Source organism: Vibrio sp. TH_r3, from assembly GCF_033101115.1.
Classification (GTDB): Bacteria; Pseudomonadota; Gammaproteobacteria; order Enterobacterales; family Vibrionaceae; genus Vibrio.
Genome location: NZ_JAWMPW010000013.1, coordinates 1 through 57671, shown reverse-complemented (window position 1 = coordinate 57671; position 57671 = coordinate 1). Strand labels below are relative to the sequence as shown.

The 57671-nt window shown below is 36.1% G+C and carries 45 protein-coding genes and 1 pseudogene (1 of these 46 running past the window's edge); 37 read left to right on the top strand and 9 right to left on the bottom strand.

What is annotated here, in order from left to right; genetic code table 11:
- Window positions 1-151: the start of a PTS transporter subunit EIIC gene (locus tag R3X26_RS12020; RefSeq protein ID WP_317717565.1), read on the bottom strand. The gene continues 1397 nt to the left of window position 1, outside the view; 151 of the gene's 1548 nt are visible here — the first part of the coding sequence; the start codon lies at window positions 149-151; its stop codon lies beyond the left edge, outside the window.
- Window positions 152-427: 276 nt separating this feature from the next.
- On the opposite strand from R3X26_RS12020, the gene R3X26_RS12015 reads away from it, so the two are divergent.
- On the top strand, window positions 428-1726 hold the full coding sequence (locus R3X26_RS12015) for an anaerobic sulfatase maturase (RefSeq protein WP_317717564.1): 1299 nt from the start codon (window positions 428-430) through the stop codon (window positions 1724-1726).
- 451 nt (window positions 1727-2177) lie between these two features.
- Here R3X26_RS12015 and R3X26_RS12010 read toward each other — a convergent pair whose 3' ends face one another.
- Window positions 2178-4040: a hypothetical protein gene (locus R3X26_RS12010; protein WP_317717563.1), complete on the bottom strand. Its 1863-nt coding sequence runs from the start codon at window positions 4038-4040 to the stop codon at window positions 2178-2180.
- 2165 nt (window positions 4041-6205) lie between these two features.
- Between R3X26_RS12010 and R3X26_RS12005 the strand changes: the two genes are divergently transcribed.
- Both R3X26_RS12005 and R3X26_RS12000 read left to right on the top strand, forming a co-directional pair.
- Window positions 6206-7444, top strand: coding sequence for a ParA family protein (locus tag R3X26_RS12005; RefSeq protein ID WP_317717562.1), 1239 nt, complete (start codon window positions 6206-6208; stop codon window positions 7442-7444).
- 10 nt (window positions 7445-7454) lie between these two features.
- Window positions 7455-8450: a ParB family protein gene (locus tag R3X26_RS12000; RefSeq protein WP_317717561.1), complete on the top strand. Its 996-nt coding sequence runs from the start codon at window positions 7455-7457 to the stop codon at window positions 8448-8450.
- Window positions 8451-9478: 1028 nt separating this feature from the next.
- On the opposite strand, the gene R3X26_RS11995 is transcribed toward R3X26_RS12000, so the two are convergent.
- Window positions 9479-10849, bottom strand: a complete 1371-nt coding sequence (locus R3X26_RS11995; protein ID WP_317717560.1) for an MATE family efflux transporter — start codon at window positions 10847-10849, stop codon at window positions 9479-9481.
- Between the two features lie 52 nt (window positions 10850-10901).
- On the opposite strand from R3X26_RS11995, the gene R3X26_RS11990 reads away from it, so the two are divergent.
- The 15 genes from R3X26_RS11990 to manA all read left to right on the top strand — a co-directional run bounded on the left by R3X26_RS11990 (window position 10902) and on the right by manA (window position 29058).
- Window positions 10902-11798, top strand: a complete 897-nt coding sequence (locus tag R3X26_RS11990) for an AraC family transcriptional regulator (RefSeq protein ID WP_317717559.1) — start codon at window positions 10902-10904, stop codon at window positions 11796-11798.
- A gap of 258 nt (window positions 11799-12056) precedes the next feature.
- Entirely contained in the window at window positions 12057-12569 is a 513-nt protein-coding gene (locus R3X26_RS11985; RefSeq protein ID WP_317717558.1) for a lactoylglutathione lyase family protein, read from the top strand.
- Window positions 12570-12705: 136 nt separating this feature from the next.
- Window positions 12706-13692 (top strand): zinc-binding dehydrogenase, encoded by a 987-nt coding sequence (locus R3X26_RS11980; protein ID WP_317717557.1) that lies wholly within the window; start codon window positions 12706-12708, stop codon window positions 13690-13692.
- Between the two features lie 552 nt (window positions 13693-14244).
- Window positions 14245-15117 carry a sugar ABC transporter permease gene (locus tag R3X26_RS11975; RefSeq protein WP_317717556.1) on the top strand — a complete coding sequence of 291 codons (873 nt, stop codon included), beginning with the start codon at window positions 14245-14247 and terminating at the stop codon, window positions 15115-15117.
- A 1-nt stretch (window position 15118) separates the two neighbouring features.
- Window positions 15119-16069: a carbohydrate ABC transporter permease gene (locus tag R3X26_RS11970; protein WP_317717555.1), complete on the top strand. Its 951-nt coding sequence runs from the start codon at window positions 15119-15121 to the stop codon at window positions 16067-16069.
- Window positions 16070-16071: 2 nt separating this feature from the next.
- On the top strand, window positions 16072-16671 hold the full coding sequence (locus tag R3X26_RS11965; protein ID WP_317717554.1) for a DUF624 domain-containing protein: 600 nt from the start codon (window positions 16072-16074) through the stop codon (window positions 16669-16671).
- Window positions 16672-16684: 13 nt separating this feature from the next.
- The gene (locus R3X26_RS11960) at window positions 16685-17896 is read left to right on the top strand and encodes an AGE family epimerase/isomerase (RefSeq protein WP_317717553.1); all 1212 of its coding nucleotides are present in this window, start codon (window positions 16685-16687) and stop codon (window positions 17894-17896) included.
- Window positions 17897-17909: 13 nt separating this feature from the next.
- On the top strand, window positions 17910-18992 hold the full coding sequence (locus R3X26_RS11955) for a sn-glycerol-3-phosphate ABC transporter ATP-binding protein UgpC (RefSeq protein WP_317717552.1): 1083 nt from the start codon (window positions 17910-17912) through the stop codon (window positions 18990-18992).
- 226 nt (window positions 18993-19218) lie between these two features.
- Window positions 19219-20223, top strand: a complete 1005-nt coding sequence (locus R3X26_RS11950) for a LacI family DNA-binding transcriptional regulator (protein WP_317717551.1) — start codon at window positions 19219-19221, stop codon at window positions 20221-20223.
- 245 nt (window positions 20224-20468) lie between these two features.
- Window positions 20469-21833 carry a phosphomannomutase gene (locus R3X26_RS11945; RefSeq protein WP_317717549.1) on the top strand — a complete coding sequence of 455 codons (1365 nt, stop codon included), beginning with the start codon at window positions 20469-20471 and terminating at the stop codon, window positions 21831-21833.
- Window positions 21834-21897: 64 nt separating this feature from the next.
- The gene (locus R3X26_RS11940) at window positions 21898-22890 is read left to right on the top strand and encodes a glycoside hydrolase family 130 protein (protein ID WP_317717548.1); all 993 of its coding nucleotides are present in this window, start codon (window positions 21898-21900) and stop codon (window positions 22888-22890) included.
- Window positions 22891-23009: 119 nt separating this feature from the next.
- A complete protein-coding gene (locus tag R3X26_RS11935) occupies window positions 23010-24155 on the top strand; it encodes a glycosidase (protein WP_317717547.1) in 1146 nt (381 codons plus the stop codon).
- A 304-nt stretch (window positions 24156-24459) separates the two neighbouring features.
- Window positions 24460-25758, top strand: a complete 1299-nt coding sequence (locus R3X26_RS11930; RefSeq protein WP_317717546.1) for a carbohydrate porin — start codon at window positions 24460-24462, stop codon at window positions 25756-25758.
- A 177-nt stretch (window positions 25759-25935) separates the two neighbouring features.
- Complete coding sequence (locus R3X26_RS11925) at window positions 25936-27861, top strand: methyl-accepting chemotaxis protein (protein WP_317717545.1); 1926 nt, start codon at window positions 25936-25938, stop codon at window positions 27859-27861.
- Between the two features lie 9 nt (window positions 27862-27870).
- A complete protein-coding gene (gene manA / locus R3X26_RS11920; protein ID WP_317717544.1) occupies window positions 27871-29058 on the top strand; it encodes a mannose-6-phosphate isomerase, class I in 1188 nt (395 codons plus the stop codon).
- 419 nt (window positions 29059-29477) lie between these two features.
- On the opposite strand, the gene R3X26_RS11915 is transcribed toward manA, so the two are convergent.
- Both R3X26_RS11915 and R3X26_RS11910 read right to left on the bottom strand, forming a co-directional pair.
- Entirely contained in the window at window positions 29478-30401 is a 924-nt protein-coding gene (locus R3X26_RS11915; protein WP_317717543.1) for a sugar phosphate isomerase/epimerase family protein, read from the bottom strand.
- A gap of 87 nt (window positions 30402-30488) precedes the next feature.
- The gene (locus R3X26_RS11910; protein WP_317717542.1) at window positions 30489-32504 is read right to left on the bottom strand and encodes a cellulase family glycosylhydrolase; all 2016 of its coding nucleotides are present in this window, start codon (window positions 32502-32504) and stop codon (window positions 30489-30491) included.
- A 367-nt stretch (window positions 32505-32871) separates the two neighbouring features.
- Between R3X26_RS11910 and R3X26_RS11905 the strand changes: the two genes are divergently transcribed.
- From R3X26_RS11905 to R3X26_RS11865, 9 genes are all read left to right on the top strand, one after another.
- Window positions 32872-34146, top strand: coding sequence for an ABC transporter substrate-binding protein (locus R3X26_RS11905; protein WP_317717541.1), 1275 nt, complete (start codon window positions 32872-32874; stop codon window positions 34144-34146).
- Between the two features lie 326 nt (window positions 34147-34472).
- Window positions 34473-35612 (top strand): EAL domain-containing protein, encoded by a 1140-nt coding sequence (locus R3X26_RS11900; protein ID WP_317717540.1) that lies wholly within the window; start codon window positions 34473-34475, stop codon window positions 35610-35612.
- A 198-nt stretch (window positions 35613-35810) separates the two neighbouring features.
- Window positions 35811-36767: a hypothetical protein gene (locus tag R3X26_RS11895; protein WP_317717539.1), complete on the top strand. Its 957-nt coding sequence runs from the start codon at window positions 35811-35813 to the stop codon at window positions 36765-36767.
- Between the two features lie 12 nt (window positions 36768-36779).
- Window positions 36780-38093: an FAD-dependent oxidoreductase gene (locus R3X26_RS11890; protein WP_317717538.1), complete on the top strand. Its 1314-nt coding sequence runs from the start codon at window positions 36780-36782 to the stop codon at window positions 38091-38093.
- Between the two features lie 58 nt (window positions 38094-38151).
- Window positions 38152-39120: a TRAP transporter substrate-binding protein gene (locus R3X26_RS11885; protein ID WP_317717537.1), complete on the top strand. Its 969-nt coding sequence runs from the start codon at window positions 38152-38154 to the stop codon at window positions 39118-39120.
- Between the two features lie 55 nt (window positions 39121-39175).
- A complete protein-coding gene (locus tag R3X26_RS11880) occupies window positions 39176-39703 on the top strand; it encodes a TRAP transporter small permease (protein ID WP_317717536.1) in 528 nt (175 codons plus the stop codon).
- Window positions 39694-40974, top strand: coding sequence for a TRAP transporter large permease (locus tag R3X26_RS11875; RefSeq protein ID WP_317717535.1), 1281 nt, complete (start codon window positions 39694-39696; stop codon window positions 40972-40974). The genes R3X26_RS11880 and R3X26_RS11875 overlap by 10 nt, the downstream gene beginning before the upstream one ends.
- Before the next feature lie 73 nt (window positions 40975-41047).
- Window positions 41048-41743, top strand: a complete 696-nt coding sequence (locus R3X26_RS11870; RefSeq protein ID WP_317717534.1) for a helix-turn-helix domain-containing protein — start codon at window positions 41048-41050, stop codon at window positions 41741-41743.
- A 201-nt stretch (window positions 41744-41944) separates the two neighbouring features.
- Window positions 41945-42283 carry a helix-turn-helix domain-containing protein gene (locus R3X26_RS11865; protein ID WP_317717533.1) on the top strand — a complete coding sequence of 113 codons (339 nt, stop codon included), beginning with the start codon at window positions 41945-41947 and terminating at the stop codon, window positions 42281-42283.
- A gap of 391 nt (window positions 42284-42674) precedes the next feature.
- On the opposite strand, the gene R3X26_RS11860 is transcribed toward R3X26_RS11865, so the two are convergent.
- From R3X26_RS11860 to R3X26_RS11850, 3 genes are all read right to left on the bottom strand, one after another.
- On the bottom strand, window positions 42675-44078 hold the full coding sequence (locus R3X26_RS11860; protein ID WP_317717532.1) for a sulfatase: 1404 nt from the start codon (window positions 44076-44078) through the stop codon (window positions 42675-42677).
- Window positions 44075-45430: a PTS sugar transporter subunit IIC gene (locus tag R3X26_RS11855; protein ID WP_317717531.1), complete on the bottom strand. Its 1356-nt coding sequence runs from the start codon at window positions 45428-45430 to the stop codon at window positions 44075-44077. Before R3X26_RS11855 ends, R3X26_RS11860 begins: the two co-directional genes overlap by 4 nt.
- 255 nt (window positions 45431-45685) lie before the next feature.
- A complete protein-coding gene (locus tag R3X26_RS11850) occupies window positions 45686-46741 on the bottom strand; it encodes a LacI family DNA-binding transcriptional regulator (RefSeq protein ID WP_317717530.1) in 1056 nt (351 codons plus the stop codon).
- 406 nt (window positions 46742-47147) lie between these two features.
- Here R3X26_RS11850 and R3X26_RS11845 point away from each other — a divergent pair, with 406 nt between their 5' ends.
- From R3X26_RS11845 to R3X26_RS11800, 10 genes and pseudogenes are all read left to right on the top strand, one after another.
- On the top strand, window positions 47148-48530 hold the full coding sequence (locus R3X26_RS11845) for a glycoside hydrolase family 1 protein (protein ID WP_317717529.1): 1383 nt from the start codon (window positions 47148-47150) through the stop codon (window positions 48528-48530).
- Between the two features lie 19 nt (window positions 48531-48549).
- On the top strand, window positions 48550-49527 hold the full coding sequence (locus tag R3X26_RS11840; RefSeq protein ID WP_317717528.1) for an aldo/keto reductase: 978 nt from the start codon (window positions 48550-48552) through the stop codon (window positions 49525-49527).
- Between the two features lie 97 nt (window positions 49528-49624).
- Window positions 49625-50308 carry an HAD-IA family hydrolase gene (locus R3X26_RS11835; protein ID WP_317717527.1) on the top strand — a complete coding sequence of 228 codons (684 nt, stop codon included), beginning with the start codon at window positions 49625-49627 and terminating at the stop codon, window positions 50306-50308.
- Between the two features lie 269 nt (window positions 50309-50577).
- Window positions 50578-50886, top strand: a complete 309-nt coding sequence (locus tag R3X26_RS11830) for a PTS sugar transporter subunit IIB (protein WP_317717526.1) — start codon at window positions 50578-50580, stop codon at window positions 50884-50886.
- 59 nt (window positions 50887-50945) lie between these two features.
- The gene (locus R3X26_RS11825) at window positions 50946-52238 is read left to right on the top strand and encodes a PTS sugar transporter subunit IIC (protein WP_317717525.1); all 1293 of its coding nucleotides are present in this window, start codon (window positions 50946-50948) and stop codon (window positions 52236-52238) included.
- A gap of 97 nt (window positions 52239-52335) precedes the next feature.
- On the top strand, window positions 52336-52701 hold the full coding sequence (locus R3X26_RS11820; RefSeq protein ID WP_317717524.1) for a PTS lactose/cellobiose transporter subunit IIA: 366 nt from the start codon (window positions 52336-52338) through the stop codon (window positions 52699-52701).
- Window positions 52702-52724: 23 nt separating this feature from the next.
- Window positions 52725-53621 carry an ROK family protein gene (locus R3X26_RS11815; protein ID WP_317717523.1) on the top strand — a complete coding sequence of 299 codons (897 nt, stop codon included), beginning with the start codon at window positions 52725-52727 and terminating at the stop codon, window positions 53619-53621.
- A gap of 11 nt (window positions 53622-53632) precedes the next feature.
- A complete protein-coding gene (locus R3X26_RS11810) occupies window positions 53633-54529 on the top strand; it encodes an ROK family protein (RefSeq protein WP_317717522.1) in 897 nt (298 codons plus the stop codon).
- Window position 54530: 1 nt separating this feature from the next.
- Complete coding sequence (locus tag R3X26_RS11805) at window positions 54531-55928, top strand: glycoside hydrolase family 1 protein (RefSeq protein WP_317717521.1); 1398 nt, start codon at window positions 54531-54533, stop codon at window positions 55926-55928.
- A 124-nt stretch (window positions 55929-56052) separates the two neighbouring features.
- A pseudogene (locus R3X26_RS11800) lies at window positions 56053-56470 on the top strand (transposase domain-containing protein); the annotation flags it as partial.
- Between the two features lie 316 nt (window positions 56471-56786).
- Here the strand turns inward: R3X26_RS11800 and R3X26_RS11795 are convergent.
- A complete protein-coding gene (locus R3X26_RS11795; protein ID WP_317717520.1) occupies window positions 56787-57491 on the bottom strand; it encodes a GntR family transcriptional regulator in 705 nt (234 codons plus the stop codon).
- Window positions 57492-57671 lie beyond the last annotated feature (180 nt).

Below are 57671 nucleotides of genomic sequence, written 5' to 3'. Positions count from 1 at the left end.
GAATATCAAGCACAGGATATGTTTGAATTGTCATAGGATTGGAAAACACACCTCCAATTCCCAATAGTAAGCCAGCGGCTGGCAAGACAGCAATAGGCAGCATAAATGCTTTGCCTAAATTTTGTGCCTTGGAGAAAAGCTCTTTTTTCATGATGTATCACCTTATATTGCTTATTAATAGAGTAATATAGTAATTATAAATGTAGCAATTGCTACATTTATAATTACTATATTTGACGTAGGTAGCAAAACTAGCCTTAAAAGAACAATTATAACATTAAGCAATAGCATGGATATAATAAAAATGTACTGTTATAATGAGTATAAATAAAAACCCTAAAAACCCTACTAAAGTAGCGCACGCTACTTTAGTAGGGTTCATTGAATTTATTACATAAATAATAAAAGTATTGTAGGAATGAACAACATGGATAAAATAACTGGATGCCACGTGATGGTAAAGCCAACGGGTTCGGTCTGCAATATTGATTGTTCCTATTGTTTTTACTTAGAAAAAGAAGCCCTTTACCCTGATAGAAATAATAATTGGAGAATGTCAGATGAAACCCTCGAGACATACATAATCCAGCATATTGCAGCACAATCAGGCGAGCATGTGGATTTTTCTTGGCAAGGAGGCGAACCAACATTAATGGGGATCTCTTTTTTCAAAAAAGCCGTAGCGCTTTGTAAACAGTACGCAAATGGAAAGATCATTCATCACAGCTTACAAACTAACGGCATACTTTTAAATGACGAATGGGGGGCATTTTTAGCTAAGCATAATTTTCTTATTGGTTTGTCAATAGATGGCCCACAACACTTACATGATAAGTATCGCAAAACTCGCTCTGGCAAAGGCACGTACTCACAAGTGATGGGTGCAATTAATATTCTAAAAAAATACAACATCGAATTTAATACTCTAACTGTTGTAGGACAACACAATGCACAATATGCCAAAGAGGTTTATCAGTTTTTGATATCCATTGGTTCAAGGCATATGCAATTTATTCCTTTAGTCGAACGTATATCTAACGCACCAGAACCTCCATCATTAAAGTTAGTAATGCCTGGTGAAAGCATGGCCACTTTAGCCCCATGGTCAGTACCATCTTGGCAGTTTGGAGAGTTTTTAAATCAAATATTCGATGTATGGGTTAGACGAGATATAGGCCAAATATCAGTTCAGATGTTTGATATCGCTCTCAATGTATGGTGTGGTCAACCTGCAGGCTTATGTGTTTTATCTCCCACTTGTGGGCATGCATTTGCACTAGAATCAAATGGAGATCTTTATAATTGCGATCACTTTGTTTACCCGGAACATAAACTGGGTAATATCCATATTAAGACGATTACTGAAATGAATAACAGCAACGCAGCCATTGCCTTCGGTCTAAGTAAAGCAGAATCATTGACAACAGATTGTCGTAATTGCGAATACCTAGCCGCCTGTTACGGAGGATGCCCAAAGCATCGGTTTGCTATCTCGCCTTCAGGAGAGATAGGACATAACTATTTGTGTAAGGGGTACAAACATTTTTTCAAACACGTTGATCCTTATTTGCAAAAAATGCAAAAATTACTCGTAGCTGGGTATCCTGCATCTACATTAATGCAGCATTTAATAATCGATACACCTTTGCAGACAGGAAAAAAAGGGCGAAATGAGCCTTGCCCATGTAATAGTGGGAAAAAATTTAAAAAATGTTGTGGTAAATAATATGTAAGCGCTCACCTGCCCCACCCGTTGTATCGGATATCAACGGAGCAAACGCGTTGATTGGGATCTAAATGCCGCTCTTAATATCCGTGCCAAAGGTATTCTGGAATTAAAAGCGGCTGGACAGTCGTTTCTGCTTATGGAAGCGGCGTAAGACTCGATACTATCGAGCATTGGCTAACGAAATAAGAAGCATCGCCTGATAAGGCGGTGAGAAGTCACTTCCCGTCAGGCTAGTCAAAGCCCTTCTTAACAGGAAATAAAAATGATAGAGCAACAAGACATTCAATCATTGCAAAGAATAATAGAATTTCTGGTGAAACAGCGGACAGCGGCGGTTTTTAGTTGAGTATGATGTCGTAACAGGAAAACGAAATTGTATAGCCAGGTAGTGATATGTCGGATCTTATGCCATGGAACGTGAAAATCAATGAGGCGGGCTAGAGCTTCACTACTTAACTAACCGCTTACCAACTGTCGACCAACCAGTATCTTTCATTTGTTTTATTGAACGTAGATTATTAGCTAACATATCTAATAAAGTGTGTTTTGGTAATCCTGTTACTTCTAAAGCTTCATTAAATTCATCGATTGTAAGGTGATTAAAAAATTTTAATTTAGACTTCTTAGAATCAAAAAATAAAGACACTGAATCTACATTTTTTCCAATAAGCTTCGCTATATTTTCATACATATTTTGCAATTCAAAAACACTGTGATATTGCGTAATCGTAAATTCTTGTCCGATACCATGAATATAAAATTTCAAGTAATAGCTACTTCTAGAGTTTTTAAATTGGATAGAGTTTTCAATTTCTTTAACATGATTCGGTAGGACTACTCTATGTTTAACTGGTTTATCATTAAATAACTCTGCAAGAGCATTTTTTTGAATTGGTTGGTTATTACTATTTGGATTAAACACTGCACCAGAGTCTTCTATGATATGTTTAGTATCACCTACGATATATACTTTAGAAAAAAAATTTCCTTTACTTCGAGTGTTGTTGTAATGAGGTATTTCAAACACAATCACAAAGCCTAATAAATCCAATCTAACTTGAATTGACCCATTATTTAAATTGAAGAAATTCAAATTTTGTTGATTATTTTTAAGTTTAAGTTCACCTATTAAGTCCTTAACTAAAACCTTAAATTCATTTTCGTCTGCATTACTCCAAACGTAGCGTACAAGCTCTATCAAAGTAAGTTCTGGATTTTTAAAAACAAGATTTTTAAACTTTTGATTAAAATCATTATTTTTAGAAAAATATAGCAATCTTAATTTTAGATATACTCTATTTAATAATGGGGATATAATGCTCGCTTTTTCACCGATAACAAAATGTTTTTTATATTTTGTCATATATGAAACAATTTCACTGTCCCATTTTACTGAAACCGCCATATATGGATGCTGACTTTCATCTATACTTCCTTGCTTTGCACTTATTCCTTTAACATAAGTTAAAAAACTAAAGTGCTCAGTAGTTACAGCATCTATATGCCCCAAAAAATCATTATTTTTAAAAGAATAAATAGTATGTAATATTCTATCTATTGATTCACTAATTTCAACTCTTGCATCTTGTCCATACTTACCTAATTTTAAAATATCGATCATTCTTATCATAAAGCGAACACTGGACTGAGAATGTTCTGAATAATGATTAATATCAGATAAAATTTGGAAATGACTTAACGTAAATAAATGTTCTAATACTTTTAAATCAAAGTCATTTATCAATCCGATTGGACTTCTTGCTTTATTAGTATACGCTTCGCCATTATCAGTATACTCAATACTTGTTAACTCATTTTTAATGGTATTTCCAGGACTTGTTAAGTTAGAAAAGCGATTAGTATAAGGAAGAGCAGCCCTTGTTGAGGGTAAATCTCCATCTTCTATAATAGGATGTGGGATATGATTATTAAACGACTCTACACGCAAATTTTTTCCGCTAGGCGATTTTTTAGATATTAGTTCGTTTTCTTTTTGTTTTGTATCTTCTAAATCTTTTATGAAATAAATCAGTTTAGCTCTTGGAGTTGCTTCTGTTCTTTCTATAGCTCTACAGCTTTCTGTTGATTCTAATCTACTAAGGTATGTAAAAGTAGCTGCGACGGAACTTCTTCCAAGATCGCAAATAGAAATAACGTCATTAACTGAGATGTAAGTATATTTTTCAGTCTTATTTAACATTATTATTGTGTTATAAACTGTAATTTTAGATTTACTTTTTTCAGTTTCTAATAGTGACTGCAACGCTGATAGTGCTAAAGAGTCTACTAAAATACATGTGCTATTAATCATTTACATTTTCAATATAACCATACCTTAGCGTACTTTAACATTTTTTTTGTAAATGGCAATTTAGATCCACAATTGCTTTTTCATTATATTTATGAAGAAAACACTTTTTTGTTTATGTTTTGTTGATCTATGATCTAAATGATATGGTTTTTAATCTCTTAGAAATCACAAGGTAACTATTTGTATTTTAAGTTTATTTTGTATTTGCTTTTACGATCCACGTTTTAATTCCGGTAAGCATGATCAAGTTAGTCATGGAAGAATGATCATCAATGTATACGATCCACGTGTTAATTACCTACGATCCACTACTGAGATCATTTTTTTATCAACAGGTTAATAAATTGAAAATTGTGATCTATCACACACCTTATGTTTATGATTCTTAGGAATTATATGACTAACTATGAGTCTTGTTCTGATTTGTCATTTTAATATATATAATTACTTAGTTAATGTTTTCAGTAGCTACGATCCATGATTTAGATATTGGATCGTACTCGTATGGTTATCCTTCTCTGATAAATTTGGTGTTTAAACACTTCTACGATCCACGACTTAGATATTGGATAATCCTAGGATGATTGTGCTCTCCTGCTCAAAAGCAATGGTAAGTTACTTTTACGATCCACGACTTAGATATTGGATAATCCTAGGATGATTGTGCTCTCCTGCTTAAAAGCAATGGTAAGTTACTTTTACGATCCACGACTTAGATATTGGATAATCCTAGGATGATTGTGCTCTCCTGCTCAAAAGCAATGGTAAGTTACTTTTACGATCCACAACTTAGATATTGGATAATACTAGGATGGTTGTGCTCTCCTGCTTAAAAGCAATGGTAAGTTACTTTTACGATCCACAACTTAGATATTGGATAATCCTAGGATGATTATACTCCCCTACTTAAAGTAATGGTAAGTTACTTTTACGATCCATAATAGAACTTTTCACGATTGTTAAATGACGTGAATTTAATCTAATATATTGTTTTATAATAGTTTAATTTCATTCGTGTATAAAGTTGAAGAAGAAATAAAAAATTGTCCGAAAGCACTTTATTAGATTTGTAGTGAAATTTCGTTGGTTAAAGAACAGTGATTATATTTCGTTTACTCTGCTTATTAGTGAGTATTAATTAAGGCAACATCGATAGTTTTTAGGGTAATAAGAGTCGAAATAAGTCGAATTCCAATTTAAGACATAGAGTGGTTTTTTATGTTCGTTGTTCTTCAAGGTTAATTTTTTACAGAGACTACCTATTGTTACAGCGTTTTTAAGGCTTAATTTGGTTCACTGAGATTATTTATTCTTAGAGCGTTATTAAGATTGAATTTGGTTCTCTGAGGCAATCTATTACTTCAGCGCTTTTCAGGCAGAATTTAGTTCACTGAGGCAACCGATTACTTGAGCGCTTTTTAGGTAGAATTTAGTTCACTGAGGCAACCGATTACTTGAGCGCTTTTTAGGTAGAATTTAGTTCACTGAGGCAACCGATTACTTGAGCGCTTTTTAGGTAGAATTTAGTTCACTGAGATGATCGATTATTTGAGCGCTTTTCAGGTAGAATTTAGTTATTAACTGGGGTGATCGATTATTTGAGCGCTTTTCAGGTAGAATTTAGTTATTAATAGGATGAACGGTTGTTTGAGCGCTTTTCAGGTAGAATTTAGTTATTAATAGGATGAACGGTTGTTTGAGCGCTTTTCAGGTAGAATTTAGTTATTAACTGGGGTGAGCGATTGTTTGAGCGCTTTTCAGATAGAATTTAGTTCACTGGGATGACCGATTATTTGAGCGCTTTTCAGATAGAATTTAGTTCACTGGGATGACCGATTATTTGAGCGCTTTTCAGGTAGAATTTAGTTATTAACTGGGATGAAAGGTTGTTTGAGCGCTTTTCAGACTTAATTTAGTAAATGAGATCTATTTATCATTTTAGTTTCAGCGTTTTTCACACTTAATTTACTTAATTATTGGTTAGTTTATTTACTAATAAAACAAGGGGGGTGTTTCCAAGTGTAGTAGACGAGCAGTTCAGAACGTACCTATTAAATTAATTTGAACCAATTTATAGGATTTAATCCTTATAATGGTTTAATTGTTGTTGATGAGACTATTTTTTTGTGTAAACTCTAAGTATTATTATATTTGGAGATAAAAATATGACCATGAGCGAAAACATCCGCAATATCGGATTGAAGATGCAAAAAGAGCAACTAACACTTCAAGAAACTTTGTTAGAAGAACATTCGATTCGTGTATCAGATGAAGAGCTCGTGGATGGTGTTGATCGTCTTATCTATAATCATTGTTTAAATAAGACTCAGCTAAGAAGCCTTCTTGGTGGAGCAAAAGCTACATTTAATAAAAAATTAGAGCAAGCTATAGAAGATGGTGTTATCTCTGAACCTATTTATCAAAATAGAGCACACCTTTTTACTAATTCACAAGTTCATGCACTTATGAATTATTGGGGAATAGAAAAATATAGTGAAAATCATGACTCCAAGGTTATAGAAGTTCAAAATCATAAAGGAGGCACTGGTAAAACAAGCACAGCGGTTGTCCTCGCTAATGCTACCGCTTTAGATTTACAATTGAATGCTAATGTTTTATTGGTTGATTTGGATCCCCAAGGCTCTGCTGGTACAGGGGTTATTCGTACTGGAGAAAATGATGTATATCTGACCATGTGTGATTTATTATTGAATGAGTATGAGCCAGACGGAGAGGTTTCACAGTTTCTAGATGCTGGTAATTCTTTTGAAGATATTGTAAAAAATACAGCATTTTCGACGCATCTAGATAATTTATCTGTAATTACCGCATTCCCTACTGACGATAGGTTCACAGATTTATATTGGTCATTGGATGAAGGCAAACAAACGGAGTTGTTAACTAAGTTAAAAAATACAATTATTCCATTGTTAAAAGAACAATATGACTTTATTTATTTTGATCTTCCTCCACAAGACAGCCCTATTACTTGGTCTGCTACTGAAGCGGCTGATTGTATACTTGTACCGATAACTCCTCGTTATTATGATTATGCATCTACAACAAACTTCATGATCTCTTTAGCAAAACGCCTAGAATCTTTGCCATCCAAAGGTAATAACATCGAATGGTTAAAAATGGTTGCGGTTAACTATAGTAAAAATAGTAAGCCCGAATACAAAACGATTCAAAAATTATTAAGAACAGTCCGCTCGGATTTCTTTATTGCACAGATAGCACATAGTGACGCATTCACAGCTACAGCGGAAATTGGTAGAACAATTTTTGATGTACTGAAATCTGAAGAAATTTGTACCAGTCATCAATTGGATTTGGCCCAAAGCTCAGTTACTGCATTTTATGAATTATTTAAAAACGAAATTATCACTATAGCGGCTAAGTAAGGTAAAAATAATGAAGGCACCTATACGTAATTCAAATAAAGCTGATTACCTAAAAAATAGTTCTAATTCAGGACTAGGAAATTTAAAAGCTCCTCACAAACAAGATTCACTTACTAAGATTTTTCCTTTTTCAGATGGAGTTGAATTAAAAGCTCATTATGAAGTGATTTCAGCCGAGGATGTAGAATCTAAAACAATAGCGCACCCTTTAAATATAAGAAATCAAGCTGCCCTATCCCTTCATGCTGTTAGAGATATTTATCCATCAATAAAGAAAGAAGGGATAAAAGTTGATGGTATCGCTATTCGTGATAATGAATCGAACCGTCTACTTCTAATTGACTCTAGTAGACGTAGATTTTGTGCGATTGAAGCAAAAAAACCTTTACCATTATGGGTTTTTGATGATGAGTTGACGATCGCCCAAATCATGTCACTGATGAGAACATCTCAGGATGTGAAAAAGTGGTCATGGAGAGAAGAAGGAAAGACATTTATACTCGTCAGAGATACCAAACATATTAATAATATTAATGATTTAGCAAAAGAACTCGGAATCGGTAGAGAGACGGTTAGAAAAAAAGTTCAAGCAGCTGAAATCGATGGGTGTTTAATTGACGTATTTGTTGATAGCGAAGGTATTCCGAGTTCATTTTACGCCAGTCTTGCTAAGCTTGAACGCACATTACTTAAAGCAAACCAGAATGTTCCTATGTTTGTTGAAAATGCTATGAAGTCTTTTAATTGTAGTTCTGAAAACGTAGATGAAATTCAACGTGCGACATTAGACCATTTATTAGGTTGTTATAACTCATTGATTAATGTTTCTAAAAATGAGTGGAAACAAAAACAACTTGCCAGCTTCAATGATAAGAAAAAGTATGCTCGCCTTCAAATCAGCCCAGACGGAGTAACAATGAAAATTGAACTGTCTAGATTAGGTAAAACCTTTAATCATGAAGTTGAAGAATTTATTAGATCTAAACTTGAAACTTTGTCTAAATAATTCATGAATGGAATATGATTTTTACTCTCATATATACTAAAACAAGGGGGTTGTTTCCAAAAAGCGCCCTTCTTTTCTCTTCAAAATAATACTTATTTTCGTGAAGTAGAAGATCATTCTACTAGCCATAAGATTACATTGACCAATGAATAGAAGCTGGAACTTCAAATCAAATACAACACAATTCGCGATGAACGAGTTCAAACCTGAAAATGGTCGCTATCAAAACAAACTCTGTTACTTAAATCATGTGCCTTATCGTTCACTTGACTGAAAATAACTATTGTTATACCTATCAAATTGTCGCCTACGTTAAATATTTGTTTTACATCGACTATACGATTTTGGGAATGAATAGTGGCTTCATCACAACTAACACAAGGATGTTTCAAATAAGTTTGATGAGGAAAAGCAATAAGTTTGATAGAGATTTACGACTCTCTCAAGGCCAGCTGTGCCACAAGTGAATCGATCGTTTTTATCGACGCTGTTCATCCAACACTTTCAACCAAACTCTCCTATGGTCAGATATTTATTGGGCGGGATTAATTGAATCACCAGACTATCATAGCCGACTGAATAATGAATATCATCGGCATATTTAACCAATTAGGCATAGGGATGTCGTTTAATTGCGATTACGAAAGCAATAACAGTGAAAATATTGTTCGCTTCTTCTGCAACCCAAGAGAGAGCTTTCGATTATCGCATAAGTTCTATATTATCTTGGCTCCCAGCTAATAGAGCAATACTCTCTGTTTTAGATATTGGATTCTATTGAAAAGTAAATTAGTGGAAATGATATTATTTATTGAATACATGCCTCTTTATTTAACATCTTGTTGTGTAAAGGAAATATTAACGCCTACTTCGCATGCCGAAATTGTTGCCGTTTAATTAAAACTTTTAAAACAAGGGGGTTGTTTCCAAAAATATACCTATGATGATAATGCGGCGCGTTAAGTTCGAAAATGGTATTGTAAATTGCTGTGAAAATTAATTTTACATAGCTTTCGCCATTGAGGTTGTTAACTATTTGTCAAAGTGAGGTTATTTACCCACTTTAATTTCATATAGCGATGGAAACACAATAAGAATTTAACAACTTCTTCAGAGACTAGAAGAAAATAGACATATGTGAAGTTCAACTCAGCAATAATCGCTCCGTATGCGGTGATTGGAATTCCTACTATCCACATAGCAATGAAGTCCATTTTTAGACAAAAATTGCTATCACCACCGGCTCGAAGGACCCCGTTAATTATTATAAGGTTAAGCATTCTTAGCCATATGACAGTACAAAGAATTGATATTGCAGGCAGTGCAAGTGGATAGAATTCAGCATTGTCTAAGTTTAACCATACCACTAGCCATTGTCTTGAAATAAAGAGTCCTACTCCCAAAAAAACCCCAATACAAAAAACTAGTTTTATGAATAACCGTGACATCCTTATAGCATCTAAGAAATCTTCCCTACCAAGGCTTTGTCCAGTTAATACTGAGCAAGCAACAGCAATACCGAAAAATACGGAGTAACACAAAGATTCAAACGGACCTAGCATACTAAATACAGCTAGCTCCGTTGTTCCCATCTGACCAAAAATCATTTGATAGGTTAGAGTTCCTATTGCCCAGACAAGAGCGTTTGTTGTTGTTGGGACAGCTAATTTATTAAACGAGAGTCTAATTTTTTCTCGATCTGAGATAACTTTGCTGGTCATCAACCAATGTTGATTTATCTGAATGTAACTCAACATAATAACAACCTGAACAAAACGTGAGATGGTCGTTGCTAATGCTGCGCCAGCAACTCCCATTGGCTCAACGCCAAGTCCACCTTTAATTAACCAAAAATTTAAAGATATGTTTAGCACAACAGTAATAGCAGCCATAAAAAATGGAGTCATCGCGTCATTAGTTGAGCGCATACTCGATTCAATAACAATAATGATGTGAGTTAGAATCAAAACAGGGAAGCTATACCACAAATAATCAGATCCAAGAGATATGACGGTTTCATCTGAAGTTTGTAATAGCATAATTAAAGGAGAAAGGATGGTAATAATGACGGTAACGGGTATTAGAATCCATATCCCTATACGGATAGTTTGTAAAGTTACTGTTTTTGCCGTGGTGCTGTCCTTTTTCCCCCAATATTGAGATACAAGGGTACCATTTGCTGTACTAAGGCCTGCCATTATCATTATTGCTACAAAGTGCCATTTTGATGCAATTCCCACAGCAGCGGTAGCTTCTTTTCCAAAGTCACTAACCATTAAAACGTCTGCGAGGGCAAGAATTGCAACTAATGAACTTTGTATTGCTACAGGCAATGCAAGTTTTACTAGCCTCGAGCTCATGTGACGTAAAGTGATTTTAGGTTGTACTTGTAAAGTCATAATTGCTCCTGTAATTTTAGATTTAATATATTCTTAGTTGCTTATGTTTAACATGTTAGAAAAAAACAAAAAGCTGTTCGAATCCGTCGTCGATGAAATAAAGCCATCGACAGAATGGAAAGACCACACATATTTGGCTCAAGGGTGTAAGGAGCGATTTCTCACTCAATCTGATTTACCTGAATTACAAGATCAACAGATTTTTATGGCTGGGTTATCAGAATTAAAAGATGGGTATGAAGTAGAACGTTTAGGCGCTGATGTCCATACGTTATTATTTACACTTGATGGGGAAGGACAGTTAATCACCAGAGAGTCCATAGTTTCGATATTGCCTAATTCATTGACTATTTTGCCTGCGGGGCTCCCGTTCCGGTTTGGGTTACCTGAAAATAAGACTCCTAATGAATGGAAAATGATTTGGATGCTTATGTCAAAAGATTCTCCATGGGACTATTTGGCTCAGTTCAGTCAAAGTGTTGTACCATTTCATGAATGTGAGTTGCTTTGGTCTATGTTAGTTTTACTACATAATGAGATAGGAGGGAGAGCAACATATCGAAAGTTATTAATTAGTGAAATTTCTCGACTTTTAACAGGCGTAGAAGCTAAAACATCCACTTCTATCATCCGAGTTCAAGTTTTGTTTAACCAGATTGAGTCTCAACTGCATATGCTTTGGTCGGTTAAAGATATGGCTGCTAAATGTTTTATCAGTGAAGAGCAATTAAATCGGTTGACTAAATCTTTGTATGGTTGTTCACCGAGAGCTAGACTAATTTCATTGCGCATGGAAAAGGCTGTAGACCTATTACATCATAAGGATTGGTCGATAAGTATGATTTCTCAAAGACTTGGTTATAACGATCCTTACAATTTTACTCATCGGTTTAAAGCTTATCATGGATGTTCTCCACGAGAATACAGGAAGACATATATTCACCTTTAAGTTTCTCTCATTTGCAATAGTTTAGGTGCGGTAAAAAGTGTTGTTACAACGGTGACTTATATATTTGTCAGTAGAAAAAAGTTAATTCATTATATTAAAAATCGTAAATCATTCATAAACGAATCATATGGTAAATTCAAATAATCTCTTTTGTTTATAAAATTAAATTATGATTTATATAAAAAATCATAATTTAATGTATTGGTATTCAGTTGTTATTGTCTATCTCGTAATTATCAAACTTAAGGCGAGTTAAAAATGACAACAAGAAGTGTATACCCAAGAACATTTTCTCATATCGGTCTTTCTGTACCAGATGTGGAGAGAGCGGTTAAATTTTACTCTGAAGTGCTCGGTTGGTATGTAATCATGGAACCGACAGATATAGTAGAAGACGATTCCGACATAGGGGAAATGTGCACGGATGCTTTAGGTAAAGGGTGGGGGGCGTTGCGAATAGCTCATATGTCAACAGGAGATAGAATTGGAATAGAACTTTTTCAATTTGAAAAACAAGAAAGCCGTGAAAACAACTTTGAATATTGGAAAACAGGCGTTTTCCACTTTTGTGTTCAAGACCCAGATGTAGAAGGTTTGGTTGAGAGAATTGTGGCAGCAGGTGGTAAGAAGCGTATGGAAAAACCTCGTTATTACTATCCAGGAGAAAAACCTTACCGCATGATTTTTGTTGAAGACCCATTTGGAAATGTAATCGAAATTTATAGTCATAGCTATGAGTTGCATTATGCTAGTGGTGCTTATAATCAATAAAATTGATTGGTTATTATCAACGAGAATTAGAATAGTTTTATATCCCTATAAGAACTAATACTTATTATTAAAACAACAAATTTAACATGGCGTTGCTCTCACTGGCCTGCAACGTCAAATTTTTGAGAGACTAATTATGAAAGCGATAACTTATCAAGCCACCACCGATAAATTTCTAGAGCTAGATTTGCCTGTGCCTAAAGTCAAAAATGAATTCGATGTGTTAATTAAAGTACATAGCGTTGGACTTAACCCAGTTGATGCAAAAGTTAATCATTGGTTCAGCGATGTAGATAATGTTGATGATATATTTATTGGTGGTTTGGACGTTGCTGGAGAAGTAGTTTCAATCGGTACTGCTGTTAAGCATTGGAAGGTCGGAGATAAAGTTCTTTATCATGGTGATATGTTTAGAAGTTCAGGAGGATTTGCCGAATATGCTATACAAGATAGTCGTGTAATGATTCCTCATCCAAATGTACCCTCTGAACTTGCTGCTGCTGTGCCTTGCGCTGGTTGGACTGCATATCGAGCGTTAGTTGATAAACTTTGTATTGAGAAACATAATAGTATTGTTATTTTGGGTGGCTCTGGGGGGGTTGGAAGCTTTGCGATACAAATAGCTAAATACTTCGGTGTAAAAACAATAATCACTACTTGTTCATCAAAGAATCACGAGTATGTAATCAAGTTAGGAGCAACGCATGCCATTGATTATAAAGATTCAAATATCCTTGAGAAAATAATGCAAATTACTGACCAAGAAGGTGTAGATGTTGCTCTCGATTGTGTGGGAAAAGACTATGATACTTTAGCAGCTTCGACTCTTCGATATGAAGGACAGATGGTTGAATTAGTTAAAACGGTATCACCGAAGGATTATCTCAATTCTTTTTCAAAAGGATTGAGTTTTCATCAATTAAGCTTAGGTTCGGGGCATCGGTATGGTAATTACGGGAAGCAAACTTTAGTCAAAGCAGGTATAGCTGTTTCAAAGTTGTTGGAGCAAGGGGAGTTGAGAGTATCTAAATTAAAAATAGTCGACTTTCATAACATAAATGAGGAGCTTATTAGCATACGTTCTGAACGTACCGTAGGAAAAGTTGTTGCTAAACTTATATAGTAACTTTAATCATGGATAAGTAAATGAAAGTTATTTGAATGAATGGTGCTGGCATAATTCGATACAAAGTACGAGTGGTGTCAGATTCGATAATGTTGATTCTTGTGCTAGGGCTTTGCTAAATTGATGTTGTTCCTGCTCAGCTGGCTCTAGCTTGGTTACATCGTACATTTAATTATATTGCCACCTAACTTATCTTATTCGATATCCGACCTATCAATTCACTTTCATCGACAATAATGTCTATAGCTTTGTAATTTTCCGTATAAAATAATTTTCCCATGTGACATTAAATCGTAACGTTATTATTAATAATATCTCTGACTTTAAACAGAGTAGGGGATGTGGTTTATCGTAGTTATAGGCTATTTTTTAGTGATTTTTTGCTTTTAAATTGATCTCTTTCACAATCTGTTATGATTTTTTTTGATTTGCATTGCTAGTTAAAAATCGTAACGTTAAGATTTGGCAAGATGACAAAGAGGAGTTAGCTTTGAACAGTGAAACGATAAGCTAATGCAAACAGAGTCAATGGCAATTTTTGGAGCTTTTATGTTTAATTTTTCATTGAGACAACAACAAAGGTTGATTGTATTTGCGTTTCTCGCGATACCATTGACTCTACTTTTCACTTTTTCTTATTACCCTGCGAGTCAATTATTTTATATGAGTGTAACAGACTGGGATGGTTATGCGCCGGTTAAAAACTTCGTTGGTTTAGATAACTATACCTATTTATGGGAAGAGCCAGAGCAAATGAATCCACTGCTTGTCACTCTTTATTATTTTGTTGGCGCGATCATTCAGTTGACTATATCACTATGGTTTGCCGTGCTTGTTAATACAAAGCTTGCAGGTCGAAATTTATTTAAAACACTTCTATTTATTCCTTTTGTATTGAATGCTGTTGCTGCATCAATGGTGTTTCAGATTTTTTATCAAGTCGATGGTGCACTTGATAGTTTTTTAATATTAATCGGGCTGGAAGAGTGGATTAAACCGTGGCTTATGGATCGAGACGTTGTTAATTGGGCTCTCGTCGCTGCATCTATATGGCGCTATTTAGGGTTTAACTTAATTTTGTTTTTCGGTGTATTGCAGTCTATTCCACAAGATCAATATGAAGCTGCGCGAATCGAAGGTGCTTCAGAGTGGCAACAATTTCGATTTATCACTTTGCCTTCCATAAAACTAGTTATTGGTCTTCAAGCTTTGCTTGCTTTTGTTGGATCCCTTTCTGTTTTTGAAATCCCTATGATTATTACCAAAGGGGCGAATGGAACTAAGACATTCGTCATGGCTACCCTTGAAACAGCATTCGATTTTAATGATTTTGGTTTGGCTTCTGCGATGGCAATACTGTTGTTGATGATAGTCGTGTTATTTATGATTTTACAAAAAGTGTTGTTTAAAGAGGATCACTAAGATGACTAATAACAAAACAGCAAAAAATATTTCTCTCTCTTTTGAAGAGCAGGAGTTAATAAAAAAAGTCGAAGCTTCAAAAAAAACAATAAGAAAAGAAAGGTTTAAAAAGAACTTAACAAATCCTCACTGGGTATTTTGGACGTCGTTTAAGTATATGACATTGATAGTGGCTTCAATTGCTGTATTGGTGCCGCCGTATTCAGTGCTTATGGCATCGTTTAAAACACTAGAGGAGTACTACGCAACCAGTAAAGTTGGTCTTCCCGAAAGTTTTGCTAATATGGCCAACTACGTGAAAGTGTTTACTGATGGTGATTTAGGGCTTGCTTTGATGAATACAGGTACCATCCTAATTATTTCACTAATCTTTACCATTATTTTTGGTACACAAGTGGCGTATGTCTTATCTCGATTTGAATTTAGAGGTAAAAAATTAGTCATGTTGGCTTATGTGATCGCTATGGTTATTCCTGCTGTAACGACACAAGTTGCAACATTTGAAGTGATTAAAACACTTGGTTTGATTAACAATAAAGCATCGGTTGTGCTTCTTTATATCGGAGCTGATGTGGTAATGATTTATGTTTTTCTTCAATTTATGAAAGGGATACCTGTTGAGTTAGATGAAGCAGCAAAAATCGAAGGCGCTTCGTATTTTCTGATTTATCGTAAGATTATTTTACCGCTTCTTAAACCTGCGATAGCAACAATCGTTATTCTTAGGACTATTTTTATATACAACGATTTTTATTTCCCACTCCTGTATCTTCCAGAGGCATCACAAGTGACAGTTTCGACAGCGTTGTATAAATTCACATCGGTATTTGGTACTGAATGGACAACGATTTCTGCTGGTATCGTCATTATACTTATTCCTTCAATTGTAATATTTCTAGTGCTTCAGAAACAAATTTATGCAGGTGTTACTAACGGCGCAGTTAAAGGTTAAACATGAACTCTAATTCACCCTTAATCATTGCTTGTATTTGGATGTCACGCTTAGCTTATATGAATATATGCTGGTTTATATTAACCATGATTGGCGGTGTTATTTTTGGATTTTTGCCTGCATCGGTGGTGGTGTGTGTGATGTTACGAAGGTATCTAAATGGAGCGGCAAGAGTTCGTCCAAGTGAAATTGTAATGTCTTTCAAAAGTGAGTTTTTCCATACGAATATTTGTGGGTGGATTATTTTACTACCGACGATTTCATTAGGTTGGTATAGCAACTATACCATCATGAACATGGACGGTGTTTGGGCTTTGTTAGGAATAGCAATTGCTCCTTTAGTCGGTTTTGGTGTGATTTTATTAATAGCTGCAATTTTTCAAATGAGCTTTTATTGCACTGATATAAAGGGAAGCATCCAAAATGCACTAACACTTATCGTTGATAGTAAATGGGTCATGATAACCGTGATTTTACTGCTTATTGTGACGCTAGTAGTGGGGTATGTTCTGCCCATAATTACCGTATTTTATTTAGTTACTCCCGCCTTTTTTTATGGAATATCCATGCTGTGGCGAGAGAAAGAAGAATTATTAACTTAGGGGTTGTAGTTATATGGAACTGCATGAATTTAAAAAACAGTTATGTACTGAAGTATCAGATAATATTTTTGATTTTTGGTTGAATTACGCGGATCGAGATAATGGTGGTTTTTACTGTTATTCAGATTTTGAAGGTATGATTGATCAAGATTTTGATAAATCAGTCTTGTTACATTCACGAATATTATGGGGATTTTCTAACGCATATAGGATCTTAGGCCAAGATAAATACCTCAATGCGGCCAAGCACTGCTTCCAATTTATGATGGATAAAGCCATAGACAAAGAATTCGGTGGTGTGTTTTGGATGCTGGATAAAAATGGTAACGTTTCGGATTCACAAAAGCATATATATAATCAGGGTTTTGCAATATATGCATTCAGTGAATACTTTTTGGCTTCTGGCGATGAATTGGCTCTTGAAGAAAGTAAAAAAATATTCAGTCTAATTGAAGAACATTCATATGACGAGTTGAATGGCGGCTATATAGAGGCATTTGATCGTGAATGGAAAGAAATTGATAATCATTTAGTTTGTGATACTGCAGAAGGTGTACTAGCAGAAAAGTCAATGAATACGCATCTCCATATAATGGAGGCTTACACTACGTTACATAAAGCATGGAAAAACTCATATGTCGAAGAAAAAATACAACATTTATTACAATTAATCTGTAATAAAGTCGTGGACGAAAGACTTCATTATGGACTTTTCTTTACTCGTGACTGGCAGTGTGTGTCAACCGATATATCTTATGGTCATGATATTGAAGGTACTTGGTTGATGGATGAAGCTGCAGCTGAGCTAAGTGATCGTGAATTTGCAAATAATGTATTTCGTCTTACCACAGAAATGGCGCAAACAACCTTAAAGGAAGGCGTAGATGTGGATGGCGCTGTATTCAATGAATTGAGAGAAGGCCATTTACTGGATACTGATAGAATTTGGTGGGTTCAGGCAGAAGCCATGGTTGGTTTTTTTAATGCTTACCAAAAAGAACCGAAACCAGAATTTATTCAAGCGACGCTCCATTGTTGGAACATAATTCAATCACAATTGTTGGACCGTGAAAATGGCGAATGGTTTTGGAAGACTAAACGTAATGGCCAACCATACTTTAATGAACCAAAAGTAGAACCATGGAAGTGTCCATACCATAACGGAAGAGCTTGTTTAGAGCTTTATTCACGATTAGACCTATTAGAACCAGTAAATTCCCTGTAACGAGGATGAAATCATGCATGCTGTACAAGTAAAAAAATTAAATAAAGCCTTTGGTAAGACTGTTGTTTTAAATGATATAGACCTCGAAATGGAAGCGGGTGGTTTTACTGTTCTACTTGGACCTTCAGGATGTGGTAAATCAACTTTACTTCGTCTCATTGCCGGTCTTGAAGATGTCACTGCGGGGAGAGTCATTATTGGCGATAAAGATGTCACGATTTCTGATCCTAAAGATCGTGATATTGCTATGGTATTTCAATCTTATGCTTTGTTTCCTCATATGACTGTCCGTGAAAACATTGGCTTTGGAATGCTTATTAATAAAAAACCAAAAGAAGAGATTAATAAGCGGGTACAAGAAGTCGCTGATCTGCTACAAATAGGGGCTCTTTTGGATCGTACGCCTGCTCAGTTATCTGGGGGTCAACGTCAACGTGTTGCAATTGGGCGAGCGTTGGTGAGGCAACCCAAGGTCTTTTTATTTGATGAACCACTATCGAATCTAGATGCCAAACTTAGAGCTGAGATGCGATTAGAGCTTAAAAAACTCCACAATGAATTGGATTCAACAATTGTGTATGTAACACATGATCAGATAGAGGCGATGACACTGGCTACAAAGATTGTCTTATTGAATAAAGGTATTCCACAACAGATTGGTTCACCCTATGAAATATATAATCAACCAGCAAACGTATTTGTCGCCAAATTCGTCGGTTCACCCCAAATAAATTTATTAAAAGGAACATTGTTGCAAAAAGAAGAGCGTTGGGGGGTGATGGTAGGTGATATATGGATCCCTGTTGGCGATTATGCATTTAAAGATACCCCAACTAAAGACAGAAAAGTACTGCTTGGTGTTAGGCCAGAACATGTGACTCAATCGCCATTAAATAGTCATTTTGAAATAGAACTTAAGGTCAACGCATTTGAAATGACAGGGGCAGAAACACTTGCAGAGTTAGATCTCTTTGGGCAAGCACTAAGAGCGAAGTTAGATGCTAATATTAGTATAAAAAATGATATGCAATTACCATTACATATCAACTTACAGAACGTGTCACTGTTTTGTGCGGCGACAGAAGAACGCATTTAGTTTGTAGGAAAATACCCGTTTATATCGTTATATGAACGGGTTCTTATCTTGGTTTTTTATCAAAAAAACAAAATTCTATCATTTATTCGTATATAACTTTACCTATCTGTAATAATTTGATTTTTATCACTTAAGCAAATGTAACACTAATTTATACTTGTACTGAATAGTGATGAATGAGACACTTTTTGTAACGTTACGACAACCTCCAGTGAGATAAGAAAAGATGGCAAAGGCTACCCTTAAAACGATCGCAGAATATACTGGACTTTCAGTTACAACGGTCTCCAGAGCATTGAAAGATGGTGATGATGTAAAGAAGCCAACAAAAGATAAAGTGAAAGAAGCCGCGAAAAAATTAGGTTATAGACCTAATTTATCAGGACTTGGATTGCGGACAGGCATCAACTACAACATATGTGCGATATTACCTGTTACTAAATCTGGTGACATTGTTGGTGATGTCGGGACTCTTGCCCTTATCGAAGGTTTAACCGCTGGTATAGCTGGTTCACCTTATCATCTGACCGTTTTGCCATTGGAGCCAGGTGTCGACCCTCTTGTTCCGGTAAAATATGCGGTTGAAAATAGTCTTGCTGGGGGCGTTATTTTTAATTTAACTCAGACTAAAGACGAACGAGTCACTTACTTAACCGAGCAAGATATACCATTTGTTACTTTTGGGCAGACTGAGATGACAACAAATCATCCATATGCAGATATTGATAATTATGATATTGGTTATCAGGCTGCAAAATATTTGTTCGAGCGCAAGCGAACAGATATCCGCTTACTCAGTTCCTCTCAAATTTATACTTACTCTTGGCACAAATTTTATGGTGTAAAAAGAGCTTCAATGGAGTTTGGGGTGGAGTTTTCCGAAGACAATATTATTTTTGATACTGAGGTTAGTGATTACAGAAAAATGACTAAAGAGCTAGTAGAGGGATCTGATTCGCCAGATGGTATTATCTGTGGATCAGAAATTTCTGCCCTTGGAATTATTGCTGGCGTGCAAGATGCAGGAAAAGTTATCGGACAGGATATCGATATTATTGCTGTAGAAACTTGTGATTTACCCAGCTTTTTTGTACCTCCTATACCAGGATTGAGGCAAGACTTTCATAGCATAGGGCGTAAGCTTTCTAAATTTTTAGTCCAACGTATGGAAGGAGAAGAAGATATAGATAAACTCCAATATGTTGAAAAAACAAAAATTTATTTACGTTAATCGTTATATCAAGCAAGTGATCATTAAATAAAAAGAACATGCCTACTTAAAGAATAAACAGTGTTTATCGCGCGATGTCTTTTGAGGTGTCGTCTCCTGTCTTATTTTAAAAAAAAGTCTTCCTGAGATCTAATTCGTAAAATACTACCGATATCACAGTTATTGATTTGATTCGTTACTTTTACTTGAAAAAGGTTTCTTTTGGTCTGAAAATGGTAACGTTACGATTTTAAAGGGGCAGTACAATGACGGAAACAACTCAGGCGTTCAAAGCTTATGATATTCGAGGGAAATTACCCGACGAATTAAATGTATCAGTTGCATATAGTATTGGTAGAGCTTATGCCGAGCATCTTCAACCTAAGCGAGTGGCTGTTGGTTTTGATATTAGGCTTAGTAGTGAAGAATTAACATCAGCGTTAAGTGAAGGTTTGATAGATGGTGGTTCAGAAGTATTGAATTTAGGGCTTGTAGGTACTGAAGAGGTATACTTTGCGACTAATCATTTAGATTTGGACGGTGGTATTATGGTAACGGCGAGCCACAACCCTAAAGAATATAACGGTATGAAGTTAGTTAGGGAAAATGCAAAGCCTATAAGTGGTGATTCTGGATTAAATGACATTAAGTCGTTGGTTGAGAAAAATGGCTATATTCCGTCCAAAGATACTCATTTACACCTTAAAAAATCGAATCGTTACGACATATCAAAAGAGTATACTGAACATTTATTGAGCTACATCGATAGGAAAGATCTTGCGCCACTTAGAATAGTAGTGAATGCGGGAAATGGGGCCGCTGGCCATATGTTAGATAATTTAGAGCCTTATTTACCGTTCAATTTGATCAAAGTGAACCATCATCCAGATGGAAATTTTCCTAATGGCATTCCTAACCCTTTATTACCTGAAAATCGTCAAGCAACCATCGATGCCGTCATTGACCATAAAGCTGATTTTGGTGTTGCATGGGACGGAGATGTTGATCGATGTTTCTTATTTGACGAACGTGGTGAGTTCATTGAAGGTTATTACATAGTAGGTTTGCTTGCGCAGGCATTTTTAAGCAAGTTCCCTGGAGAGAAAATTATCCATGATCCTAGATTAATGTGGAACACCATAGATATCGTTAAAAATAACGGCGGTTCGGCTATTCAAAGTAAAACAGGTCATGCTTTCATTAAAGAAAGAATGCGTATTGAAGATGCTGTCTATGGAGGAGAGATGAGTGCTCATCATTATTTCAGGGATTTTGCATATTGTGATTCAGGAATGTTGCCTTGGTTGTTAATTGCCGAGTTAGTATCAAAAACAGGAATTTCATTATCAAGTTTTGTTCAGAAACAACAGAGTGATTTCCCTATTTCAGGAGAGATAAATCGTAAGGTAGATGATGTTTCGTCTATCGTAAAAAAAGTGTGGGACCATTTCTATGCTGATGCACTAGCTACCGACAAGATTGATGGAATAAGTATGGAGTTTGATGAGTGGCGCTTTAACTTACGAGCATCTAATACGGAACCGGTTGTACGCCTCAACGTCGAATCAAGAGCAAATCAGTCGTTAGTGGATGAAAAAACTAAATACATTTTAGAACTACTGGAATCTTAAGAATAAATCAAAATTGGTTACCACTCTAAACTGGAGTAGTAACAAATAAATTGGAGAGAATTGAATGTCTGTAAAAATTATCGGTAAAGCAATACCTAACATGCCTTGGCAGGAACGACCTGAAGGTGAAGATGGCGTAATGTGGCGTCATAGTGAGAACCCTATAATTGGCTGGAATCCATTCCCAGCGGCTGCTCGAGTCTATAACTCTGCAGTTGTTCCATTCGAGGGTACATTTATCGGCGTGTTTCGTTGTGACTACAAAAATGGTCGTCCTCATTTACATGTCGGTCGTTCTACAGACGCTTTAAATTGGGAGTTTGATACAAGCCCTATTCAATGGAAAGATCAGAATGGGGAAGACTTTCAACCAACTTACGCGTATGACCCTAGAGTCGTAGAAATCGATGGTATTTATTATGTTACTTGGTGTACAGATGACCATGGTGCGACGCTTGGCGTAGGTATGACGACAGATTTTAAAACTTTCGTGCGCCTCGAAAATGCCTGCGTGCCATTTAATCGAAATGGAGTGATGTTTCCGAGAAAAATAAATGGGCAGTTTGTCATGTTAAATCGTCCTTCTGATTCAGGTCATACTCCTTTTGGCGATATTTTCTTGAGTCATTCAAATGATATGGAGTATTGGGGTAAACATCGCCATGTTATGGGGAAAGGTGGCAATGGTTGGTGGCAAGGTACAAAAATTGGGGCTGGACCTATCCCTATTGAAACATCTGAAGGTTGGTTAATGATTTATCATGGTGTCTCAGGCACATGTAATGGTTTTGTATATAGTATGGGAGCTGCTCTCCTTGATATTGATGAACCTTGGAAGGTTCTTTACCGAACTCGCGATTATATTCTTACGCCAGAAAAACATTATGAAACAACAGGGTTCGTACCTAATGTTGCTTTCCCTTGTGCTGCGCTTGCAGATGCAGATACAGGAAGAATTGCAGTTTATTATGGTGCTGCGGATACCTATTCTGCGGTAGCTTATACAACAGTTGAAGATGTTATTACTGAACTTAAAACTAAATCAGAAGTGTTTTAGCTCTTAAATCGTATCGTTATTTTTTTAATTTAACTACATTCAAATTAGTATTTAATTTTGAGGATAAGATTAAATAAATCTTATTAATATCTATGACTATTTTTTCTAAAAGATTATCTTTGTTACAAACTGAATTTAATATAAATTCAGTTGTTAAAAATGAAGTATTACTCCCTGGAAATGGTGTTTTTCTTCGTTATAAAAATCCAGTTTTAACAACTAAACACGCACCATTATCTTGGTGTTATGACCTCAATCCTGAAACCAATCCATTTTTAATGGAAAGATTAGGGATTAACGCTGTTCTTAATCCTGGCGCGATTGAACTAAATGGAAAGTTTTATCTTGTAGCTCGTGTAGAAGGAAATGATAGAAAGTCATTTTTTGCAGTGGCAGAAAGTGATACTGGCGTCGATGGCTTTAGTTTTTGGGAGAAACCTTGTGTCATACCAGAAACTGACGAACCAGATACTAATGTTTACGATATGCGTTTGGTAAAACATGAAGATGGGTATATTTACGGTTTATTTTGTACGGAACGTAAAGATCCAGATGCTGCGCCTGGTGATGAATCCGCGGCAATTGCTCAGTGTGGGATAGTACGTACAGTTGACTTGAAAAACTGGGAACGTCTGGCGGACCTTAAAACAAAATCGGCTCAGCAACGAAATGTAGTATTGCATCCGGAATTTATACAAGGAAAGTACGCTCTATATACGAGACCACAAGATAGCTTTATTGAGGCTGGTACTGGTGGTGGTATCGGTATGGGTTATGCTGATGATATGGTTAATGCTGTCGTCGATATGGAGTATGTAATTGATCCTAAGACCTACCATACCATTAAAGAATCAAAGAATGGTCAGGGTCCAGCTCCAATCAAGACAAATGAAGGTTGGCTGCACATTGCACACGGTGTAAGAAATACTGCAGCAGGACTCAGATATGTTCTGTACTGCTTCATGACTTCGCTTGACGATCCTCTGCAAGTTACCCACAGACCTGGTGGCTATTTTCTTGCGCCAGAAGGAGAGGAAAGAGTTGGAGATGTATCAAATGTAGTATTTAGTAATGGCTTAATAGCCCGTGATAATGGCGATGTATATATATATTACGCTTCATCCGATACTCGATGCCATGTATTGACGACTACGGTTTCTCAACTTGTTGATTATGTAATTAACACTCCTGAAGATCCATTAACAAGCGCAGCTTGCGTATCACAAAGAATTGACCTTATAAATAAAAATCTCAAATTTAATTAATTGATAAAATATATAAATGGTCAGGTTAATATCTGGCTGTTTATATATTTGTATTGTGAGCCATATCTAATTTACCCTTAAACTTTGAAGTGCGTATAGGGTCATTTTTTCTTTATATTTTAATATTGTGTATTAACTCTCATATTAAGAAATAGTTCAATAATAAATATAAAACCTCGATCAATATCGTAACGTTACGATTGTGTTTGGGTGTAGTATGGCTTTCTTCTAAGGGCATTTGTATTTTTAGTTTTACGAAGAATATAAATGGAAAAATATAAACTCTAACGATGAGAAGTATTTAATGATGAAAAAAACAGTCTTTATAAAATCAACTTTAGCAATGCTTGTTCTCTCTTCTATGTCTGCCATGGCAGCAAACACAGATTTTGAAATGCATGGTTATGTTAAAAGTGGACTTTTGCTTAACGGAGATGGAAATCGTTCGAACTCATTAGGTTTATTCACCAATTACGGAAAATTCCGTTTGGGTAATGAACAAAATACAAAAATTGAACTTTTGCCCACAGTAAAATTTACTACAGACTCAGGTGTCTGGGCTAAGTTTCGAGCCAACTTAACTCATGAAACTAACTGTACTTCTGATTGGAATTGTGTCGATGGTGATGGGCATGATGCTCAATTCCGTGAAGGTTATGTCGAAATGGGTAATTTACCGTTTGCTCCAGATTCTGTGTTTTGGGCAGGTAAGCGATACAGCAGTTCTAATACATCAAACCATCAATATGATTGGGAATATGTTCAATATAACGGAACAGGGGGTGGGGTAGATAAAATTGATATCGGTTTCGCCAAAATGGATATAGGTATGTATGCATTTATGCCTAGCGATCGAAATGATGAAGCCCCTTCCGATAGCGATGAACAAGGGTTTTCAGATGACTTGTCTTTTAACTTATGGCTCAAAGGTATTGCTGGAACTGGGCTAGATGTCCAGTTTGTAGGACATAAGATGAATGAACATAGTTGGCACCAAGGTGCCGCTGAAGATGGCGTTGGTCTAACAGCTATGTATAGTTTTGATGGTTTTTATGGATTAACTGGCGGTTACTCTCGAATCGTTGCCCAGTATGGACAAGGCTTAGCGGCGGGTGATTCTTTAGGTAAGAATGGCTGGGGATTTGCTAACCATGAAGATACTAAATCCACACGTATTGTATTTGATGGATTAGCAAACGTTGCTGATAACTGGGAAGTATCAACTTTTGCGTTTTATCAAACAGATTCAGATTATAACCCTTGGACTGATTGGAGTTCATCAACTGGTTCAGATCGCGACATATGGGCAGCGGGTGTTCGTCCTCACAACCAAATTACCGATAACTTCGCGATGCAATACGAAGTGGGTTATGAATATATTGATGAGAAAAAAGACGGAGGGGCAGAAGGTGGTCTCTTTAAAGCGACAATTGCACCAACAATCATGTTAGAGACTGGTTTTTGGGCACGCCCTCAAATTCGTGTATTTGCAACTTACGCACAATGGGATGGAGATGCGTCTAGTAAGTTAGATTCAGGTTACACCCGGGGCGGAGCAACCGATGTACTTAACTTTGGTGTTCAAGCTGAAGTTTGGTTTTAAACAGCGTTTAGTTGAATGTGTGAGAGCAGACGTGCTCTCACCGTTTCTGTTTGAGAGGAGTATGTAATGAGAGTTGTTGTTCAAATTATCTTAGCATTTATCATTATTTTATTGGCTTTCGCTGCTTCAAATGGTGTTGCGGTTTTTCAGACGAATCAAGCAGAAAAGAAAATAGAGATGGCTTTTTTAGAAACTAAGCACCTAAATAGTTTTATCGGCGATTTAAGAGAAGACGTTAAAAACGCACAGCTTTTAATTGCAGAAAGTCTTAGAACTAAAACGTTATCAGAAGCAAAAAAAGCCCAAGAAGAAACGTTTAAAGAGTTGGAAATTTTACAAAAAAAAATCATTAATCCTCTAACAACTAACTTCTATGATGATAAAGAGTTAGATACCTTAAAAGATGATGTTGCTTTGTTTATTCAATTTGCCAAAGAGGCTTTCATCATCCACGACATTGTTATTAGTCAACAAAAGAAACTCTATCAGCTGAGAAACGAATTAAGTAATCAAGTTGATACGTCAGAACGAATTTTAAGTAAAGTCTCGAGAAGAATAACTCTTGAAGATGATTTTCTGAAGAAAGATATTGAATCTTTTTCTCAAAAGCGCGATGCCTCGGTTGATCTATTAACGCGTACTTTCTTTTTAACCTCAATAGATAACGTCACAAAGAACTTAGATTTTTTGTTGATACAAAAAGAACCGTTATTAGATGATCAAGCCTATTTGTTAGAAGAGTTTCCTCTGTTGAATAACGAGAGAGACTACTTAAACGCAATTGAGGCATTTGAACATTTGATGTTCGGAGAAAAGAGTCTGCCAAAATTGTTATTAGAACTACGTAAGAATGAATTACAAATTGAATCTTATGTAAATAAAATTTTCAACCAAAATAAAAAGTTAAATCAAGAAGTTGCGGTATTATTGAGATCTGCTGACATAAAGAGCCTAAGTTATCAAAAATCAATTGCTCGTTTATTGCATAACGTAATGACGTTACAAATTATTGTATTGATTTCATGCTCACTATTAGTCACCTGTGTTGGGCTTTATTTAGCGAAAAAAATCAATAAGCCGATTAATTATAGTTTGAAAATTATTAATGGCTTGGCTAATGGCGATTATACCCAAATGGTAAAAATAAATGGTTGGTCCAAAGAGTTTTCTGAGCTAACGAATCGATTAGCACATGTTATATCCGTGAACCGTTCTCTTGTCGAAGATATAAAGACAAATAGTCAGAATATTTATGAGCAAAGTAATGTTAACTCGTTACTTACCTCAGAAGTTAAAGAGCTTAATGATAAGCAAATGTTATCTATAGAGACGATAGCTAGTGCTATTGAAGAGCTAGAAATGGTTAGTCGACAAGTTCAAGGTGCAACTAAATCGTGCTTGAATCATAGTTTGAATATAGAAGAGCTAGCTGAGGTTGGTCGGCGATCACTAGCCAAAAATACAAGTGGAAGTGAAATTTTAAAAAAGAAGCTTAATGAAAGCAGTCAAGTTATTACTAAAGTATCGAGTAGAAGTTTAGAAATTAGCCAGATAATAGATGTCATTGGAGATATAGCGAATCAAACTAATCTATTGGCTCTGAACGCATCTATAGAGGCTGCTCGTGCCGGTGAGTCTGGGAGAGGTTTTGCTGTTGTAGCTAATGAAGTTGGTATATTGGCAGCAAGAACCTCTGAAGCCACCGAGGAAATTCATAAAATGATATCTCAACTTCAAGTTGTTAGTAAGAGTGCGGTACAACATATCAATGAATGTGAGATAAAGATGGATGAAAATATTATTCATGTAGAACGCTCTCAGCAGTCAATGGATACAATTAGTACACATATTGATCAGTTAACAGATGAGTCTGAGCTGATTTCGCAATCGACGAATGAACAATATATGGCATGTTCCGAGATATCTGCATCATTAAATCAAATAGCATCGGCATTTAGATCAAGTTTAACAAAACTTGATGAGGTGAATACAAACAGTGAAAAATTAGCCTGCCTTTCATCTGAACAGAAAAAAGAACTTAATCAATTTAAAACAAGCAAAAGTCAATTGCCGGGTTCAAACTTAAGGAGCCTAGCGGTATGAGGAAAAATTATGTTAGAAATTAAAGGTGCGCTTCAGAATTTTGATTGGGGTGGTTATCACTACATCAAAATGCTAACAGGTATAGATGCTAATCAGGATAAGCCTTTGGCTGAATTATGGCTAGGGGATCATGCAAATGGGTCTGCACAGTTAGTTGATGGTTCATTACTGTCAGATTGGATAAAGCAGAATCCAGAGCATCGACTAGGTCAACGATCACTAAATACTTACGGAAATAGATTACCATATCTTTTTAAAATTCTAGATGTAAAACAGCCTTTATCTATTCAGGTTCACCCTAGCTTAGAGCAAGCCCGTGCAGGGTTCGCTAAAGAAAATCAAGCTCGTGTTCCCATAAATCAAAGAAACTATAGGGATGATAACCATAAGCCTGAGTTGATGTTAGCATTATCTGATTTCTATCTTTTGCATGGTTTTCGTGAAGCGAGTTCTGTTGCAGAACAGTTGCAGAAAATAAAAGAGCTTGTTCCACTTGCTAGTATTTACAAAGAGAAAGGTTTGCGTCAGTTTGTCTCATTTATTTTTGATTTATCTAAACAAGAACTGGGTATAATTGTTAATCCAGTAGTTGAAAGGTACCGTAATGCCTATAAACAGAATGAATTGTCCAAAAGTGATCCTTTATTCTGGTTTATGCGGTCGGCACTTCGCGCTGAAAAATTAGGACAAGAAAGAGAACCAGGCTTATTAATGATCTTTATCCTTAACCTGATGTATGTACCAAAGGGTAAAGTGGTTTTTCAGGATGCGGGTATACCTCATGCTTACTTAGAAGGGCAAAACATAGAATTGATGGCTAATTCGGATAATGTGCTTCGAGGTGGATTGACTTCTAAGCATGTTGATATTAGCGAGCTACTTAAGGTCATCAATTTTGAACATGTGATACCGGAAACCGTTCAACCTGTAAGAATAGATAACCGTTCCATTGATTTTTCTGTCCCGGTTCGAGATTTTCAACTGAGAGAGTATATTTTGAATGCTGGTGAGCGCTTGGTGACACCTGAGCATTGTGGGGCTTGTATTTGGTTTGTTCTCAGTGGTGAATTAAAGCTTGATAATCAACAACATTTTTCTAATGCTGGTAGTGCCTTTTATCAGAGACCAGGGGAAGTAAATTCTATGCTTGCTCACTCTGATGTGGTGCTTTACAGAACTTCAAGTATATTTAATTAATATAATTTTCACTGTAAACCTGTAACCAAAATTCATCGATTAGATTGAAATATCAAAGACCGTAGTTTGTATAATGCAACGGTCTTTTTTGTTTTAGTTCAACGGGTCAACTCAGTATTAAAAATAACATTGTCAATGAACATTGGGGGGGATTTAATGCAGAGCCTTCCTTGTCTCCATATAGTTGAAAACCGAGTTCACTTACTTGAATCGCTTGTATTGGTGCGGAGAGTCTCCAAGTAACTAAATTCCATTCATCTGGCACAATATTAAGCCATTCTCCTTTAGACCTGATATAGTTGGCATTTCTACTGTAAATCTACCGCGGTTTATCGCTGATATTGCCATACTTGATGAAAGTTTAATCCATAACCTTCTATACATGTTTGTAGACAATGAATATCTAGTGTTATTAATTATTAGATTGAATTACTATAATTTTTTGGGTGACTTAGTGTTTTTTCTAGTAGTTTAAGAGTGGCTTGTGTTCCTTCATATTCAGACATAACGTCACCTTCAAATTCAGCGGCAATAACTCCAGTGAATCCGTTCTTAATTAGAATGTTGATACACTTATTGAAATCTACGGTTGTTTCTTCTCCAGCATTATTGAAATGATAAGACTTAGCGCTGGCGCCTAATGTGTAAGGAGCAAGATCATGCATTCCTTGGTCACGGTCGTATAGACGCTTAGGATTATGATTCCATCCTCCCATAAAAAAATTATCAAAATCCAAATAGACACCGACATTGTCGAGTGACACGTTTTCCATTAGCATTGCCAGCCATGCGCCATTACTTGAAGGATGGCCATGGTTTTCAACTACGATATTTATATTCAATGGCTGAGCATGGGCTGCTAATGAAATGAGGCTTTTAGTATTTTTTTCTAACTGGTTCAAATATGTTCCATCTCCATAAGCGTTCACTCTAACCATGTTGCAGCCTAGTTTCGCAGCTGTGTTTATCCATTTTTTATGTAATTCGATAGCCGTTGTTCTTTCTCTTTCTGAGGATGCTCCTAGATTCCCTATTTCATCGCACATTAGGCAGTTGAAAGAGACACCATTTTTCTCAGCGTTATTTCTCCATTGTTTTAACCATAAATCATCTTCTAAATGAGACATAAATAGAATATTAACTAAGTCGATGATTTTCACATCCAACTTCTGCGCGACTTGAATTAAGCCATTCTCATCCATTTCTCCTTTTAAAATCTTTTGTGGGGTTTTAGAGTGCAGATCAGCGATAAATTGCTCGTAGTTATCTCTACTGTTGCCAAAAAAAGCTCGATGAAACGACCATTGTGACAGCCCAAGTTTAATTTTTTCGTTAGTTACCATTTAGTTTTCCTTACTGTGAAGTTTATTCGATCGAAAAGAAGAAGATCAGAGTTGTACTGATCTCCTGGATAGTGTTTTACATGAAAATTAGTAGATTGGTTTTAAGAACTCTATATTATCTAAATAAACAGCTCCGTCTAACGCGAGCTTATCACCAACGATACAAAGAAAGACATCAGGAAGTTTTCCTTCGATATTGCCTAAATTTATTTCAATATGTTGCTTGTAGAACTGACTTCCATTTATAGTTATTTTGTCTAGTTCAGAGACCGATTGTCGATGTTTGTCTGTATCTAATTTTACCCAACCATCACCAAGTGCTGCATAAGGACGAACCCCACCTTTATCACTATCATTAACAGGAATATACAAGTCATAGGCGAGTTTTGCATGTTGGTTAAATTTATTGATTCGCATATTGCGCATCTTTAATTCTTCCCAATCATTTTTACCTGACCAAACAATATTGAGCTTTAACATTGGTTTGCCAAGATCGTGACTCACTTCAAGAGCAGGGTTTTTCCAACTAGCTTGCCAAGTCCCTTCTTTTATCCAACCTTTGGTGTCCCCATCAGTAAAATCAAAAAATGTGCCTCTTTCATAACCTTTTATAGGTCTTTCGAATTTCACGGTGATTTTGTCAGTAATACGTTTTCCGTTGTCGAGTGTCGCAACGGTAATGAGTTTCTTTTCTCCGTAACCTATTTTTTCTGTTTTAAGTTTTGCTGTGTAATAACCATCATTATTTTTGTTTGTCATTTCTATATTGCCTGTTGGCGTTCGTAAAATAACTTTATCTATATTTTGGTTATAATTCAGTATATAGCTACTTGCGGTAAAGCTCGGTTTAGTTATTTTCATTCCGTCAACTGGAAACGTGATATAAGCTTGATCCATCTTTTCGATAGACAAACCGCGCATTTCCCTCGAGTGACGTTGTATAATTTTGCTAGTTCTACCGCCATCGTTAATAATTCTAAATCCATCATAATCAGGATAAAGGCCGTTTGGAGATCCGTTTTCATCGCCTGTTAATATCCAGAACATGCTGCCAGCGTAACCATATTCATAAGCGGTGTTAGTCCACTTTTCATAAATGAAATCACGATTCTGAGGTTCATTTTTTCCAATACCATATTCTTCGAGAACAACTGGCTTGTTTGCGTTTTTAGCCGATTCTGCATGATCTATTAACCATTGGGTTCCCCATTGTTCTGCGTTATGTTTCCCCCAATGTTCAGGATATAGGTGTACGGTCCCGTAGTTGATGTTTGGCAAAGTTAAAATTCTCTCCCAATCAACACCTTCATTACCGTTATATGCCCAATCTTCATCTCCTGGACGATTCATAAATCCTTCAGAGCCGAGAGCAATAAGTTGGTTTGGGGCAAGTTCATTAACGTATTCACTCATTTCTTTAGTCCAGCTATACAGCAACTGCCCAGACTTGTCTGACTGAGCTCTAGGTTCATTAGCTAGCTCCCATGTCATTATCGTTGGATCTTGATTGAGTGGAATACCAGTATATTGGTTGGTATGAGTGATAAGGTGTTTGGCGTATGCTTTGAAGGTCTCTTTTATTTCTGGGTTTTTATAAAAGTCGTCGTGATGTTGACCACCAAACCAATCTACATATTGTTGCATACCTCCAAAGTCTCCCCAGTTGTTAGTGAGTGCGATAACAACTCGGATCCCTCTTTTTTTTGCTTCTGAAATTGTAAAATCTAATCTTTCTAGAGCGCTTTTTACTCCTGCTGGAGGAGTGAATTTTCCAGCGTCCGGTTGCATGGTATGATTATGACTAATACCCTCCATGAACCCCCAAATCCGAATGGCGTTAAGACCAAGTTCTTGGGCATCGTCTAAGACTGATACAATCATATCGTTAGGCTTATAGTGCATATAATAGTTATTTGTTCCAGAGAATCTAAACACTTTGCTATTTAAGTATAAGTTTGTGCCTTTTTGGGTAACAAATTCGTTCATTGAATCATTTTTTATCAAGGAATGATCCGGCGATGTCGAGTGTGTGCTACTGCATCCAGCTATGAGCATAATGAGTGATGATAAGGCTGCTATTTTAATCTGTGTCGATCTGTTCATTCTGTTCGATTCCTAGTTGTTCTATTTTATGCCCAATAATAATGCAACAGATATCCAATATGATAAATGGTAACGTTACTATTTTGAGTGTCCGATCAACTTGATTAACATAATGTGATAAATGTCACATGAAATAAAATACAAGGTATTTATGAATGCAATCAAATTATTTATAGTTAACAATTTGATTTATAAGGTATTAATTTTATTTTTAGTTTTTTGATATCAAATGAACATGAAATATTAAGTGATCAATTTCACGTAATAGTTAAAGTTAATTCGCAAAAACAAAATCGTAACGTTATTGTATAAGTTGTCCCTATACGAAATGTTTACATAATGTTGTTCAATACATAAAGGAATAAAAATGAAAAATTTTTTACCTAATATCACTCAAACTCTTGTAGTTGCGTCAATTATGATGGGCGCTTCCAGCTTTGCGCAAGCTGATGTCACCGATGGTATTAACAAAGAAGAAGTAAAAGGCACGATTACATTTTTTTCTAACCGTACGGATTTAGTTCAACGCGGTGTTTATGATCGTTATGAAGAAGAATTTAAGAAACTTTATCCAAATGTAAAAGAAGTGAAAGTTGTTGCCTTCGCTGATTATTCTGATGGCATTCGCCCTAGAATGAATACTGGAGACTATGGTGATTTGGTGCTTATTTTACCTTCAGTGCCGAAAAAACAATATGATAATTTTTACGAACCACTGAATGACCTTTATACGGAAGATGAAGTCTATTTTTACGATGCATGGAAAACTCAAGATAAAGTGTATGGCATATCCATGGGTAATTCAGTAGAAGGATTAGTTTATAATAAGGATGTATTAAAAGAAGCTGGGGTAGAAGTTCCTTTAAAAACTTTAGATGACCTCTATGCTGCTGCGGGTAAGATAAAAGCGAATGGTTCTATTCCTTTTTATATTAATTTCGGTGCTCAGTGGCCATTACAGCAATGGGATAAATTCCCAATACTCGTAGAGGGTAATGACGGTGTTTACGAAAAAATGTTAACACAAGATAACGCTTTTTCAGGTAATACTGCATACACCCAGTCTTTAAAAGTGCTTAAAACCTTGATAGATAACGGTTGGACTGAGCAGGATCTCATGACTAATTCTTGGGAAGATTCTAAGAATATGATAGCTAATGGTAAAGCTGCTATGTATTACCTTGGAAATTGGGTGATTCCGCAAGTTATTACCGCTGGAGCAGATCCAGAAAATATCGGATTTATGCCTATTCCTTCAGATAATTCGGGTCAGCTTAAAGCGCAAATGAACCATGATTGGGGTTATGCTGTTAGTAAACACTCTAATAACAAAGAAACAGCAAAAGCTTATCTTAAATTTTTGCTAGAAGGTTCTGACTTTGATGAGGTGGCAGGATTTATTCCTCCAATTAAGTCTAAGCAACCAGCCTTACCTCAGTTGACAGAATATATGAGTTATGAGCCAATTGTAATTCAAACGCCAACGTCCTCTTCTACTTTTATAGAAGTAACAAACCGATCAAAGATTGATTTTTACTCTGGTGGTTATATTCAAGATGTGATGATGTCTCAAGACTTTGAACGTGCACTTGAAAAGCTTGATTCACGTTGGAACCGAGCTAAAAAACGCGTTATGAAATAGTATAAATTACATAAATATGCCCCTTACTTCACTTACGTTGTTAGGCATGATAAGTCGTTTCAATAAGAAGCGACTTTTATATTAATGGATGTTTTAGAATTAGGATGAATTATATTTTTTATGTAATCTATAATTTTTTAATTTTAACTTATTGTTATATATAAATAAATTAAGTCATGAATATATTACATGCCCAATATTCACAATGGTCATTGTACTCTGGTGGATGTCGTTTGTACTATTCTTTTTTTTATCCGAAAGGGTTTCTTATATTTATAATCTTAGCGGTGATAATTCAGTATGACAATGAGATGAAATAGAGAACAATGTTTGACAAAAATCTGTATGAGCTCCGCAAATATCGACAAGAAATATGTTTGGTATTCAATATTATAGTCGCTTTATTGGCTTTAGTCGGATTGGTTACTATGATTGCATATTTTAATGCCCTTGGTGCATCTGATTATCTCATAGAAATACTTGAAGATTTTAGAGTCAACCCTATCATGTTGCTTATTATTGCGCTCAGCTTGTTATCGACAACATTGATATTTTTTCGTAAGAAAAATATTCAAGAACAAGCTATCCCTAAAACGTTTGTTGACTATTCTAAAAATTATTATTTTCAATCATTGTTGGAAAGTGGTCAAAATATAGATAGTGACTACGTGATATTTCAGCATATCCAGCAAGCGGAGAGAGTAGAACGTCAACAATTAGCTGCTGAGTTTACCAAAGCACTGCAGAATGAAGAGTTGGAATTGTATTATCAACCTCAGATTGAACTTTGTTCTAAACGAATAATTGGCGCAGAAGCTTTAGTCAGGTGGCATCACCCTAGAAAGGGTTTTATGTCTCCAGATAAGTTTATTTATATACTTACTAATAACTTATTAGATATAAAACTCGGCGAATGGGTTATAAACTCCGCACTTAAAACACTTTCTAAACGTGATGATGAATTAATTATTAGTGTGAATATTACGCCATTTCATCTTCAACAAGATGATTTTTTTGGTCGTTTACAAAGAACTTTAGCTCATTATCCCACTGTTAATCCAGCATATTTGAAAATAGAGTTAACAGAAACGTCGTATATTTCTGACCATAAACGTTTGGAGGCTACAATGTATAAGTGCAAAGATTTAGGAGTAACTTTTTCTTTAGATGATTTTGGAACAGGTTATTCTGCTTTGAGCCAATTGCGCTTACTTCCAGCATCTCAATTAAAAATTGATCGGAGTTTTATTCAGAATTTGGAGGACAGTGAACAAGATAAGAAAATGGTTCTTTCTATTATTATGTTAGCCAACAATTATGATATTGAAGTTGTTGCTGAAGGCATAGAAACAAAAGAACAGCAAGAGATTTTAGAGCATGCTGGTTGTCAAGTTGGGCAGGGATATCGCTACTTAAAACCAGTACCCTATTCAAAGTTCAATGAATGGCTAGAGCACCATACATGAACTTAAAAATACCTTTCCAACCTAACTTTTATATCTATTTATCTAAATAAAGATATCTATAGTTCACATTTCTTAATTAATACCCATGTAATAAGTAGACCTATATCAAAGAATTCTAAGTACTGTATCCACTGCCATTGACAATATTTTCATTTAAATTAATGTATCTATTATAGATACGAAGTGCGATGGAATAACATGGAATTTAAGAAATATTATTTGCGGCATCCTAGTGGCATTCACGCCACTATTTTGAATTATGGCGCAAGATTGCATGAATTTGGTGTTGCTAAAGGCCACAACATAGTCATGTCCATGACCAATATTAGTGAATATCTAACATGTACAGGGTATCAAAACGCAACAATTGGTCCTCTGGCCAATATCGTACGCGATGGAGAAATTCTCCTTACTAATAAGTCAGTTCAACTGGATAAAAATTATGGTTCTCATAGTCTTCATAGTGGAAAAAATGGTTATGATAAAAAATTTTGGACACTGGTGTTTTATCAGGACAGTGTATTAAAGCTAATGCTTACAGATAGCAATCGACTGAATAATGAGGTTATTTTTGTCTATGTGATTTTTGAGTTAACTAACTCTGGTCTTAATATTACTTATGAGGCTGATTCAAACACAGAAATGTGGATGAATATGACAAATCATTGCTATTTTAATTTAGTCGGAGAGAAAAATATTTATAACCACTGGGTATTGGTTGATGCGAATCAAGTAGTTGATACAGATAAAGATAATATCCCTATGCCTACCGTTTCTAATATAGAAGATGAGAATGAACGATTAATTGAATTAAAAGCTTTAGCAACGACCAAGCCCTCCGTGCTATCAAAACGACTTAAAAAAAATTCAGGATTTAATCATTGCTATTTACTGAACAAAACTAAAGAACATGCTGTTGTTCTTAGCCATTCTAGCGCAAAAGCAAATTTAGCGATAACCACTACCAAACCAGCATTGCAGCTTTATACAACTAATCATCCAACCGCTTTGGGAAACAGTATAAGCACTGTTCACGGAGCTGTTTGTTTGGAACCAATGAACCCAACAAACGATTATTTCAAACAAGAAGAAGCATTGTCTTATATACCTTTTGGGAAAAAGTATAGAGAGACAGATAGTTATCATTTTATTTAACGTGAGAGATTTATGAAAAGTGTAATAGAACCACAACGAACTATTCCGGTAAGCCGAGAATGCGATGTACTTATATGTGGAGGAGGACCGTCAGGTTTTGGCGCTGCTATGGGGGCAGCCAAAGCAGGGCAAAAGGTCGTGCTTATTGAACGAAATAATATCATAGGAGGGATGGCGACAGCGGGTTTAATGAGTCATTGGACCGGAGACAGTGAAGGTCCGGTATTGGATAAATTGCTCAGCGCAGCGCAAGTAGCAGAAAAAGATTATCACTATTTTGGTGACAAAGTCTTGAAATCCAAGTTCATTATTGATCATGAGAAACTCAGTTTGACGATGATGAAAATGCTAAAAGAACATGACGTTGAAATAATGTTTTATACACAAATTTGTGACGTAGTGATGGAAGGTAATGTCTTGAATGGTGTCATTGTAGAAAACAAGTCAGGACGACATGCGGTGTTAGCAAAAAAAATCATTGATGCGACAGGGGATGGCGATGTTGCGGCTAAAGCTGGTGTTCCTTATCAACTTGGCCGAGAGAATGATGAAGCTATGCAGCCCGTAACATTAATGTTGCAGGTTTCAGGCGTTGATTATGAACGTGCTATTTTCCCGGGTGAATTTGAAGATAACATCGAAGTACCAAAAGGAAAAATTCAAGATCTCGCCCATGAGTATTTTGAAAATCCAATGGGTCATGTCTTACTCTATCCGTCAACTGTTGAAGGTATTGTTACGGTTAATATGACCAATATTACTGGCGTTAATGGGACGGATGACAAACAAATTTCCAACGCAGAAGTTAAATTGCGCTTGCAAGTTGAAAAAATAATTACGTTTCTTCAGAAATACGCTCCAGGGTATGAAAAATGTCGAATTTATCGTACCGCATCCATGATAGGCGTGCGAGAAACTCGTCATTTTGAAACAGAGTATGCGATTACCGAGCAAGATATTAGTGAAGCGCGAGTATTTGATGATTGGATTGCTACCAAATGTTATTTCAATTTCGATATCCATAATATTGAAGGTGCCGGCCTGGATGCAAATGGCAAGCAAAATGAATTTAATCAAAAGAAAAAATACACCATTCCCATGGGATCGATTGTTCCGTTAGCCATCGAGAATTTACTTCTTGCTGGCCGTTCTATTGGGGGGAGTCACGTCGCACATTCTAATTTTAGAGCAATGGCTATCTGTCTAAATATCGGACAAGGAGCAGGAGTATGCGCCGCTATCGCTAATCAAGATAAGTCATTAGTTAGAAAAACAAATTACAAAAATATTCGAACTGCTCTAGTGAAACAAGGTGTGTCTGTGTAAGTGCTTACTTATATTTTTGCCTATGTACCAAACTACAAATAATTATTAAGGAATAAAAATGAAAAAACATTTATTGGTAGCGACACTAATCGCTGCGTTACTTCCTTCATTCGCGAATGCTGAGAAATTAATAATTGCTGGGTCTGAAGCGGTAGGATCTCTTTTAGATAGAATGTCTATCCAGCTAGCAGACAAGATTGAAAAATACTCTAATGGTGAACTCGATGTGAATCTTATCCGAGGGAACGCTATGGGCACGGCACCTCAAGTAATACAACAGCAGATGTTGGGAACGGTGGACATAAATTTTACTCGACCTGAATATTATAGTGAATATGTTCCAGAATTTGGGATATTAAGTTGGGGGTTAACTTTCGATGACAGGGAGCATATGGATAAATTCTTTGCCAGTGAATCGTTTAGTCACTGGAATGATGAACTTATATCAGCGGTTAATATTCGTATTTTAGCGGCTGGTCCAGATCAGGCTCGCGTTATGTTTTCGACTAATCCTGTTAAGGATGTTGATGCAATCAATAAATTAAAAATTCGGGTTCCGCAGATCACTACCTATCTCCGATTTTGGCAAGCAATGGGAGCGCAACCCACTCAAGTTGATTGGTCAGAAGTCTTTTTATCCCTGAATAGTGGACTCGTAGAAGCGGCGGAGGCAGATTATAGTGGCGCTATGTCTCAAAAGTTTCATATAGCCGCCCCATATATTACTGAAACTAACCATGTATTTTCTGCTGCAAATATTTCTATCAATGAGCAGTCATTTCAACAGTTATCGAGTAAAAATCAAGCAGTAGTAGAAAAAGCTGCGCTAGAAGCGATTACTTGGTTAAGAGAAGAAGCTCAAATTGACAGCAATAAGGTTAAACAAAAAATGATCAGTGAGGGCGCAAAAGTAACCACAATTGATCGATTACCGTTGATAAAGATGTCATCTAACGCGGCTTACGAAATGGAAAAAGAAGGGCTTTGGCCAAAAGGTACATGGGACACGATTAAGTCGGTTCGTTAATAACTATACAAGGCAGCACGACTCAGTACGGCTGCCACTTTCCTTTGGTGGAATTATGTTGATATCTATGTTTAATAAATTAATCGATGGGATTGGTAAGCTCGAGATGACTTTAGCACTGTCTTGTTTGACATTTACCGTGTTGGGTATTTTGTGCCAGGTTATCATGCGAACTTTTTTTGATGCGCCAATAGCATGGATTGAAGAAGCATTAACTTATGCCTTTATTTGGCTCGTTTTTATATCTGCATCTTATGCATGGAAAAAAAATAGTCATATCCGAATTGATGCCATTTTTATCCTGGTCAAAAACAACCGAAAAATTACACACCTTATTGAAATTATTGTTAATGGCCTTATGGTTTCATTGCTTGTAATTATGGCTATTTCTTTAATGGATATTATTCCAATTGAATCAAGAATGAAAACCGTTGCATTACCAATAAAACTTCCTAAATCTTATTTTTATTCGATACCTTTGATGATATCAACACTTTCACTATTGATGACGAGTATCAATAATATTGTAAATGAATGCTCGAAATTATACTTGGTCTCTAGTGAGGTGAGCTCATGTCAATAATTGTATTGTTTTTAATTTTGCTTTTTTTAGGTTTAATTGGTTTGCCTATAGCCTTTGCGCTACCATTATCGGCAATTATATTTATCACGATCGAACCCTCATTGCCCATTTCTATAGTCGTACAAAGGATGAGTGTTGGAATAGATAGTTATGTATTACTTGCAATACCATTATTCATTTTTGCCGGTAACCTGCTAAATTTTGGAGGTTTGGCAGAAAAAATATTCAATTTTGCTTTAGCACTAGTCGGACATATTCGAGGAAGTCTAGCGCATGTGAATGTCATTGCGAGTGTTATTTTTTCTGGAATGTCGGGTGTTGCGCAAGCTGATGCCGCAGGGTTAGGAACAGTAGAAGTCAAAGCAATGACAAAGGCTGGTTTTTCCCCTGAATTTAGCGCGGCAATAACCGCTGCCTCTTCTATTATTGGGCCCATTATTCCTCCAAGCGGAATAATGATTATCTATTCTGTGTTATCTGGTACTTCTATTCCTGAGCTGTTTGTTGCCGGTATTATTCCTGGCTTATCGATGGCCTTAGTTTTGATGCTAACAATTTATTATCTAGCACGTACAGGAAAAGTATATTGCCCGGAGTTTGAGCGTCAACCAGTTAAACAAGTGTGGGCAGCATTCAAAGAGGGCTTTTTACCTTTGATGGCTCCTGTTTTACTGATTGCTGGCATATTGACCGGTGTTGCAACTCCAACTGAATTAGGAGCTTTAACCGTAGCGTACTCCATCATTCTAGGCGCAGTATATAGAGAGCTTACGTTAAATAAGTTATTGGAAGCAGCTAAGCAAACATGCGTAACTTGTGGTGCTTTGGTGTTTATTATTGCCGCTGCTGTCCCATTTAGTGCGATTTTGGCTTTGCTTGGGATCCCTCATGCTTTAGCTGAATTCCTTACTGGAATAAGCGATAATCCAATGGTGATACTATTATTGATTAATATTGCATTAATCATACTTGGATGCTTGCTGGATACCACTGCTATTTTGTTAATAACGGTACCGATATTAATGCCGGTTATAATAACGTTGGGTATCGATCCTGTACATTTCGGCTTAATTGTCATCATCAATTTATTGATTGGTACGATAACTCCCCCTTTTGGTGTGTTGTTGTTTGTTATGATGGGGGTCGCTAATGTAAGCTATAATCAGATGTTTTCAGGAATAAAATTGTTTTACATTCCTTTATTCTTGTTTCTACTTATATTAACGTATGTACCAGCATTTTCGTTATGGCTACCTAGTTTAGTATTTTAGAACTTCATGGCGTTTTTGGGGCCATAAATTTATATATGGCTCCTTTCTAGAATTAATTTAAATAGGATATTTAGTGTCATCGCAACCAAATAAAAGCATTATTGATGGAATATCTTGCTTGCAGGCATTGGCCTCAAGTGATCAACCCATCGGTGTAAGAGAGTTAGCTAGGCAACTTGATCTTCAACCCATGAAAGCTAATAGAGTGCTCATGACTCTTATGGCAATGGGTTTGGTTACGCAAGATAAAAAAAAGGCATATATGCCCGGTCCAGGAATACATGTATTGGCTGCTCAAGCAATTCATGGTTCATCATTATTATCTAAAGCACTACCTGTAATTGAAGCTCACTTGCCTTGTGATTATATTATATCTGTTGGTGTGCTTTGGAGAGATAAGGTGAGTTATTTGATACATGCTGAGCCTAATAAAACATTTTCTCAAAGTATAATTCACAACCACCTATACGATGCCAGTAAATCTACAATAGGGCTGCTGTTGCTTTCCAAGCTGGATGATAAAGAAGTCGAATCTATTTTAGGTGAAGAAAAATTTTTAAGTATAAAAGACAAATTATCGTTCGCAAGAGCTTCTGGGTATGCTAAGCAATACCACTCTAACCCTAAGGAAGTAACCATCGCTATTCCACTTGATGAGAAAAGTGAAGTGGCTATCGCGTTTTCTCGCTTTCATGATGTTGATTCAGATACAGTGGAGAGTAAGCTTTTAGAACTTAAACAGCTTGCTAATGAGATTACGGTTACTTAAGAATCTACCGAGCGGTATCTATTTTTATATAGATAACTTATTGATTATAAAAATTTCATTAAATTTATGATCTAATATAGACTTTGAAAGGAGTCTATATGAACTCAGATTTATCAAAACTTATCACTCCCGGTTTTTCACTTAATTGATGGTAAAAATCGAACTGAAATCGAATCATTTCTTAAAATCAGTCCTCTCAGTGTGAATCAATGGATAAAGGCCTATCTTGATTTTGGTATTGAAGGGTTAGCAGAAAAACTTCATACAGGAAGGCCGTCCAAACTCACTATTGAACAAAAAGAGCATCTTAAAGAATACGTCACTTCAAATGCAATAAAACCTGAGGGTGGGCGCTTGCAAGGGAGTGACATCACACAATTCATCTTTGATGAATTTGATATTTCTTACCAACCATCCGGTGTATACCGCTTACTACATGAACTCAATTTGAGCTGGATAACGACACGTTCAAAGCACCCAAAACAATCAAAAGAAGCTCAAGAACCGTTTAAAAAAATTCCAAGTAGAAACGATCCTTAAGATCCATGGGCATATCCACTTAAAAGAAGTGCTCGTTTGGTTCCAAGATAAAGCTAGATTTGGTCAACGCAATACCACAACCAAGATTTGGGCAGAAAAAGGAATTCGACCTAGGGCGGTTCAACAACAGCAATTTGATTACGCTTATTTGTTTGGAGCCGTTTGTATTAATACGGGCGAAGCTGAAGTGAGTTTCTCGATTATCGAGAATATAGTGAACTCAGTATGAAATGCTTGGAACAGTTTTTGTGAAGATAAACGCAGAGTCCAATCTCTCTGCTTTAGAGGTTGGACTCGATTGGTAAGTTAATTAATGGAATTGATATTATATTGTTTTTATAGTAAAGCGACCGACAATTCAACTTGTCAGTCGTTGTTGATTTGGTATTCATTAATACGCAAAAATCTTCTCTATATTCGGATACGCTGAATTTTGTATCTTGCGTATCATTTTCAAGCGCATACTTGATAAAGTCTCTTTATATGCAACTATATCATGAACCGAATTGACTTCATGTGGGTCGTTTTCCAAATCAAATAGTAATTCTCCATCTTGGTTGTCGCAATAATATCGGTATTTCTGATCACGAATAGAGACTTGACGTATTCCATTCGGTTCAAAATGTTCCGTTAGTATTACCGATTTATGCACGACAGTTTCTCCAGACATTAAGGGAAGTAGAGACTTACCTTGAACATCTAACGGAATCGGAATTCCTGCCATTTCTAACATCGTTGGTAACCAATCTATACTTTCGGTTAGCTGTGAGTAGTTTTCTGCTTTTATCTGCTTTGGATAATGAATAATAAAAGGTACATTGGTTATAACGTCTTCACCTGGCATACCTTTTTGTACCTTGCCATGATCTCCAATATATTCACCATGATCAGCAACATAAACGATAATGGTGTCTTCGTACTGTCCTGTTTCTTTTAAAGAAGTAACTAATTGTCCTACACAATCGTCTACATGACTAACCAACGCCATGTAATAGCGCCGTATTTCTAGCCATTCATCTGACGAAATATGTTTGAGTTTATCCATCACTGTTTCATCATCTCCCACAATAGGGTGAGACATGTCTTTTGCTTTATATAAGTCGATAAACCTTTTTGGAGGATTTATTGGTGCATGTGGTGCATAGTATCCAGCCACGCAGAAAAATGGATCACTCACATTTGTATTGCGCTTAATAAAGTCTGTCGTTAATTCAGTTACAAAACTTGAATGGGTAAGGTCCTCATCTCCTTCAAATACAAATGGGGTTTCTGGATCTCGTTTTCGATCACTGTATTCTGTTTTTCCGAAACGTTTTGCTTGAGAAGGTAGTGCTGTACGTGTTGCCGCTAGCTGGTCTGGCGCTGTTTTTTTAACCCATTCTGTGTAAGGGTCATCATAACAACCTGGTTCATCAGAAATTACATATTCATCAAATCCGTAGCTAGGATGGTGTTGACGATGATCCCTAAACGAATGTGGTAAAAAGTGTAGTTTACCAAAGTTAGCAGTTTTATAACCATACGGTTTTAAGCGTTTTTGTATTGTCATTAGATCTTCAGGGACAGTCGGGCCATTTGTACCTATTGCATGTGCACCGCAATACATTCCGGTCAGCATTGATACTCGACTGGGTTGACAAATAGGACTTTGAACAAAAAAACGATCAAATTTCGCACCGTTTTGGGCTAATGAATCAACATTGGGAGTCACTGCAATTGAGTTGCCATAGCACCCTAGAGAATCTTTTCGCTGTTGATCTGTATAAATCAACAAAATATTAGGACGTTTGATCATGATAGTTCCTTCGCTGAATTTGATTGATTTGATTGTGCAGTTATAGGCATGGGCTGAGCATTTTCTTTAGTGCCTTCCTGTCCGATTAGTTCACCAGGAGCCGCTGCTTTATTAGCAAGTTTGACAAAAGGAAGATAAATTAAAACGCCAATAGAAAGAGTACATAATGCTAAGAGCCCTGCTTGCCAAGCTCCGCCAGATGCCAAAAATGCTCCTAATCCGACAGGTGTAGTCCACGGAACTAATATTCCAAGTGGAGGAGCTAGTCCAATGTAGGTAACAAATCCTGCAAATGCGAGCATTGCAGTCGGAGCTAGAACAAATGGAATCGCAAATAGTGGGTTAAGGATAATTGGTAGACCAAAAACCATAGTTTCACAAATGTTAAATAGGCAAGGAATCAGAGCTATTTGAGCTACTTTTTTATAGTGCACTCGTCTAGATGCGATTAAAATAGAAATTAACAGGGCTAATGAAGCGCCAGCTCCGCCAACATTTGCATATAAGTCATAAGATAACCATGTGACGTCATGTGGTAAATCCCACATCGAAACACCTTCTGCCACCGCCCTTAGATTGTCGTCTTGCATTGGTGCAAATAACATTGATTTAATGCCACCAAGAACTGCTCCACCATGTATGCCAAATATCCAAAGCATATTTTGTAGAATATCGACCACCATTAAACCTCCAATATTACCAGCTAAGTTAGCAAGAGGAGCTTGGATCATTAGGGTAATAATTGCAGGAAGTGAAGTCTCGTAAATGCTAAAAAGTGCTGCTATCGCGGAAAAAATTACAAGAGTTAATGTTGCGGGTAGTAAATCAGAAAACGCTTTTGCAACTGCAGGCGGTACTTGATCGGGCATTTTTATTTTTAATCGTTCATTAGTCAGAAAGTAATGGAATATTCTGGTTGCTAGAATAGACACTATTACAGCGGCAAATAAGCCTTTAGAACTAACATTGGCGACTGAAAAATCAGGAGTGATAATGTAAAAAGCAGCTAAAGCTATTAATCCAGTCCCTATAGGATCCTTTCCTTCTTTTGCAGCAAGTAAAGAGGCGAGCTTAAAACAGGCAAATAAGGCAAACATATTTAACGTGCCGCCTATTAACAAATTAGACATCTCTCGCATGAATTGTATTGCCACATGGTTATCACCGAGCCATGCCGGTAATCCAAAAAGTGGATTCAAAACTAATTGGCTGAATAAAATAAAAAACGAAGCAGGCATAATAATAGGAAGAGTACTTATAAATGTATCTCTGACCGATGATACATACTTGTTAGCCGCGAAGGCATTTATTTTAGCTGCATGTCGGTTAAAAAAAGATTCTAAAACTTTCATATTGGTCTCTTGTTTATGTGTAGTACAGAAGTAATGATGGTGTTGTAATCATATTTGTGATTTTTCATTTTATGAAACTTTAATTGATTTTAATTTCATTAAATGTGATCAAAGATCTAAACAACATGTTTTTTTATTAAAAAGCATATGGTTTATTTGTGTGAGAGGGAAAAAACAGATGAAAATATTCATCTGTTTTTAAAATTTAATAACAAAAATAGAAAGTATAAATTTAGAGGTTGATGGAGCTTATGATTAAAATGGCTTGATATTGTTACCTGATGGCCAAGCATTAAGCTTGCTTTTCGGTTGGTATTGTTGCACTGATTCCCGCATGATAAGTTTTCCGTTTAAATGTCGGTCTTTAATACAATCCCAATTCATTGTTTTACTGTATTCATTGCAAATATCGATGACTTCGCTAGCAATTAAATTGACTGGTATCTCGACAGTTGTAAGGCGCGGATAAGTATATTCTGCTAATTCCGAACCTTCCAAGCTAATAATTGAAACATGTTCTGGTATTTCGAAATTGAATTGCCGAAGTGTAGCCATTGACTCAGCTGCCATTTTGTCTGTTGCCGTAATAATTGCACTAAATGGAACACAAAGCCCACATAACTTTGTCGTCGCCATTACACCGTCTTCAGTTTGATCAACTATAAGTTGTTGATCAAAATTAATATTTACTCTTGAAAATGCTTCTTTAAAACCTTTTATTCGGTTAATTGAATTGTTTCCTCTACCAGAGAAAATCGCTATATCTGAGTGGTTATTTGCCAGCAGTAAATTACAAGCAGACATACTTGCAGAGGCATGATCATAGCTTAATGACAACTGACTCAATTCATTTTTATTCGCTAAACTTATAATATGTGACTTACTTTTATTAAATATACCGATGTCGCTGTTTGTCAATGAGGTTTCAATTAGTACGATGATTTCACAGCCTCCTTCTACAAGCAATTTTAAGTATTCTTTCTCCATGCTGCTTGAACTTTCACCGTTAAAAAGAAACAATTTTTTACTTAAGCTGATCGCATGATGTTGTGCCGCTAAAAAAAATTGACTAAAATTTGCGCTAGAAAATTGTGAAATAATGATACCAATACTTCCAGTATTTATAGCTACATTGGTTAAGTCTCTGGATAATAAATCAACGGTTTTTATCGTGTTATAACCAAGTTGCTCCGCTGCTCGAAGTACAACTTGCTTGGTTTCACTCTTAACTTTAGCGTTACCACTAAAAACTCGTGACACGGTTGCTTTAGAAACATTAGCCATCAATGAAACATCTGTAATAGTAGCCATGATTATATTTTTGTTGCTCCTGTTATTTTACAGTTTGATTAAAACCTTTCATCATGTGATATATCTCACAAAAAATATAAGCCAATCACATTCTTACCTAAAGATTCCCAGAAGTAATTAGGTTGTTTCTTACATGAATTTTCATTTTTATGAAACTTCATGTTCCTAATGAAAATATACCAGTAATAATAAAAAATTCAATCGTAACCTATTGTAGGGATAGCTACCCATGAGAAATGTAAATTCGCTTGATCTCTATGTATTTTAAATATTACCGTGAATTTAATAAAAACATATGTTATTTTTATAAAAACCATATGGTTTTGTTGCAATTGTATTAAATTGGCAATTTTCTATTGGTAGTAGTTTAAATGTTCAACAATGGCTATTAAGTTAAGGAATTGGTATGACGATTAAAAAATTTCCTGAGGGATTTTGGTGGGGGTCGGCGACTTCTGGTCCGCAATCTGAAGGTGCTGCACTTAAAGATGGTAAATCTGAAAATATCTGGGATCTTTGGTTTAAGGAGCAGCCTGAATGTTTTCACAATCAGGTAGGCCCCCAAGATGCTTCTACTTTTTACGAAAACTGGAAAGCTGATATTGCCTTAATGAAAGAAATTGGTCACAACAGTTTTAGAACATCGATTCAATGGAGTCGTTTGATTCCAGATGGTACAGGAAATGTCAATCCTAAAGCTGTTGAGTTTTACAATAACGTTATTGATGAGTTGCTTCGTAATGAAATAGAACCATTCATCAATCTATACCATTTTGATATGCCTGTTTGTATGCAAGAAATAGGTGGTTGGGAAAGTAGAGAAGTTGTCGATGCTTTTGCTAATTATGCAAAAACCTGTTTTGAGCTTTTTGGAGATAGAGTTTCTAAGTGGTTTACTTTTAATGAACCGATTGTTCCTGTTAAACAAGGGTATATATATGGTAACCATTATCCGCAGTTACATGATTTTAAAAAAGCAGTGACAGTTGCCCACCATACTATGTTAGCGCACTCCAAAGCAGTTATAGCATTTCGAAAATTGAAATTGGACAGCCAAATTGGGATTATTTTAAATTTAACGCCAGCTTATGCTCGTTCTGAGCATCCAGCAGATAAGGAGGCTGCGAATATTGTTGATCTATTTTTTAACCGTTCGTTTCTCGATCCTGTCGTTCTTGGTTGTTACCCAAAGGAATTGGTGGAGTTACTTTCTGAGCATAAACAACTTCCGACGTGTGTATTGGACGATGAAGCTATTATAACTCAAGGTGTAGTAGATATTCTTGGTGTGAACTATTACGAACCACGAAGAGTTCAGGCAAAACTACATTTAGTTAATAAAGATAGTCCATTTGTACCAGAATGGTTCTATGACTCGTATTTAAAACCTGGCCGTAAAATGAACATTCATCGTGGTTGGGAAATTTATGAGAAAGGTATTTATGACATTTTGACTAATTTAAAAGTCAACTATGGAAATATACCATGCTTTGTCTCTGAGAATGGCATGGGGGTTGAAAGTGAAGATAAATTTCTGAAAGCAGGCCAAATTCATGATGACTACCGGATAGATTTTATTAAAGGTCATCTCGATTACGTGTACCAAGCAATCCAAGAAGGATCCAACTGTAAAGGTTACCATTTATGGACATTTATTGATTGTTGGTCATGGATCAATTCTTACAAGAATCGATATGGATTCATTTCATTAGACTTAGTTACTCAGAAAAGAACTGTCAAAAAATCAGGGCAATGGATTAAACAAGTCGCAGAAAATAACGGATACTAATTATTTATAAGGAAAGAATATGGAATTTAAAAAAATTGCTGACCTCGAAGTTTCGGTACTTGGCTTTGGTTGTTGGGCGTTAGGTGGAACTTGGAACAATATTAATGATAGGGATTCGATAGATAGCATTCATCGAGCTATTGATGTTGGTACTAACTTTTTTGACATTGCCCCTATCTATGGAAAAGGCCATTCAGAGATAGTTATGGGAAAAGCTTTAAAAAACATCTCTCGAGATAAGGTCGTGATTGCAACTAAATGTGGGTTGCCGTGGGAACCACAAACTCGTAAATCCAGAAAAGACCTTTCGGCTTCAAGTATTTTTAAAGAAATAGATGATTCATTGTCTCGTCTAGGTCTTGACTATGTTGATCTTTATCAAGTTCACTGGCCAGATCCAAACACGCCTATTCAAGAAACTGCAGAAGCGTTAAAAGAAATACAGAAACAAGGTAAAATTCGTCATATCGGGGTTTCTAATTACTCGTTAGATATGACTCGTGAAATGATGAATGTCGTTGATGTTGTGTCGTTCCAAGGTTTGTACAATTTGATTGAACAAAATCCAGAAAGCTACCACAATATCCCATTAGAATATCGTTCACGCAGCGAAGTACTTCCATTTTGTAAAGATAATAATATGAAGTACATTCCTTATAGTCCATTAATGCAAGGTCTTCTTACTGGTACTTTTAAACCTCAAAATAACTTCAACGAGAACGATGACCGGAGTGCAAATCCGAAGCTAAACGGTGATACATTTAAGCAGTATTACGAATGCGCTCAGGAACTTAAAATTTTGGCTACACAACATGGCGTATCTCTTGCTCATCTAGCAATTCAGTGGTTAGTTATGCAGGAGAATGTTGGGCCAGTCATTGTTGGTGCACACCATCCTTCTCATGTTGAACATAATGCACAATTTATTGGTAAACGATTGGCTATTGAAGTTTTGCTGGAAGCAGATAACATTGTTGCAAAATTTGGTTTGTCTTAATTTTAATTGGAGTACCGCGAATGAGCTCGATGTACTCCAGTTATTAATTATAACTTATTGTTCATAATTAAAATATTCTTACAGTTGAGATATATAATTGATTTCTATTAAATTTAAAGCTGTGTTGTTTGATCTAGACGGTACTCTCATTAATTCACATGCATCTGTCGAACGAGCATGGCGTAAATGGAGTGATCGTAATGACATTAATTTTGATGAAACAAATAAGGTTTTACATGGTAGGCCAGCAGCTGAAACCATGCGACTATTGTTACCCGGTGCTACAGATAATGAAATTAAGCGACAGAAAGCTATACATGAAAAGGAAGAAAGTCGCGATGTATCAGATACAGAAATAATATGTGGAGCACTAGAGTTCATTAGTACTCTTTCACAACTTAATATTCCTTGGGCAATAGTAACCTCAGGAGCATTTATTGTCGCGAGTGCTAGGATTAGAGCTGTTAGTTTACCTGAGCCTAGAGTGTTTGTAACGCCTGAAAAAGTATCTAAAGGTAAACCTGATCCAGAACCATTTCTGTTAGGTGCAAAATTATTGGGTATAAAACCCGAAGATTGTGTCGTGTTTGAAGACTCGCCAGCTGGATTAATTTCTGGGGATGCTGCAAATTGTCGTTTGGTTGGCGTGCTCAGCCAATACTCAGCAGAACAACTCCCTAAAGCTGATATTTATGTTAAAGATTTTGAAGCATTGAGTGTTAGTCAAAAACTAGATGGACAATGTGAACTGAGATTAAACGATTTCCCTCATGTCAAATAAACTCAAATTTCAACATAATATGCATTGGTTGTAAGTTTTACTTTCAATATCCTTTTACATGCGTTGGAAGTACAACTGTAATAAATCATATTGTTACTATATTAAATATATAAATTTTAAATTTTATAAACATATATTTTATATGTGATCATATCTATGTTTTTAAAACCATATGCTTTTAATTAATAAAGCATTATGTTTTATTAAGTGTAGCGTTGGAGTGAAATAAATCACTCTGTAATTAATTTTATAAAATGAGGTAATTCAATATGACTACGAAAATTTTCTTGATCTGTTCTGCTGGAATGTCAACTTCTATGGTTGTTAACAAAATGCGAGATGCTGCTGTTTCAAAAGGCGTAGATGTTGAAATTAAAGCTTATTCATTGTCTGAGTTTAACGATGTTGTAGATAAATATGATGTTTGTTTGGTTGCACCACAGGTTTCATATCAATTTGAGTCTTTTAATAAGGTATGTGAAGAGAAAGGTCTTGGTTGTGGAAAAATTGAGATGATGGATTATGGGATGCAACGTGGAGATGTAATTTTAGATCAAGCTCTAGCATTGGTTAAGTAATCAACGGTTTACACACAATTAATGACAAGAAGTTTATAATAAACTTTGGAGAAGTCCTAATGTCTATCAAGAACACATTTTTCAATTTTTTACAAAGTACAGTCGCTCCAGTAGCAGGACGTATTGGATCACAAAGGCATGTCCAAGCGATCCGTGATGCATTCATTGGCGCCATTCCGTTTATTATTGTGGGATCTTTTCTGCTTGTTATTGCATTTCCTCCATTTGGAGATGAGGCAAACAATATATGGTCTAACTTTGCACGAGAGTACCGGAGTGAAATCCTACACCCTTTTAATTTTACTATGGGTATTATGACCTTATGGATTGTAACAGGTTTGGGATATAACCTTGCTCGTTTCTATCCTACGTTGAACCCATTTATGGCTAGTTTGTTATCCTTGTCTACATTTTTGATGGTTGCTGCACCGGTAACTGATGGTGCATTGTCTATGTCTTTTATGGGAGGGACAGGGATATTTACTGCAATGTTAATTGGTATCTTTGTACCAGAAATGATGAATTTTCTTCATAAACATAATATTGGTATCAAGCTTCCACCTCAAGTACCGGAAAAAATTCGTGATTCTTTCGATCTATTAATCCCGATTGCTATTGTTATTGTAACTATTTATCCTTTAAATTTATTTGTTCATGCTCAGACTGGTTTTATTATTCCAGGTGCTATAATGGAAGCGTTTAAACCTTTGGTTTCTGCTTCGGATTCTCTGCCTGCATTATTGATGATTTCTTTTATAGCACAGGTTCTTTGGTGGGCTGGTGTTCATGGTTCCGCGATCACTAATGGCATTATTGCTCCATTTGTTCTATCTAATTTAACCGTCAATCAAGAAGCATTATCAAATGGTGTCGAAGGTACACAGTTACCGACAATTTTTGCCCAGCCTATGCTTGATTTCTTTATTCAATTTGGTGGCTCAGGTGCAACGATGGCATTGGTTCTAATGTTCTTGCGTTCGCGTGCTACACACCTCAAAACGATAGGTCGAATGTCTATCGTTCCAGGTTGTTTCAATATTAATGAGCCTGTTTCATTTGGTACGCCGATTGTTATGAACCCGACTTATTTTATCCCTTGGATCTTGGCACCACAGCTATGTGGTATCTTCACGTGGTGCATGTTTAAATTTGAGCTAATGCATCGAATTGTAGCTATTCCGCCATGGACAGCTCCTGCCCCTATTGGTGCCATGTGGGCAACTAACTGGTCTTTTGTTGCTCTATTTACCGTTATGATTAATTTAGTTATCGCTGGTGTAATTTATTACCCTTTCTTTAAGCTACATGAAAAAGAATTGCTTGAACAAGAGCTAGCAAACGCATCGGCTTAATATGTGATTAAAGGGAAATCAGTCGTGGTTAAATGCTAGATATATTAAAAATATCGAGGGGGATATCCCCCTCAAAAATTTATCGAGGTGAAATTAGATGACAGAACAATTTGATATTAAATCCGCAGAGGATATTTCTGAAGAGTTTCTTATGATGTTACTCACTCAGGCTGCTATGGGAGAGTCGGCCTCTAAAGAAGCGATGCAAAAAGCACGAATAGGTGAATTTGAACAAGCAAAACAGTTGATAGTGCAAGCCGACCAAGCATTTTCTGAAGTACATAAAACTCAAACTTCGTTAATTGGGTTTGATGAAGGTGAAGGTAAAGTGCCCATGACTCTTATTCTTACCCATATTCAAGATCATATTATGACGGGAATGTTAGCTAAAGAGCTAGCTGAAGAAGTGATTTTGATACGTGAAGAGATTAGAGAATTAAAAGAAAAATTTCTGAAGGTTTAATCTCCATATTTTGAAGGTAAAGTATGATAGTCGGTCTTGATATTGGTGGAACAAAAATTGAAGGTGTAGGGCTTAGTACAAAAAGCTTTGACACGTTAATTAAATACCGTGAAAAAACGGACAAGTCTAGTTATGAAGGTTTTCTTATTTCTGTAATGTCCGTTATACGAGCGTTAGAAGAATGTGGTGAAATAGAATCAATCGGTATTGGATGCTGTGGTTCTGTTAATAATGATGGTGTGATGCAAGGAGCAAACGTTACTGTTTTAAATGGGAAAGATTTCATTGGAGATATAAAAAAACAGATTAATGTTCCAGTGGCAATCGCTAATGATGCCGACTGCTTAGCTCTTTCAGAGTTTAAAGACGGGGCTGCCAAAGGGGCTAAAAACTCTTGTGTTGCTGTGATTATTGGTACTGGTTGTGGCTCCGGCTTAATCGTAAATAGACAACTGGTAACTGGTTTGAATCAGTTAGGAGGGGAGATAGGGCATAACCCATTACCTAATTTTGACCCTAATTTGGATGGACCTGATACAGATTGCTATTGTGGATCTAAAAATTGTTCTGAACTTTTTGTATCAGGGACGGGATTTGAGAGAACCTTTACAAACAGGTACTACTCAGCTAATTCCCATAAGATAGTCGCTCTTATGGAGCAAGGGGTGGTGGAGGCTAGTACTCATTTTGACCTTTACTGTGATCAACTTGCACGAGTCCTGGCTGCAATAGTTAATTTTGTAGATCCTGAAGTGATTGTACTTGGGGGAGGTATGTCTAACATAGACGCTATTTATCCAAAAGTTCAAGCTTACTTGAATCGTTATACTTTTACTAAAGAAGCAAAAACTCAAGTGATAAAAAGTGTACATGGTGATTCTTCAGGTGTTCGTGGGGCTGCATTTCTTCACACCTTATAGAAGGTATTAATATGTACTATTTAGTTATGGATTTTGGTGGGAGTTCAGTGAAATGCGCTGTAATGACTGAATCAGCTGATATTATTGAGCTGTTCAATCTCGAGAGCAGGGCAGATTCGTATATTCAATGGATAGAACGCTTTGTACCTGTCTTTAATCATTATAACGACAAATATGGCATAAAAGGGATCGCTATAAGTACTTGTGGTGCTGTTGATGTTGATTCAGGAGTTATAAGTGGATCAAGTGCGTTACCTTATATTCATGGTTTCGATGTTCGGGCTTTGTATCAAGAAAGATTTCAAGTACCTGTTGAATTAGAAAATGATGCTTGCTGTGCTGCGTTAGCAGAGTCTTGGTTAGGAGCTGGAAAAGAAACTTCACACTTCTGTACTTTAGTGATTGGTAGTGGGATCGGTGGTGCAATTGTCAAAGCAAATCAAGTACAGAAGGGACACAACCTTCATGGCGGTGAGTTCGGTTTTATGATTGCCGAGTATAAGGATGAAAAGCCTCTAATTTTTGGTAATTTGGCTTCAACTAAAGCACTAGTTGTTGCTGTGGCAGAAGCTATTGCACTGCCTTCAGACAAATTAAACGGAATAGATGTTTTTAATATGTATACAAAAGGGAATGAAACGATCTCACCTATCGTTGAAAAATGGTTCAGGTATCTCGCTGCTGGTATATATAACATTCAATACTCTGTTGACCCTGAATTAATTTTACTCGGTGGAGCGGTTAGTCGGCAAAAAAATTTTTGTTCAAAAATTAACGAAAAGTTGGATGAGTTAATGTCCGATCTTCCTTTTTCCAAAATTCGTCCTGTGATCGGTGTTGCTCAATTCGGTAACAATGCAAATCTCATAGGGGCTCTCAAACACTTTTTAATTAGACAAGGTAGTTAAGATGACAACTTATACTTTTCCAGAAAAATTTTTATGGGGTGCTGCTGCTTCAGGGATCCAAACTGAAGGCATAACAAACAAAGCCAATGACTCAATATGGGATTTATGGCATAACCAATCACCTCATCGTTTCTATAAAGGTATTGGCTCTCAAGTTGTGAATGATACTTATAATCGCTATAAAGAAGATGTACAACTGATGAAACAGGTTGGTTTTAACTCTTTCCGTACGTCCATTCAGTGGTCGCGTTTAATTAAGAATTTTGAAACAGGTGAAGTGTGTCCGGACGCGATTAAGTTCTATAACAACTATCTTGATGAGATGATTGCACAAGGCATTGAACCAATGATTAATCTCTATCATTTTGATATGCCAGCAGAACTTCAGGAAAAATTTGGTGGTTTTGAATCAAAGGAAGTTGTAAACCTATATGTTGATTATGCAGTCAAGGCGTTTGAACTTTTTGGCCATAAAGTGAAGTACTGGATTACTTTTAATGAACCTATTGTTCCGGTCGAAGGCGGCTACCTATATGACTTCCATTATCCGTGTAAAAAAGATGGCAAGTTGGCAGTCCAGGTTGGATACAATATTATTTTAGCACATGCTAAAGCCGTGCATGCCTTCCACAAATTGGCAATTAATAATTCACAGGTTGGCGTTGTTCTTAATCTAACTCCTACTTATACTCGCAGCGATAGTGAAGCAGATAATAAAGCAGCGTGGTACGCTGACTTACTATTCAATCGTAGTTTCTTAGATCCGATGGTAAAAAATGAAATTCCACAGGAGCTATGCGATGTTTTAAAAGAACAAAATGTTCTGCCTCATACAACGTCCGAAGAAATTGATATTATTTCCTCCGCAAAAATTGATTTTTTAGGTGTGAACTATTACGTTCCTCGTAGAGTTAAAGCAAGAGAATCGAAATATGAACTAGATTATTTTACACCTGAAATCTATTTCGAAAATTACGTTAATCCAGATGGTCGCTTCAATCCATATAGAGATAATAACGAGATTTTACCTAGTGCGATTTATGATATTGCTATGAATGTAAAAGATAATTACTCTAATGTGCCTTGGTTTTTAGCAGAGATTGGTATTGCTATGGATACTGTATCGGAAGGAGAACCTAATGAAGATGGTATTATCAATGATGATTTTCGTACTGATTTGATGAAAGAGCATCTCGTACAATTGCACAAAGCCATTGATGGCGGAGCAAACTGTTTTGGTGTTCACCAATGGACTTTTATTGATAACTGGTCATGGATCAATTCATTTAAACGACGTTATGGTTTTTATCGTCTGGATCTCGAAACGGGTGAACGAATTCCTAAGAAACATGGTGTTTGGTTTAAACAGTTGGCAGTGACGAATTCGTTCAGAGATTAACATTTCGAATGTTAAATATAAGAGTTTTACCGGCCCCAATTGGCTAATGCTGATCAGTTAAGCTAAATATGATCAGTTGAACGATCTATAAAGGCTCTAAGTTTGATACTCTGAGCCTTTTATTTTGCAACTTACTACCGCTCTAACTTTAGCTAACGGCTACGCTCCTAATACTGACCAACTAGGTAAGCTTAGCGATATTCTCTATCCTGAATTCATCAACCAATGCCTTGAAATTTCTGGTGTTGCCACTATTCGAAAAAGATGTATTCCTCTTGATATGGCTGTTTGGACAGTGATTGCCATGTCTCTCTATCGACAAAGACTTGGGGATAAGGCTGTTCGGGCGGTTTTTCATCAAAGCCAAAAGCTTTGGAATCAAGAGGCTGAACATCCGACATGGTCAGGTTTGAAGCTTCTTGGTGTAGATTGCCGTATGGCGAACACCTGATACCGATGATAATAGAGAAGGATTTAAGTCCCCATCGAATCACAACAGTGACAGTTCTTTTCCTCAATTAAAAGAACTTTTTCCGTTGGAACATAGCTAGAGATGGTTTTGCGCTACCAGACGTAATTCGTGATCGTTAATTTATGTAAGAATTTTAAGAACAGAAATCCAGTAAATCTCTTTGTGAGACACTTAAACAACTACTAATATCACTGGAATATTGAACTTAAGATAATACTGAAGACGGGCGCGAGAAACCGAGAAAGACAGCTTCTGTCCATCTTCAATAAATGAACAGTTCTCTTGACCAAGAGCTTTTCCGTTTGAATCTTTTAGCAATATCGCCGTTGAACCCTCGTCCGATGAGGGCGGGGAGAAGTCAGCTTTGTATTTTATGGAGTGAGAATCTACATTTTTACAAAATTAGTTGAAAAACGATATTTCTCACAAACATGCTTACTATTTGAATACTCAAATATTTCACCATTATCTAGATAAGCAACCTGTTCTACATTAACAAGTTTATCACCGATATTTAAGTGTAAGTGTTTTGCTTCTTCTTCGTTTGAATTTCTTACCGTAATTTCCATCATAGAACTATGGATTTTTAGACCTAAGGTTTTAGTTATGTATTCGTATATTGAAGCTTGAATGTGTTGCCTTTTTAAACCAGTAATTACATCTATTGGCATATAAGTGTCTTCGATAGCATAGGGTTCATTATCCAAATGACGAACTCGAATAACATGATAAAGCATTTCGCCTTCTTCACAGTTTAAACGTGTCGCTAAATGCTTATCGGCCGGTTCAACAGAGTAGTTTATGATGAATGTATCGAGTTTTTGGCCTTGCAGGTCTGCGTTTGCTTTTGTTCCATATAGATGTGGCCATTTCTTTTGGCTAAGTGGGCGCTTAATATATGAGCCAGATCCTCGTTTACGTACGACAAGTCCATCTTTTACAAGAATATCAAGAGCTTTTTTTATCGTTAATTCACTACACTTAAACTCTTTTGCTAAGGATGTACCATCTGGAAGTTTTTCGTCTAATTTGTAGTATCCCTTATCTATACGAGATTTGAATGTTTCATATATATCTAAATATTTAACCATATGGGTTTACTACCAATTTTATGAAATGAAAATTTAATTTCTAAATTTAATATATTATAACCTATATGCTTATCTTTAATAAACGATATTTATAATAAATGAATAAATCGTTTTAAAGGGGTCTGTTGCAAGTTGACGACGTGAGGTAAGATTGAGTTTTACGACGAGGTCTCCATCATC

Excerpts from the sequence above, each read along its gene's own strand:
- R3X26_RS12015 (WP_317717564.1), top strand. The coding sequence starts at position 428 with ATGGATAAAATAACTGGATGCCACGTGATGGTAAAGCCAACGGGTTCG.
- R3X26_RS12010 (WP_317717563.1), bottom strand. The coding sequence starts at position 4,040 with ATGATTAATAGCACATGTATTTTAGTAGACTCTTTAGCACTATCAGCG.
- R3X26_RS12005 (WP_317717562.1), top strand. The coding sequence starts at position 6,206 with ATGACCATGAGCGAAAACATCCGCAATATCGGATTGAAGATGCAAAAA.
- R3X26_RS12000 (WP_317717561.1), top strand. The coding sequence starts at position 7,455 with ATGAAGGCACCTATACGTAATTCAAATAAAGCTGATTACCTAAAAAAT.
- R3X26_RS11995 (WP_317717560.1), bottom strand. The coding sequence starts at position 10,849 with ATGACTTTACAAGTACAACCTAAAATCACTTTACGTCACATGAGCTCG.
- R3X26_RS11990 (WP_317717559.1), top strand. The coding sequence starts at position 10,902 with ATGTTAGAAAAAAACAAAAAGCTGTTCGAATCCGTCGTCGATGAAATA.
- R3X26_RS11985 (WP_317717558.1), top strand. The coding sequence starts at position 12,057 with ATGACAACAAGAAGTGTATACCCAAGAACATTTTCTCATATCGGTCTT.
- R3X26_RS11980 (WP_317717557.1), top strand. The coding sequence starts at position 12,706 with ATGAAAGCGATAACTTATCAAGCCACCACCGATAAATTTCTAGAGCTA.
- R3X26_RS11975 (WP_317717556.1), top strand. The coding sequence starts at position 14,245 with ATGTTTAATTTTTCATTGAGACAACAACAAAGGTTGATTGTATTTGCG.
- R3X26_RS11970 (WP_317717555.1), top strand. The coding sequence starts at position 15,119 with ATGACTAATAACAAAACAGCAAAAAATATTTCTCTCTCTTTTGAAGAG.
- R3X26_RS11965 (WP_317717554.1), top strand. The coding sequence starts at position 16,072 with ATGAACTCTAATTCACCCTTAATCATTGCTTGTATTTGGATGTCACGC.
- R3X26_RS11960 (WP_317717553.1), top strand. The coding sequence starts at position 16,685 with ATGGAACTGCATGAATTTAAAAAACAGTTATGTACTGAAGTATCAGAT.
- R3X26_RS11955 (WP_317717552.1), top strand. The coding sequence starts at position 17,910 with ATGCATGCTGTACAAGTAAAAAAATTAAATAAAGCCTTTGGTAAGACT.
- R3X26_RS11950 (WP_317717551.1), top strand. The coding sequence starts at position 19,219 with ATGGCAAAGGCTACCCTTAAAACGATCGCAGAATATACTGGACTTTCA.
- R3X26_RS11945 (WP_317717549.1), top strand. The coding sequence starts at position 20,469 with ATGACGGAAACAACTCAGGCGTTCAAAGCTTATGATATTCGAGGGAAA.
- R3X26_RS11940 (WP_317717548.1), top strand. The coding sequence starts at position 21,898 with ATGTCTGTAAAAATTATCGGTAAAGCAATACCTAACATGCCTTGGCAG.
- R3X26_RS11930 (WP_317717546.1), top strand. The coding sequence starts at position 24,460 with ATGATGAAAAAAACAGTCTTTATAAAATCAACTTTAGCAATGCTTGTT.
- R3X26_RS11925 (WP_317717545.1), top strand. The coding sequence starts at position 25,936 with ATGGCTTTTTTAGAAACTAAGCACCTAAATAGTTTTATCGGCGATTTA.
- manA (WP_317717544.1), top strand. The coding sequence starts at position 27,871 with ATGTTAGAAATTAAAGGTGCGCTTCAGAATTTTGATTGGGGTGGTTAT.
- R3X26_RS11915 (WP_317717543.1), bottom strand. The coding sequence starts at position 30,401 with ATGGTAACTAACGAAAAAATTAAACTTGGGCTGTCACAATGGTCGTTT.
- R3X26_RS11910 (WP_317717542.1), bottom strand. The coding sequence starts at position 32,504 with ATGAACAGATCGACACAGATTAAAATAGCAGCCTTATCATCACTCATT.
- R3X26_RS11905 (WP_317717541.1), top strand. The coding sequence starts at position 32,872 with ATGAAAAATTTTTTACCTAATATCACTCAAACTCTTGTAGTTGCGTCA.
- R3X26_RS11900 (WP_317717540.1), top strand. The coding sequence starts at position 34,473 with ATGTTTGACAAAAATCTGTATGAGCTCCGCAAATATCGACAAGAAATA.
- R3X26_RS11895 (WP_317717539.1), top strand. The coding sequence starts at position 35,811 with ATGGAATTTAAGAAATATTATTTGCGGCATCCTAGTGGCATTCACGCC.
- R3X26_RS11890 (WP_317717538.1), top strand. The coding sequence starts at position 36,780 with ATGAAAAGTGTAATAGAACCACAACGAACTATTCCGGTAAGCCGAGAA.
- R3X26_RS11885 (WP_317717537.1), top strand. The coding sequence starts at position 38,152 with ATGAAAAAACATTTATTGGTAGCGACACTAATCGCTGCGTTACTTCCT.
- R3X26_RS11880 (WP_317717536.1), top strand. The coding sequence starts at position 39,176 with ATGTTGATATCTATGTTTAATAAATTAATCGATGGGATTGGTAAGCTC.
- R3X26_RS11875 (WP_317717535.1), top strand. The coding sequence starts at position 39,694 with ATGTCAATAATTGTATTGTTTTTAATTTTGCTTTTTTTAGGTTTAATT.
- R3X26_RS11860 (WP_317717532.1), bottom strand. The coding sequence starts at position 44,078 with ATGATCAAACGTCCTAATATTTTGTTGATTTATACAGATCAACAGCGA.
- R3X26_RS11855 (WP_317717531.1), bottom strand. The coding sequence starts at position 45,430 with ATGAAAGTTTTAGAATCTTTTTTTAACCGACATGCAGCTAAAATAAAT.
- R3X26_RS11850 (WP_317717530.1), bottom strand. The coding sequence starts at position 46,741 with ATGGCTACTATTACAGATGTTTCATTGATGGCTAATGTTTCTAAAGCA.
- R3X26_RS11845 (WP_317717529.1), top strand. The coding sequence starts at position 47,148 with ATGACGATTAAAAAATTTCCTGAGGGATTTTGGTGGGGGTCGGCGACT.
- R3X26_RS11840 (WP_317717528.1), top strand. The coding sequence starts at position 48,550 with ATGGAATTTAAAAAAATTGCTGACCTCGAAGTTTCGGTACTTGGCTTT.
- R3X26_RS11830 (WP_317717526.1), top strand. The coding sequence starts at position 50,578 with ATGACTACGAAAATTTTCTTGATCTGTTCTGCTGGAATGTCAACTTCT.
- R3X26_RS11825 (WP_317717525.1), top strand. The coding sequence starts at position 50,946 with ATGTCTATCAAGAACACATTTTTCAATTTTTTACAAAGTACAGTCGCT.
- R3X26_RS11820 (WP_317717524.1), top strand. The coding sequence starts at position 52,336 with ATGACAGAACAATTTGATATTAAATCCGCAGAGGATATTTCTGAAGAG.
- R3X26_RS11815 (WP_317717523.1), top strand. The coding sequence starts at position 52,725 with ATGATAGTCGGTCTTGATATTGGTGGAACAAAAATTGAAGGTGTAGGG.
- R3X26_RS11810 (WP_317717522.1), top strand. The coding sequence starts at position 53,633 with ATGTACTATTTAGTTATGGATTTTGGTGGGAGTTCAGTGAAATGCGCT.
- R3X26_RS11805 (WP_317717521.1), top strand. The coding sequence starts at position 54,531 with ATGACAACTTATACTTTTCCAGAAAAATTTTTATGGGGTGCTGCTGCT.
- R3X26_RS11795 (WP_317717520.1), bottom strand. The coding sequence starts at position 57,491 with ATGGTTAAATATTTAGATATATATGAAACATTCAAATCTCGTATAGAT.